Genomic DNA, 57671 nt, shown 5'->3' on the forward strand with positions numbered 1-57671 from the left:
CATCGCCGAGGCGGTGCAGACGGAGAGTCTGCGCCGCCTCGGCGATTCTGTTGCCGGTTGTCGTGGGCGGTTGGCCAGCGATCTGTGAAAAGACTGAGGCCGCTGCCAGTCGGCAACGGCCTCAGCACTCAAACGAGATTCATCCGAGCATCATTTGAGCTTGTCAGAGTCCTTGACGTACCCGATCTTCGTCCAGTCGGGGCTTTCGAAGCCGAAGGCACCGTAGTTCGCGAGGTCGGGATTGACGACGTAGAAGCCGTAGGACTGCCACAGCGGGATGACTCCCGCAACATCCCACAGCTTGTCATCAGCCTGATTCATCAGATCGACACGCTCGTCCTCATCGGTCGTCGTTGCTGCCTTGTTGAGGAGCTTGTCGACTTCCTTGTCCCCGATATTGCTGAAGTTCTGGCCGCCCTCGGTCTTCCAGATCGAGTCACCGCTGGACAGGAACGGATTGCCTGAATAGCCGAAGAGAGTCATATCGTACTTGCCGGGATCGATGTACTTGGCGAAGAGATCCGTCGGTGGAACCTTGTGCTCCTTCACCGTCACACCGATCTCCTTGAGGTTCTCCTGGACAACGGGCAGAACTGCTTCATTCGTCTTCGACCCGTCGTTGTAGACATATTCGAGAGTGATCGGCTCGCCGTCCTTCGTGGCCTTGCCCGAGTCGTCGTATTCGTATCCGGCATCTTCGAGCATCTTCTTCGCGCCGGCCGCGTCAGCATCTGCACGGTCTCCGGCGGTGTCCTTGTACCCGTTCTGATTCGTCATGAGCATGCGGTTGTTGAGCTGCTCGGTGTCTTTCGGGTAAGGCATCGTCGAGTTGACCGACAGGAAGATCTCTTTGCGGTCGAGGGTCTTGAAGACTGCCTGGCGCAGAGTCTCATCGGCCAGTGGTCCGCCCTTCTCGCCGTTGAGGGTGATGTGAGTCCAATCCGGTGCCGATGCACGGCGCAGCTCTGCACCGTTGTCGATCATCGGCTTGACGACAGAGTACTGGGCGGGAACTGTGGTCTCGAGGGCATCGAGCTGACCGTTCTGGAAGCTGGAGGCCGCGGCTGATGGGTCTTCGATCGTGGTGATGAGCACCGAATCGAGGGGTGCCTTGTCGCCCCACCAGTTGTCATCGGGCTCCATCTGGACGGTCTTGTTCTTCGAATCGATCTTCTTGATCTTGTAAGGACCTGCGGTGACCTTGGGCCCATCGACCCAGGCCTCGTTGAAGGTCTTGGCATCTTTGACAAGAGAGTCGGGAGCGACGTCGGCCAAGCCCTTCCAGTCGGCGTAGGGCTCCTTGAAAGTCACCTTGGCAGTGAGGTCGTTGTCGCCCTTTTCGATCTTCTTGACCTTGTCATAGCCTTCGGAAGACACGATGTTGTAGTCCTTCTTCGAACCATCCATCGTCTTGAAGACGTTTTCGATCGACGTGTAGTCGATCGGGGTGCCGTCCGACCATTTCATCCCGTCGTTGAGTTCGATTTCGACGACAAGCGGATCCTCGGAGATCACTTCGAGGCGCTTCGTATAGTCTTTGTTCGGAACGACTTCGCCCTCAGCTGTGTAGCTGTAGAGGTCCGGATAGATCATGTCCATCATGTCGTTGGTGTTGACTTCATAGCCGTCCAGGTTGAGGATGTTCCAGTTGGCCGGGAACGCATTGTTCGTCAGCCGCAGGTCGCCTCCGTCGCCGACCTCGCTGCGGTCCTTCGCGTTGATTTCGTTGCTCGACGAATCGAGTGCCTGGTCGTCGCCGCCTTCGCCTTCGCTTTCCGGCGCCTGCGAACATCCCGCTAACGCGAGCCCCGCAATCGCCACAGCGGCAACTCCGCGGGTGAATTTCTGCCTGAGAATCATCTCAATCTCCTTTGACTTCGAGGCCGCCTGTGTTGGGCGGTCCCGGCAACTGTGCTGATGAAGACCGTTCCGAACGGCCCTCGAATTGAACTGCAAGGCGGTCGTGCCTCGGTGACGTCGACTGGTCGGTACTCCTTTTCAGTGACAACGGACTGGCGGGCGGCCGGGGGCGAGTGGCACCCGGCGAGAGCGAGGAGTTCGAGCGTCATCACAGGTCACCGGAACCGGAGAACGCCTCTGCATTGATCGTGGTGTTACGTCGAGATCGTGCTGTGGCCGGATCAGGGATCGGAACTGCCGCCAGCAGCTCTCGGCTGTATTCGTGCTGAGGGTTGTCGAAGACGCTTGCGGTGTCTCCGATCTCGACGAGTTTTCCGGACTTCATCACCGCGATGCGGTCAGAGATATGGCGGACGACCGACAGATCATGAGAAACGAAGAGGAAGCTGACGCCCAATCTCGATCTCAGGTCCGCGAGCATCTTCAACACTCCGGCCTGAACGGTGACATCGAGTGCGCTGGTCGGTTCGTCCAAGACGATGAGCTTCGGCTCGCAGGCCAACGCTCGGGCGACTCCGACACGCTGACGTTGACCGCCGGAGAACTGCGCCGGATACCGGGCGGCATGTTCGGGCGCGAGACCGACGGTCGTCAACAGCCAATCGACTCGTTCATTCATGCGGGACTTGCTGTATCCCTGGACCTGCATCGGTTCCTTGAGGATGTCGCCGATCGGCATACGCGGATCCAGCGCTGCCATCGGATCCTGGAATACGACGGTCACGTCGCTGCGCATCTTGGCGCGATCGGCTCGACTCAGCGTCGAGGTGTCCATCCCATTGATCTTGATCGTGCCGTTCTGCGGTTTGCGCAGCTGCATGATCTCCAGCAGGGTAGTGGTCTTCCCCGATCCGGATTCGCCGACGAGAGCAAGACATTCGCCCTCTCGGATGTCGAAGGAGATGCCGTCGACGGCACGTTGCTCGCCGATCTTCTTTCGGATGAGCGCGCCCTTCGTGATCGGAAAGACGCGTTCGAGGTCGGTGACTTCAAGGACGACGGGACGTCTGTCTCGGGGAACGGTGTCTGCGAGTTCGACGGTGTCGGCCACTTTGGCCATGGCCGAGCCCGCGATGCTCTGCGACTCGCCGGGAGCAATGACGTCGATTCGAGGCACGGCGGCCAAGAGATCCCGAGTGTATTTCTCCTTCGGGCGGTAGAAGATCTCTTCGACGTCGCCTTCCTCCACCATTCGCGATTCCTTCATAACGAGGACGCGATCAGCGAAACCGGCGACGACACCCATGTCATGGGTGATGAGGACTGTGGCGGCGCCGATCATCTCCTGCGCCGATTTGAGGAGATCCATCACCTGTGCCTGGATCGTGACGTCGAGCGCGGTCGTCGGTTCGTCGGCGATGATGAGTTCGGGCTCATTGGCTATCGCCATGGCGATCATGGCTCGCTGCCGCATTCCTCCGGAGAACTCGTGCGGGTACTGCTTGGCGCGTCTGCCGGGGTCAGGTATGCCGACCGCGTCGAGAAGCTCGATCGCACGTGCATCAGCCTTGGCCTGCGGCACGTCGGGGTGGTGGATCCGCACGACCTCGGAGATCTGCTGACCCACCTCGTAGACGGGAGTGAGCGCCGACAGCGGGTCCTGGAAGACCATCGAGACAGTGTTTCCGCGGAGATCGGACAGCTGCCTGTCGTTGAGCGCGAACATGTCGTTGCCCAACAGGTCGATGTGGCCGGACACGCTGGCATTCGCAGGCAGCAGCCCCATCACCGCCAGCGAACTGACAGATTTGCCGGAACCGGACTCTCCGACGATGGCAAGAGCTTCGCCCTTTCTGACCGCGTAGGACAGATTCTGGACGGCATGAACGGTATTGGTTTCGGACGGAAACGATACGCTCAGATCGTTCACCGCAAGTACGGTCTCAGTCATGTGCAAGGGCCTCAGAGCTTACTGGAGTCGCTGGTGGGATCGAGAGCATCGCGCAGGGCCTCGCCCATCATATTGATGGAGATGACGAGAGCGGCGAGCACCATTGCCGGTGGGATCCAGGTGTATGGGGCGGAGATGTTGTAGTCCTGGAGGACTGTTCCCAGCGAGACCTGCGGATATTGGATGCCGAAGCCGATGAAAGAAAGACCAGTTTCACCGAGGATAGCGGCGCTGACGCCGAGGGTCGTATCGATGATGATCCAGCTGGCGATATTGGGAATGATATGTCGCAGGATGTTGACGACCGGATTGACGCCCATGAACTTGGCCGCTTCGACGTATTCCGTCTTGACCAGCTGCTGGGTCATGGCGCGCAGAACACGAGCTGTCAGCATCCAGGCGAACAGTGACAGCAGCGGGATCATCCACAGCCACGAAGCCTGCTGCAAAGCGGGGCTGAAGAGCATCATCAGCAGAAGTGCGGGGACGACGAGGAAGAGATTCGTCAGATTGACGAGGAACCCGTCGGCAATCGCGCCCCATCGACCCTTGCTGCTGACGTAACCGGCAACGGTGCCGACGAGGATCGCCAGGATCGAGGTCAGGATCGCGGTTCCGATGCCGATGACCAGTGAGATCCTCAGTCCCTGCATGGTCCGGGCGAAGATATCGAGGCCGTTCTCGTTGACTCCGAACCAGTGATACTGGGTCGGTCCTGTCAATGAGTTCGCAAGGTCGCGTTCGAACGGCCCGTACTGGTAGATCATCGGGGCCAAAACCGCGGCCAGAATCAGGAGGACGAAGGTCACCAGCCCGATCCAGGCGCCCGAATTGCGAAAGAACCTGCGTCGGATGAGTGCGCCGCGTCCCATCGGTTCGGGCACATGAACCTTCTCGGCAGCCCGATCGGGGTCGGGCACATGGGTGGGGTCGGGCGTTCCCAGCGTGGGATTCCAGACTCCTGTGCTGTCTTTACTCATCACATTCACCTCACCCTGGGATCGAGAATGCCTTGCAGGAAGTCTGCGAGGGTTGCTGACAGCAGCGTCAGCACGGCCGAGTAGAGCACGACTCCCACTGTTCCGTTCACGTCGGCCAGCGCGATCGACGAGATGGCGAAACGGCCGATGCCCTGCCAATTGAACATGAGCTCGACGAACAGCGAGCCCGCGAAAGCCGCTCCGACTGCGAACGCGAAGTACTGCCCCATGGGGATCAGTGCCATGCGCAGTCCGTGGCGGGTCATCGCCTGACCACGACGCAGCCCTTTCGCGCGCGCAGTGCGCAGATAGTCGCTGCCGAGGACGTCGAGCGCGGTGACTTTCATATACCTGGAGTACGACGCTGCGGCAGTCGCCGTGAGCACGATCGTCGGCATGACCAGAGCTTTGATCTGGTAAGAGATCGATTCCCAAGACCCGGGCTCGAGAAGCGGGTTGATGGGGTTGATGGCGGGCAGCCCCCACCCGGTGAGATCGAGGAAGCCTTGGTTGATCTGCTGGACGATGAGGATGATCACCGGCGTCGGCAGGGCCAGGATGAGGAAAGAGCCGAAGGTGAGCACCCGGTCGTCGGCCGAGCGTCGGCGAACGGCCGAGACCATTCCGAGTGCCACGCCGAGAACGGTTCCGATGATCGTGCCGATCAGCACAAGGCGCAGGCTGATGGGAATGCGGTTGAGCAGTTCCTCCCAAACCGGGACCATCGATTTGTTCGTACCGGTGGTGACACCGAGGTCACCGCGCACCAGCCCGCCGAGCCAATTCGCATAGCGCTGGAACAGTGGCACATCGGGATTGATGTTGCGTGCGTTCAGATACTGCTGCGCAGTTTCGACGGGGACTGGTTCCTTCGCGATCGGCGGGTAGAGGATGGCCTCGGGGTGCATCAGTCCTGCGGCAAGGAGGTAGGCGAAGCTCGAAGCGACGAATGCCAAGATCACGTAAGTCAGAGTTCGGATAGACATGAACCTAAGCATTGAGACTCCTGTGTCCATTGCTCAGGTTGGGGAAAGCTCTCATTCCGCGTGAAGCCTCTTTACTTTACGGTAGCTAAGTATGATGTGTACTACAGACAGGGTATCCGACATTTGGACACTTTCGGCAAGGTGGCCTAAAAAAATTTGACGTTATGCTGGATGACGTGAGTTGGGCACACATCGTCATCGTTGTCGCAGGGGCCGTTGTTGCGGTTGCCCTCGCTGATGTCATGGAGCATCGCAATCTGCCGACATGGCCGGTTGGCCTCATCGCGTTGTCCGGATTCATCATTGCCGGCATCACCTACAGTTCGTGGATTGCGGCTTCGGCACTGGGCATCGGCTGCGGGGCATTGATCGTTTCGGGACGAGGGCTCGTGCAAGCGGTCATCAAACGTCGTCGCACGGGCTCGCGCCGAAATGGAGAGGAACAAGATGCGCATCGTCGTTCTCGATGACTATCAGCAGGTGGCAGCGGAGTTCGCGGACTGGAGCGGCCTCGACGCCGACGTCGAGTACGTGCCCCGTCCCATCGTCGACGATGCTGACCTGGTCAGGGTCCTCACCGGCGCCGAGGCGGTTGTGGCGATGCGTGAGAGAACTGCCTTCACCGCCGGTCGGCTGGCACAGCTGCCGGACCTGCGTCTGCTCGTGACCACGGGAAGGGTCAACGCCTCCATCGACGCCGAGGCGGCACGGTCGCAGGGGATCATGGTCTGCGGAACCGAGTCGACCACCTCGGCGACACCGGAGCTGACCTGGGGACTCATCCTCTCGGTCCTGCGCAGCATCCCGGCCGAGGACGCCGCCGTCCGAGGCGGCGGCTGGCAGACGACGGTCGGGGGAGATCTCGATGGGCACCGTCTCGGCGTGGTCGGTCTGGGGCGCTTGGGAACGAAGGTGTCTCGGGTCGGTGCGGCATTCGGAATGGAGGTCGTGGCGTGGAGCCAGAACCTCGATCCCGAACGGGCCGAGAGCCTGGGCGTGCGCGCGGTGAACAAGGACGAGCTGTTCTCCACCGCGGACGTGGTCACGATCCATTACAAACTGAGCGAACGCAGCCGGGGGCTCGTGGGAGCTGCGGAGCTCGAGGCGATGAAGCCCGGCAGCATCCTCGTCAACACCTCCCGCGCGGGACTCGTCGACACCGATGCACTCATCACCGTGCTGGAGGCAGGCGGGATCCGGGGCGCGGGACTCGACGTCCACGACGAAGAGCCTCTGCCTGTCGATCATCGGCTGCGCAGCACGCCGCGGACCGTGCTCACCCCGCACCTGGGCTATGTCACCGAGGACACGTATCGGATCTTCTTCACTCAGGCGGTCGAGGACATCGCCGCCTGGACCGCAGGAGAGCCGATCCGCGTCCTCGGCTGAGCCGTCTCACCCGCGACGGTCGTGATCGTCGGTTCGGCCGACCGCCGTCGATCCCAGTCCGTATCAACAGCTATGGTGAGGTGAGAGGGGTGCCACACCCGCATCGCCCCTCAGCGACAGCGCGATACGAACAAAGGCAGATGCACTATGGCTGAAGAGTCCGACGGTGAGAAGACAGTCCTCGACGCGAGTCTGGAGGTCTTTCGTGCCCATGGGATGACGACGATCTTCGGGAACCCGGGCTCGAACGAGCTGCCGTTCCTCGCCGGCCTCGGGGATGACTTCCGGTTCATCCTCGGTCTGCACGAGCAGGCCGTCGTCGGTATGGCCGAAGGATACGCACGGGCCACGGGACGGCCGGCGCTGATCAATCTGCACGCCGCCTCGGGGTCGGGCAATGGGATGGGCGCCTTGACAAACGCTCACTACGGCCACGTTCCGCTGGTCGTCCTCGCCGGTCAGCAGGTGCGTCGAACCGTGGGCCAGGAGACGATGCTGGCCAACGTCGATGCCTCGATGCTGCCCGCCCCGCTGGTGAAGTACTCGCACGAGCCGCTGTCGGCCACCGACGTGCCACGCACACTGTCACAGGCGGCATTCGAAGCCGTGACGCAGCCGAGTGGTCCCGTCTATGTGTCGGTCCCGCTCGACGACTGGGACCAGCCGGCTCTTACCGACGACGAGCTGTTGACGCAGCGTTCGGTGACGACGGCGGGGACGATGTCGGAGTCGCTGCGCCGCGAACTCGCCACGGTCCTCGACGGTGCACGGAACCCGGCGCTCGTCCTTGGGCCTCAGGTCGATGCCGCCGCAGTCGATGATCCGACGGTGTTCGACGATGCGGTGGTGTTGGCCGAACGCATCGGCGCCTCCGTCTATGTCGCTCCCTCACCGACGCGGTGCCCGTTCCCGACGACCCACCCGAACTTCGACGGCGTCCTGGTTCCGGGAATCAGATCAGTGCGTGACCGGCTGTCCGGCCATGACGCGGTCCTCGTCCTGGGAGCCGCCACGTTCCGCTACCACCGCTGGGAACCGGCGAACTACCTGGAGCCGGGCACCGAGGTCATCCAGATCACCCAGGATCCGCGGGAGGCCACGCGGGCGCCGTTCGGTCGCGCCGTCATCGCGGATATCGCCACCGCGATCGCCGACCTGGCGGAGGCGACGACGGATCGAGGAACTCGCCGAGGCGACCGCGGGTCACGAGTCGTCACCGCCCATCCGCGAGCGGAGGAGGGAATGGCCGGCGCCGAGGTGCTCGAAGTCCTCAACGATCACGTCCACGACAGCATCGTCTACGTCAATGAGACGACGACCCTCGACCTCGACTACCTCGAGCGGATCGTCATCGACAGGCACGGAATGTATCATTTCCCGGCCTCGGGAGGACTGGGATTCGGGCTGCCAGTCGCTCTCGGTTTGGCCATCGGCGACCCCGAGAAGACCGTTGTCGCCACCGTCGGCGACGGTTCCGCGAACTACGGACTCACCGCTCTGTACACGGCGGCTCAGTTGGGCACGAGGACGATCTTCGTCATCGTCAACAACTCCGGCTACGGTGCGCTCTCCGGATTCGCCGAGCGCATGGGAGTTCCTGACACCCCGGGACTGACCTTGGGCACGATCGATTTCGTCTCCTTGGCCCAGGGGTACGGTGTCCCGGCCAGCAGGACGACGACTCGCGAGGAATTCGACGCCGCCTACCGAGAGGCGCTGCAGGCAGACGGGCCGGTGCTCATCGACGCCGTCGTCCTCGGCGCCGGAGGGCAGCCGGTGGAGTGATCTGCCGGCGCAGGGAACTGTGACCGAAGACGGACGAAGCCGCCGGAGAATCGGAACTCTCCGGCGGCTTCGTCGCTGCTCGGCAGACCCGGGCGGGGAGGGCCGCCTCGGCGAGGTCTCAGGTCAGCCCGATGATGGGATCGATCAGTTCACTTCGGCAGGATCGCCGGAGACGCGGCCGCCGTTTTCGAGCGCATCGATGGCTGCCACCTCGGCGTCGGTGAGTTCGAAGTTGAAGACGTCGAAGTTCTGTTCCATACGGTCGCGGTTGTTCGACTTCGGGAAGACGATGTGACCCTTCTGCAGGTGCCAGCGGATGATGGCCTGGGCCCAGGACTTCTCGTGGGCGGCGGCGATCTCACCGATGACGGTGCTCGCGTAGTCGACCTTGCCCTGTCCCAGCGGTCCCCAGGCTTCGATCTTGATGTCGTGCTCGGCCAGCAGCGGACGGGTGTCGACCTGCTGGAACTGCGGGTGGCATTCGATCTGGTCGACGGCGGGGATGATGCCGGTGTCGAGGATCTCGGGCAGGAACCGGTGGTCGAAGTTCGACACGCCGATCGAGGTGGTCAGCCCCTGATCGCGGTAGGCGGGGAAGGCCTCCCAGGTCTCGACGGAGTTGTTGTTCTGCGGGGTCGGCCAGTGGATGAGGTAGAGATCGACGTGGTCGAGTCCGAGCTTCTCCAGGGACTCGCCGAGGGCGCGCTTGGATTCTTCGGCGCCGTGGCGGTCATTCCACAGTTTGGTCGTCACGAAGAGTTCGTCGCGGGCGATTCCGGACTTCGCGATGGCCCGACCCACGCCTTCCTCGTTGCCGTAGACGGCGGCGGTGTCGATGTGGCGGTAGCCGACCTCGAGGGCGTCGGTGACGATGCGTTCGGTTTCGTCGGGGTCGACCTTGAAGACGCCGAAGCCCAGCTGCGGGATCGTCTTGCCGTCGTTGAGAGTGAGTGTGGGAACCGTCATGGTGCCGCCTTTCGTCACATTTGCGGTGGTCAGGACGAACCCGAGGATGGTCGGGCTCGCCGATTCGGCACCCGGTGAGGGTGCCGAACCGAGCCTATAACGTCACCAGAGCCCGGAGCATTCCACGCACTCTCTGCGCCACTCATCTGAGGAGGGACTGGATGAGTAGGGACTGGGGGAGTGGGAACTGGAGTGAGGACGGGTTGGGGCCGGCTTGACGGTCAGCTTCGCCCTTCGTCCTGTGCGCGCTTCTTGCCCGTGGACTCCTCGGCGGCGACCTGAGCTTCGTCGAAGACCGACGGAGCCCCGGTGCCGGTGTCTGTCTCGTCCTCGCGTCCCGGTGTGTGCAGATTGAACTTGATGATCGCCCACCGGAAGAGGAGATAGTAGACGACGGCATAGGCCAGGCCGATGACCAGCAGGAGCAGGACGGGCCCGATGCCGCCGGACAGTTCGGAGGCGCGGCCCAGGTTGAGCAGATAGTCCAAAGCACCGGCGGAGAAGCCGAATCCGGATTTGATGCCCAGCGCATTCACCAGCGCCAGTGATGTGCCGGTGAGCACGGCGTGGACCGCGTAGAGCGGGAACGCGACATAGGCGAACGCGTACTCGAGCGGCTCCGTGATTCCGGTGATGAAGGCAGTCAGCGCCACCGAGAGCATGATGCCGCCGACGACCTTGCGACGCTTCGGATGAGCGGTGCGATAGATCGCCAGGGCCGCGGCCGGCAGGGCGAACATCATGATCGGGAAGAAGCCGGTCATGAATGATCCCGTCCACTCTGCCGTGCCGTCCACGCCGGAGAAGAAGCAGGTGATGTCGCCGTGCGCGGTCTCTCCCGATGCGTTCGTGCACGAACCCAGCTGGAACCACGGCAGATTGTTCAGCAGGTGGTGCAGTCCGAATGGAATGAGGAGCCGGTTGACGGTGCCGAAGACGAATCCGGTGCCCGGATTGGCTCCGTGCTCCATGAGGAAGCCGCCCACGCCTTTGTTGATGAGCGCGTCGAAGAGGGGATAGAGGAGCCCCATGACCACGGCGATGAGCATCGACGCGACCGCGGTGACGATCGGGACGAAACGGCGACCGCCGAAGAAGCCGAGATAGGTCGGCAGCTTGATCCGGTGGTAGCGCTGATAGAGCAGAGCGGTGACGATGCCGACGACGATTCCGCCGAGCACCCCGAAGTTGATGACGTTCTCACCCTCACCGTTGTCCGAGCCGAAGCTCGGCGCCATGGCCGTGAAGACGCCGGTGAGGACCATATAGCCGACGACGGCGGCCAGTGCCGTCGACCCGTCGGCTTTCTTCGCGAAGCCGATGGCCACGCCGACAGCGAAGATCAGCGGCAGATTATCGAACAGGGCCGAACCGGCGGCGGCGAAGACCGTGGCCACCGGCAGCAGCCAGTCCGCGAACCGGCCGAGACCATCGGGACCGAGCATATCCGGCTGACCGAACCGCATCAGCAGGGCCGCGGCAGGCAGAACGGCGATCGGGAGCATGAGGGAGCGGCCGACGCGCTGGAGCTGCGCGAACCCCGGTATGGTCCTCTTGCGCTTCTTCGGTTCGTCAGCGGATGCGGTGCTCATCGGAGTCCTCCTCGGGGCGGGTCAATCGGCAGATTCGGATCGAGCGACGGCCACGAGTCGCCGTAGACTTGTGACGCAGATCGCAGAATGAGCAATCGACGCCGGACATCAGCGCCGGAGATGAAGGGGACAGGCATGGGCAAAGCAGAGCAGATTCTCGCCGGACTCGGCGGTGCCGACAACATCGACGACATCGAAGCATGCATCACCCGACTGCGCGTCGAGGTCGACGACGACTCCCTCGTCAACGAGCAGGCGCTGACCGCTGCCGGTGCATTCGGCGTCGTGGTCCAGGGAAGCGCGGTCCAGGTCGTCGTCGGTCCGGAGGCCGACAACCTCGTCGATGACATCGAAGACCTCATGGGCTGAGTCACGTCTTCGTCTCCTCTGCTCGCCGGTGAGCATCTGCTGGTCGACAGTGAGCCTTGTCTGTAGTCTGAGGTCAGTCTAGGCGAAATGCTTCTGATTTTGGAGAAAGGCGGCCTGCTGGCTATGACAGTCATGATCGCTGCACCCGTCACCGGCACGGTGACCCCACTGACGGAGGTTCCCGACCCCGTCTTCGCGAAGGCGCTCGTCGGCCCCGGTGCTGCCATCGATCCTGGCGACGCCGCGACACTGACGGTCACGGCTCCCGTCTCCGGAACGCTGACGAGTCTCAAGCCCCACGCGTTCGTCATCTCCCACCGGCCCGATCAGGGGGTGCTCGTCCATCTGGGCATCGACACCGTTCATCTGAAGGGCGCCGGTTTCACGCTCCGTGCCGAAGCCGGGCAGCAGGTCGAAGCCGGCGACGAGATCATCGTCTGGGACCTGGCCGCCGCGAGGGAGGCGGAGAAGTCCCTGGTCGTGCCGGTCGCCGTCCTCGACGCCGATGTCGATGACCTGACCCTCGCCGAGGCAGGCCCGATCGATGCGGGCGACACCCTCATCCGTGTCGGCTGAGTCGATGTATGCCTGGTGGAGGCCCCTCCGCTAAGTTGGTGAGCATGCTGGAAAGAGGATCTCGCCTTCGCCGTCGCATCGCGGCCGTCATCGTCGCCGTCGTCGGGGCCGTCGGTCTGACTGGGTGTCAGGGCCCGGATCTCACCGGCATGGTTGAGGACATCGGTGTTGTCCTGTCGGCGAAGCCGGGCGTCGAGGACGTTGAGACGAATTATCAGAACGGGTTCGATTCAGGCAAGAAAGTCATATTCAAGGTCAAGATGGCTGCCGGTGCGACAAGCACTCAAGCCCGCGATGTGGCTGCCGCACTCGATCACGAGTCCGGCGACGAATTCGATGGCTACGACCAGAAATTCAACCTGACCATGCCTGATCGGACGATCTCGATCATCGACAGGACGAACGCCGACATCATGGCGGAGAGAACTCCGCGCCTGCTGGCGCTGGCGGCCGCACCATCCCGCAGCTGGCTGAGTTGGGAGAACTACTCCGATCCGGAGACGGACGCTGATCGTCTGAGGTTTGTGGAGCAGCAGTCAGATCCTTTTGAGAACCTGAGCGCAGTGCGAGCCGAGTTCGGCTCGGAAAGTCTTCTGCTGGAGATGTCCGATACCGCCAGCGTGACGTGGTCTGTCGGCTTCCCGTTCTCGGAACAGGGCCAGAACCGATTGGAAACGGCAGTCGAACCGATTCGCGACAACACAAAGCGGATCACTATCGCAGACGATCAGGTGTCGGATTACTTCGCCGTGGTCCCGGACGGGCCCGATAAAGTCAGCCGAGTCAGGGAAAACATCGAGCGGATCGACGCCACAGCCGCTGATCCGTGGCAATTCACATGGGCTGTCGGACCTGACCCGACGGGTGCGTCTGACAGCTCATCCGGCGGAGTGATCAGCGTAGGGGGCTGTGATTACGACCCGGACTCGGAAGTTCAGCTGACCCAGGAAGCTGAGAAGACTCAGGATCAGCTGCGCCGCATCTACGACACCTGCCGCTGATTGTGCGCGCCTCACTCGACGAAGAGAGTGTGAACCTCGCCGGTATGTTCGCGTCCGCCGAGTGCGGTGAGCTCAAGGACGACGGCCGATCCGATGACCTCGGCACCGAGATCGCGCACGAGCGACTGGGCGGCTGTGAGGGTCCCGCCGGTGGCGAGGATGTCATCGATGAGGAGGACGCGCTCGCCCTTCTTCAGGACATCGGGGCCTTCGATGGTGGCGGTGCCGTATTCGAGTGTGTAGGACACGGCGGCCGCCGGTCGGGGGAGCTTTCCGGCCTTGCGGATCGGCAGGATTCCGACTCCCGTCATCGCGGAGATGGCACCGGCGAAGAGGAAGCCACGGGCTTCGAGCCCGCCGACGATATCGAACTGTCCGGCGAAGGGTTCGATGAGCGCCTCGGTGACGGCCCGCATCGCCGGACCATCGGCCAACAGCGGGGAGATGTCGCGGAAGATCACTCCCGGTTCGGGATAGTCGGGAATCGAGGTGATGAGTCTCTGGGCGCGGCTGAGATCGGATTGAGTCACGGCACAACGATACTCGGTGTCGCCATTGTGCCCTCAGCGCGGATCGGCACAATGGTAGGTACCGAAGACTGTCGTGAATCGGAGGAGTAATGACATCGGATACGACGCAGGATCGAATCGCCGAGGCATTCGCCCGGGTTCCGCGCGAACCTTTCCTGCCGACCGCGGAACGGCAGAACGCCTCCGCCAATGCGCCCCTGTCGATCGGGCACGGGCAGACGAATTCGCAGCCGAGCACCGTCGCGGACATGCTCCGGCTCCTCGATCCGCAGCCGGGCGACACCGTCCTCGACCTCGGATCAGGGTCCGGGTGGACCTCGATGCTGCTCGCCGTCCTCGTCGGACCGACGGGAAGAGTGCTCGGAGTCGAACGTCACCCCGAGCTCGTCGAATCCTCGCAGGCGGCAGTCGAAGCCGTCACCGCTGAGATCACCGACGGGACGCCGATCGCCGAGGCGGCCATCCACGAAGCCATTCCGGGAACCCTCGGTCTCCCCGGTCAGGCACCGTTCGACCGGATGCTCGTCTCCGCCGGGGCAGAGTCACTGCCCGACCAGCTCGTCGATCAGCTGGCTGTCGGCGGCACGATGGTCATTCCCGTGGCGGGGGAGATGCTCCGAGTCGTCCGTGACGGCCGCGAAGCCGACGAGCTGACGATCACTCGGCACGGCTTGTACAGATTCGTTCCACTGATCAGCGAGTGACCTCGTCGCTGTTTCGCTTTCGCCGTCGGACGATCCAGGTGGTGGTGAGAATGACGCTGGCGAACGCGAGCGGCATCAGGAAGTACAGGTCATCTGTCCGGTACTGCGGATTCTTCCACGACCACGGCAGCAGGGGGTGACCGAGCTTCGCCTCAGCCGCGACTGCTCCGCAGATGGCGGGAATGAGCACCAGCGCGAGCAACAGCCCGGACCATGACGTCTTCTCAACCGCTTCGAGAGAGGGGATGTCCAATTCGACTCCGCGCTTACGCGCATAGCGCCGAGTCGCAGCACGAGGCAGATCAAAAGTGGTTATGACGACCACCAGGATGCCCGCCCACCACAGTCCGGAGGCGAAGAACAGCAGACCGATGATTGCCGCGGTCCACCTCGTCACCTGACCGCCACGAGCTATGGCATCGCCGATGATCCGTCGTTCGTCAACCGATGGCCCTGCCTCGGCCTGGTTCTCCGTCTCTGCGTTCATGGGCGTCCTCCTCATCGACTCGAATCGTCCCGTACGCAACAACCTACTTTGTTCGAACTGGTGAGTCGAGCCTCGACTGAGTGGAGTCGGGAAGGAAGACCTCACACGAGCGAGTCGCGCCAGGCCTGATGCAGCTGCGCGAATTTGCCCGTGCCGGAGGTGAGCTCGTCGGGCGTTCCGTCCTCGATGATCCGACCGGATTCCATGACGAGTACGCGGTCGGCGATCTCGACGGTGGACAGGCGGTGGGCGATGATGATCGCAGTCCTGCCCTCGAGCACCGTGGCCAGGGCGTTCTGCACCAGCCGCTCGGACGGGATGTCGAGATGCGCGGTCGCCTCGTCGAGGACGACGACATCGGGATCGGCGAGGAACACGCGTGCAAAGGACACGAGCTGACGCTGTCCCGAACTCAACCGGCCGCCGCGCTTCTTCACATCCGTGGCATAGCCCTCGGGCAGCCTGCGGATGAACGCGTCCAAGCCGACGGCGGTCGCGGCGGCAACGACGTCGTCATCGTCGGCATTCGGGTTGCCGATGCGGATGTTGTCGGCGATGGTGCCGGCGAACAGGAACGACTCCTGAGTGACCATGACGACCGACGAACGCAGCTGCGCATCATCGAGGTCGCGCAGATCCACCTCGTCGAGGGTGATTCGGCCAGCGCTCGGATCGTAGAAGCGGGTGACGAGCTTGACCAGGGTCGACTTGCCCGCGCCGGTGGCACCGACGAGCGCAACGATCTGCCCGGCTGGGATGTGCAGATCGAATCGGGGGAGGACATCGGGGCCGTCGGCGTAGGCGAAGCGGACGCTGTCGAGGTCGAGGGTGCGACCGCTGACAGCAGCGTCACCGCTCGCGTGCGCAGGCAGCGCACGCGGCTGGGCCGGCTCGACCACCTCGGGGTCGGTGTCGAGGACCGCCGCGATCTTCTCCAACGCCGCCGAGGCGGACTGGTAGAGATTGAAAGCCTGCACGAGTTCGTCGAGCGGGCCGTAGAAGCGGCGCAGGTAGAGGATGAAGGCGGCGAGCACTCCGATCTGCGTCCACCCCTCGATGACGAGCCACGCACCGATGACGATGATCACCGTCTGCGTGATATTGCCGATCAGGCGCGTCCACCCGGCGAACCATGCGACCCCGCGCAGGGCATCGGTGTTCGCATCCCGATACCGGGAATCCTGATCGCTCAGGGTCCCGCGCCGCTCGGGCTGGCGCCGGTACGCCTGGACGGCGCGGATGCCGCCCATCGTCTCGACGAAGTGGACGATGACCTTGGCGATCGACGTCCGCGTACGCCGGTAGGCGCTGCGCTGAGTCGAATGCGCGGCCTTCGTGATGAAGAACAGCGGCACGAAGCCCGCGAAGACGACGACCGCCAGCGGCACATCGAGGACGACGAGGGTGACGGCGATGAAGAGCATCTGCAGCACCGCCAGGGCCGTCTCGAACAGCGAATACGACAGGAACTGCTGCACCGACTCCATGTCCGAGGTCTGCCGGGACACCAGCCGTCCCGAGGTCGACTTCTCGTGATAGCCCAGGTCCAGACGCTGCACATGAGTGAAGACCCGCTCGCGCAGGGTGAAGAGGATCCTCTGCGCGGTGATTCCGACGAGCCTGGTCGAGGTGAAAGCCAGAATCGCCGAGGCGACCGCTGAGACCACGAAGAGCGTGACCGCCCGAATCAGCGGGTCGAAATCGCCGTCGATCGCCGCGGGAACGCCCTTGTCGAGGGCATCGGCGATGAACACCGGACCGATGACGAGCAGAGCGGCAGTGAGCACGACGATGACGGCGAGGAAGATCGCCATCGGCAGGTGCGGCCTGACCAGCGACATCAGCAGGGAGCGCGCCTTCTTCGCAATGTCCGGAGGCAGCGCCTCGATCTCGTCGTCACTGTCGAGACGGGGCGTGCTCATGGCCGACCTCCTTCCTGTGACTGCTTCTGTGCGCGAGCCTCCGCGCCCGCAGGCGCACTCGATTGCATGCGCGGGTCGGTATGCGCCTCGACCTTCGCGCTCGCCCCCATGAGTTCGCGGTAGAGCGTCGAGGACTCGAGCAGCTGCTCGTGCGGGCCCAGGGCCGCGATCCGGCCCTCATCGAGCACGGCCACCACATCGGCCAGCGCCGCCGTGGAGGGGCGGTGAGCGATGATGAGCGTCGTCGAGTCCGGCAGAATCTCCCGCAGGGCCCGCTGCACCCGATCCTCGGTGTCGACGTCGACGGCCGAGAGCGGGTCGTCGAGGACCAGGATGCGCGGACGGCCGATGACTGCGCGGGCCAAGGCGAGGCGCTGACGCTGACCACCGGACAGAGACAGACCCTGCTCGCCGACCTGCGTGTCCAAGCCATCAGGCAGGCGGGAGACGAAGTCCTTCGCCGCAGCGATCTCGAGGGCCTTCCAGATCTCTTCCTCGCTCGCGCCCGGGGCGCCCATCTCGATGTTCTCGGCGACCGAGGTCGAGAACAGGATCGGATCCTCGAAGGACACGGACACGAGGTGACGCAGCTCGTTGACCGGCATGTCCCGGATGTCGACGCCGTCGATGCTCACCGTGCCGGCGGAGACGTCCTGAAGCCTGGGCACGAGCGAAGCCAGCGTCGTCTTCCCCGAGCCGGTCGCCCCGACGAGAGCGAGAGTCTGACCGGGTTCGATGGTGAGATCGAGACCCTGCAGAGTCAGTCGCTCGGTATCGGCGAAATGGAAATCGACATCGTCGAAGCGCAGCTTCCCGCGGAAGTGCCCGACTTCGGGAGCATCGTCGACACCACCGTCGGTGTCGGTGATGTCGTGGCGGATATCGATGACCTCCCAGTACCGGCCGGCGGCGGTCAGCGCCATGAGCGCATCGGCGAGCAGGAAGCCGAGCATCTCGATGGGCATGCGCAGCACCATCGAGATCGTCACTGCCGCCACGACCGTGCCGATCGTCGTCCAACCCTCGATGACGCCCCAGGTGCCGACGGCGACGATCGCGGCCTGAGCCAGAGTCGGCAGCAGCAGGAGCACACTCCACAGCCAGGAGTCGAGCTTCGCTTTGCGGATCTCCAAGGACTTCAGCCGAGTCGAGATCTCGGAGAAGCGCTCGGCGGCCCAGGGGGAACGGCCGAAGGACCTGAGGATGCGGATGCCCTGGATGGACTCCTCGACATCCGTGGTCACCTCGCCCATGGTGTCCTGCGACCGCCGGGAGGTCTCCCGGTAGTGCTTCTCGAAGATCGCGACCGCGATGATCGCCGGCACCGCCATGAGGATCATGATCAGACCGAACACGGGCTGCATGAGCACGAGCATGACCGTGCCGACGGCGAGCACGATCGGCGTGGAGACGAGGAACGGCAGTCCGAAGGCGAAGAAGCGACGCAGCTGGGACAGATCATTGACCGCGCGCGAGAGCAGCTGGCCGGACTCCCAGGAATCGTGGATCGCCACCGAGGTGTACTGCAGACGATCGAACAGACGCGAACGCCACGTCACCTCCCAATGAGAGACGACGGGAGCGACGACCATGCGCCGGGCCCACATTCCGACCGCCTCGGCGATGCCGATGAACAGCACCCCGAGGACCGGCAGCCACAGGGCCGACAGATCGCGGTGGGCGATGGGTCCGTCGACGATGTAGCCGGTGATCACCGGGACGACGAGCTGGATTCCGTTGGCCAGGAGAGTGAGGACGAGCACGAGGATGTACACGCCGATGCGGGAACGGAGATCAGGCCAGAAACGGAGGAGGGGGCGCACGAGAATCCAGCCTAGTCGCAGACTGTGATCTATTCCACGAATCCGGCAAACGGACTTCCTGTTTCTCTGTGCGCTGAATCGACGGAGTCTCGCCTGTCAAGCCACATTCGTCTCGGCTTCTGAGACGAAGGATTGCAAGGTTTGACACCCCAGAGTGCTGCGGGGAACTATTGAGGCATGACTCACCTTCTTGTCGTCGTTATTACTCAGCGCGCGGATCTTCCGTAGCCTGTCGAGACGACACGTTCCGCGCGCCCCTACCGAATCCGGAGGGGCTTTTTTAATGCGGAGATGAGAAGGAAACCTAGGAAGGATAGGAATCGATGGCAGCCAAGCCCTCGACCGCGAAGGACACGGGCACTCAGTCCGCGCCCACACCGGTCACAGCCACACCGTCCAGCATTCGCCGCAATACCGGCCCCGAGGTCCTCACCGGTGCTCAGGCGATCGTCCGCAGCCTCGAGAAGCTCGAGGTCGACACGGTATTCGGGCTTCCCGGCGGCACCATCCTTCCCACCTACGATCCGCTGTTCGAGACCGACAGGATCCGCCACATCCTCGTCCGCCATGAGCAGGGCGCCGGCCACGCGGCCGAAGGCTATGCGGCCGCATCGGGCAAGCTCGGCGTGTGCATCGCCACCTCGGGCCCGGGCGCGACGAACCTCATCACGGCCCTGGCCGACGCGAACATGGACTCCGTGCCGATGCTCGCGATCACCGGTCAGCAGGCCTCGTCCCTGCTCGGCACCGACGCGTTCCAGGAAGCCGATATCGTCGGCATGACGATGCCGGTGACCAAGCACAGCTTCCTCGTCACCCGCGCCGAGGATATCCCCGGAGTCCTCGTCAACGCCCACCACATCGCGACCACCGGCCGCCCGGGACCCGTGCTCGTCGACATCACCAAGGACGCGCAGACCGGCACTGCTCCGTTCGCCTGGCCGGAGGAGCCGGCGCTGCCCGGCTACCGTCCGGTCCTCAAGCCGCACGCCAAGCAGATCCGCGAGGCCGCGCGCCTGATGTCGCAGGCCCAGCGCCCGGTGTTCTACATCGGCGGCGGAGTCATCCGCTCGGAGGCCGAGAAGGAGCTGCAGCGCCTGGCAGAGGCCACGAGCATTCCCGTGGTCACCACACTCATGGCTCGCGGAGCGTTCCCCGACTCGCACCAGCTGCATCTTGGCATGCCCGGAATGCACGGCAGCGTGCCGGCCGTCACCGCCTTCCAGAAGGCCGATCTGCTCATCGCCATCGGTGCCCGCTTCGACGACCGCGTGACCGGCAAACTCGATTCCTTCGCCCCGAATGCGCAGGTCATCCACGCCGATATCGACCCGGCCGAGATCGGGAAGAACCGCGATGTGGATGTCGCCATCGTCGGAGACGCCCGTGAGGTGCTCGCCGAGATGCTCGCGGAGATGCGCAGCAAGTTCCCCAAGGCTCTCGAGCGTCAGCGTGAACCGTGGTGGCGTTTCCTCAATCGTCTCAAGCAGACCTATCCGCTCGGTTATGAGACGCACGGCGAACTCTGCGATCCGCAGTATGTGATCTCCCGGATCTCCGCTCTCACCGGCCCCGAGGCGGTCTATGCCGCAGGCGTGGGACAGCACCAGATGTGGGCGGCTCAGTTCATCGAGTTCGATCGCCCCAAGTCCTGGCTGAACTCCGGGGGACTGGGGACCATGGGCTACTCGGTGCCCGCGGCCATGGGTGCGAAGGTCGGCCAGCCCGACCGCGTGGTGTGGGCGATCGACGGTGACGGCTGCTTCCAGATGACGAATCAGGAACTGGCCACCTGCGCGCTGAACAACATCCCGATCAAGGTCGCGATCATCAACAACTCGTCGCTGGGCATGGTCCGCCAGTGGCAGACCCTGTTCTACGACGGCCGCTACTCGAACACCGACCTCAACACCGGCCACGAGACGATCCGCATCCCCGATTTCGTCAGGCTGGCCGAGGCCTACGGCTGCGAGGCGCTGCGTGTGGATCGCAACGAGGATGTCGACGCCGCGGTCGAGAAGGCGCTGTCGATCAATGACCGACCGGTCGTCCTCGACTTCACGGTCCCGCCGGATGCGATGGTGTGGCCGATGGTCGCGGCAGGTGTGTCGAACGATGAGATCGAATACGCCCGCGGTATCCGTCCCGAGTTCGACGGTGAGGGCGAAGAGGAAGCCGAGGCCGCCATCGCCGAGGCTGGAGCGAACGAAGACGGCACGGTGCGTTCCGTGGCTCAGATCGAAGGAGGCCTGGAATGAACAACAGCCGGCACACACTCTCTGTCCTGGTCGAGAACAAGCCCGGCGTGCTCACTCGGTTCACCGGACTCATCGCCCGCCGCGGCTTCAACATCCACAGCCTCGCGGTCGGTGTGACCGAGCACGACGAGCTCTCGCGGATCACCGTCGTCGTCGACGTCAACGATGTTCCGCTGGAGCAGGTGACGAAGCAGCTGAACAAGCTCGTCAACGTCATCAAGATCGTCGAGCTCGAGCCCGAGACCTCGGTGCGTCGGGCGCACATCATCTACAAGGTCAAGGCCAATGCGGCGACACGTCCGCAGGTCGCCTCGGCGGTGGAGATGTTCCGGGCGAAGATCGTCGACGTCGGCCCCGAATCCGTGAGCATCGAGGCCACCGGTGAGCTCGGCAAGGTCGAAGCGCTGCGCGAGGTCCTCGAGCCCTTCGGGATCAAGGAGATCGTGCAGTCGGGGACTGTGGCCATCGGCCGTGGGGCGAAGTCGATCACCGATCGCGCACTCCGCAGCTGATTTCGCGTTCCAACTTGTGGAACCCCGCTCATCTCAATACGTGAGCAACAGTACCGAACTGTGAAACAATGGGGGCATCACCCCGTAATCCGAAGGAGCTAGAACTATGGCAGCAGAACGCTATTACGACGACAACGCAGACCTGTCGATCATCCAGGGCAAGAAGGTCGCCGTCATCGGCTACGGCAGCCAGGGCCACGCCCACTCGCTGAGCCTGCGCGACTCGGGCGCAGAGGTCCGCATCGGACTCAAGGAAGGCTCGGCCAGCCGCGACAAGGCCGCAGCCGAGGGCCTCGAGGTCGGCACCCCCGCCGAGGTGGCCGCATGGGCCGATGTCATCACCATCGCCGCACCCGACCAGGTTCAGGCCGAGATCTTCAACAGCGAGATCAAGGATCAGCTGGCTCCCGGCAAGACCCTCGTGTTCATCCACGGCTTCAACATCCGCTACGACTACATCCAGGCTCCCGAGGGCGTCGACGTCATCATGGTCGCCCCGAAGGGACCGGGCCACGTGGTCCGTCGTGAGTTCGTCGACGGACGCGGTGTGCCCGTGCTCGTCGCCGTCGAGGTCGACGCCTCCGGCAAGGCATGGGACACCGTCCTGTCCTACGCCAAGGGCATCGGCGGCCTGCGCGCCGGCGGCATCAAGACCACCTTCACCGAGGAGACCGAGACCGACCTGTTCGGTGAGCAGACCGTGCTCTGCGGCGGTGTCTCGCACCTCGTCCAGTACGGCTTCGAGACCCTGACCGAGGCCGGCTACCAGCCCGAGATCGCCTACTTCGAGGTCCTCCACGAGCTCAAGCTCATCGTCGACCTCATGGTCGAAGGCGGAATCGCCAAGCAGCGTTGGTCCTGCTCCGACACCGCTGAGTACGGCGACTACGTCTCCGGCCCGCGGGTCATCACCCCCGAGGTGAAGGAGAACATGAAGGGCGTCCTCGACGACATCCAGAACGGCAAGTTCGCCGAGCGCTTCATGAACGACCAGAAGAACGGCGCACCGGAGTTCAAGGAGCTGCGCGCCAAGGAAGAGCAGCACCCGATCGAGGCCACCGGCCGCGAGCTGCGCAAGATGTTCGCCTGGCTCAAGGACTCCGATGACGACTACACCGAGGGCACTGCCGCTCGCTGAGTCTGATCACTCGGTTCTGATCGAAGGAGCCCCGGACGCCGCAAGGTGTCCGGGGCTCCTCCGACTCATGCCGGTGATCCCAGCGCCCGAACTTCGATCGATCGGGAGATTATCTCCGACGCGGGCGCGGAACTGGATTACTGTGGATGTGTGACGAATTACAGATTCGAAGACTTCAAGCCGACCATCGACGACGCCACCGGCGAACCGGACGAGCGAACGAGGGCGTATTTCGCCTCGACGAGCGTCGGCTTCCACGACCCCCGTTCCACGGACACGGCCTTGGTCGATCGGGTGAAGCGGGCGATCGCCGATGGCCGCCACCTCACGGCCGTCTACGCTGACAGGGAGTACGACCACGGACTCGGCTCCTCGACCCCCGTGGCGACCTTCGCGTGGTTCGAGAAGCTCGTCAATGTCGGCGGCGGACGGCTGGTTCCCGGGCACCTCATCACCTGGATCACGGTGCGCCCGACTCATCGCCGGCGCGGTCTGCTGCGCTCGCTCATGACCACCGACCTCGCCGAGGCGAAGGCGGGCGGCTACCCGTTCGCCGCACTGACTGCGACCGAGGGCGGCATCTATTCGCGTTTCGGATTCGGTGTGGCCACATGGTCGCACTCGGTCGAGGTCGACACCTCGCCCGGGTTCAAGATGGTCCGCGAACCCGATCGGCGCGTCGAGATGTGCCTGCCCAGTGAGCTGCGCGAACTGGCACCGAAGATCTACGACCGATTCATGCGCACCTCGCCCGGAGCGATGGAGCGCCAGCAGACCTATATCGAACGCGCCACGGGTGCTCTCAACGTCGAGACCGGCGAAGAGGACCGCAGCGTCCGCGCGGCCCTGCACTTCGACGAACAGAGCGAGCCCGACGGCTATGTCTCCTACAAGTTCGCCGGCTGGTCGAAGACGCCGCCGACCGTCGACATCATCGACTTCGTGGCCGTCACCGATGCGGCGTATGCCTCCCTGTGGTCCTTCCTCGCCGCCATCGACCTGTCCACGCGGGTGACCTTCGGCGAGTCCGCCGAATACTCTCCGCTGCCGTGGCTGCTCACCGATTCGCGACGCGTGAAGACCGTCGCGAGCGAGGACAACATCTGGATCCGCATCCTCGACGTCAAGTCCGCGCTCGAGGCCCGGCCCTGGTATGTGCCCGGAACGCTGACGATCGACATCGACGACTCCCTCGACCTCGCCGGGGGACGCTTTACGATCACCTCGGACGGCACCGACGCCGAGGTGACCCCTGCCTCCGATTCGACGCCGGCGGACCTGGGCCTCGGCATCGCCGAACTCGGGTCCCTGTACTTCGGCGGCGCCGATCCCGTCATCCTCGCCCGGGCAGGGCGCATCGACGAGAAGACGCCGGGGTCCGCGGTGCTCGCCAGTGCGATGTTCAGCCTGGGGCGTGCGCCGTATTCGCCGAACGGGTTCTGAGCACGGCGCACGCTCTGTTGAGCGATTCTTCCCAGAATCTGAGACCTTGTGAGGGAATCCTGAAAGTCTCATAAGGTGGACGCGTCCCGGACGCAACAGGAGGAAATCAGTGCCCAAGCCCGTCGTGCTCATCGCCGAAGAACTGTCACCGGCCACGATCGAAGCTCTCGGAGGAGACTTCGATATCCGTCACACCGAGGGCGCCGACCGATCCCAGCTCCTGCCCGCCATCGCCGACGCCGATGCGGTCCTCGTCCGGTCGGCCACACAGGTCGACGCCGAGACCATCGCCGCGGCGAAGAACCTCAAGGTCATCGCCCGCGCCGGAGTCGGACTCGACAACGTCGATGTCCCCGCAGCCACCTCGGCGGGTGTCATGGTCGTCAACGCTCCCACGTCGAACGTCATCTCCGCGGCCGAGCTGACGATGGCCCATATCCTCGGTTCGGCTCGCTACTTCGGCGCCGGCAACACCTCGCTGAAGGCGGGGGAGTGGAACCGGAAGAAGTACACCGGCGTCGAACTCTACGAGAAGACTCTGGGCATCGTCGGCCTCGGACGCATCGGCGGTCTCGTCGCCGAACGCGCGAAGGCCTTCGGGATGCGGCTCGTCGGCTACGACCCCTACATCACTCAGGCCCGTGCGGCGCAGATGGGCGTCGAGGTCGTCGACCTGCCCGGTCTGCTCGCCGTGTCCGACTTCGTCACCGTGCACATGCCCAAGACGCCGGAGACGATCGGCATGATCAGCACCGCAGAGCTCAAGGCCGCCAAGCCCGGCGCCCGGTTCATCAACGTCGCCCGCGGCGGCATCATCGACGAGGCGGCGCTGGCCGAGGCCGTGGCCGACGGCGAGGTCGGCGGCGCCGGAATCGATGTCTGGAACGTCGAACCGCCAGAGCACTCGGCTCTCATGGACCTCGACGCCGTCAACGTCACCCCGCACCTGGGCGCCTCGACTCATGAGGCTCAGGAGAAGGCCGGTGTCGCCGTGGCGAAGTCCGTGCGCAAGGCCCTGGCCGGGGAACTCGTCCCCGATGCGGTCAATGTCGCAGGCGGCGCCATCCACGAGGATGTGCGTCCGGGCATCCCACTGGCCGAGCGTCTGGGGCGGGTCGTCAACGCTCTGGCCGATTCCTCGGTCACGCACTTCAAGGTCGAGGTCAACGGCGAGATCGCCGACAAGGACGTCTCCGTCCTCAAGCTCTCGGCGCTCAAGGGCCTATTCAAGGACGTCGTCTCCGACCAGGTCTCCTATGTCAACGCTCCGCTGCTGGCGGAAGAGCGCGGAATCGGCGTCGAGCTCGTCACCGATCCGTACTGCGAATCGTTCCGCAACATCACCCGCCTGACCGCGACGACGAGCACCGGGCAGCGGATCTCCGTATCCGGTACCGTGACCGGTCCGAAGCTCGTGCAGAAGCTCACCGAGGTCGACGGCTATTCGCTCGAGATCGAGCTGACCGACAACCTGCTGATCTTCCGCTACGAGGATCGCCCGGGAATCATCGGTCAGCTGGGTCTGGCACTCGGCGCCAACGACGTCAACATCGCAGGCATGCAGGTCTCGCCGGCGTCGACGAGCAACGAGGCGCTGTCCGTCCTCGCCGTCGATTCGGTGGTCTCCGACGAGGTCGTCAAGGCCGTTGCCGGCGCCGTGAATGCCTCGGCCTTCACCGGCGTCTCGCTGCAGGAGGACTGAGACCTCACCGGCAGAGCCCGTTCAACCCGCAAGCCACAGAGCGAAGCGGGCTGAGCGGGCTGAGCGGGTCCGTGTTGCTGTCAGGGTCCAGAATTCGTCGGCGAGAACGGCGACGGCGATGCCGATGAAGGCCCCGGCGATCGTGTCGGTGAGCCAGTGGACCTGGAGGGCGGTCCGCGACCACATCATCGCGAGGATCCAGATGCCGGCGAGGATGAACGACCAATGGAAGCCCATCCTCGGTGCGGGTGTTCGGCCGGCTTTCGGCCCTGCGGCACTGTCAGCGACGGGGTAGGCGGAATCACGGACTGCCTGAGCTTCTGATCTGCGCAGCTGATGGCGGCGGCAGGCGATGATCGCCAGACTCATGGCCAATGCGGCCGCTCCCATCGAATGTCCCGAGGGGTAGGAGAAGCCCAAGGACTCGTAGAGCTGATCGCCGGGGCGCAGACGGGTGACGACGGCCTTGAGGATCTCCGAGGCAGCGATGCCGACCAGCATCGTCGTGACGAGGAAGATCGCCGAGCGCCAGCGCCTGCCCAGCACGAAGATGCCGGCGAGCAGTGCGGTGCAGATGACCACCCCGGTGCCGCCGCCGACCTCGGCGAGGACGACGGCGATCCGGTAGGGGATCGAGCCCTGAACGAGGCCGACGAGGTCCAGCCAGGACTCATCGAGTCCGGTGGGCCCGGCGTGCTCGAGCCGCAGCCACAGGCCGAAGGCGATGACGAGCAGAACGGCCGGCGGCGTCGACCACAGCAGCCAGGACGGCTGTCGGCTCAAGCGTTCCAGAGGCCGTAGGTGTCGGCCAGGGACGCGATCTTCTTCGCACGGGCCAGACGCGGCAGGTAGGAGCCGTCGGTGATCTCGGAACCGCCCTCGGCGGCTTCGAGCATCTGGCGGGCCCAATCGCGTTCGTCCTCGCTCGGGCTCATGGCCTCGTTGAGGGTGTTGACCTGGTCGATGGTGAGGACGAGCTTTCCGGTCATGCCCATCATGTGCGTCACTTCGGCGTCGGACCAGACCTTGTCATCGTCGGCATCGGCGGCCGACGGCCCGTCGATGGGGCCGGGCAGGCCGCCCATGCGGGAGGCGATGGTCAGGCGCGAACGGGCATAGGCCAGGGCCATCGGGTCGCCGGAGAAGCCGGTGTCCTTGCGGAAGTCGTTGGTGCCGAAGGCCAGGCGGAAGGTGCCGGGCGCCTCGGCGATGCGGGTGGCGTTCTCCACTCCGCGGGCCGATTCGAGGAGGGCGAGCACGGGCAGTCCGGCCTTCGCGCGCATTGCGGTGTAGGACACCTGCTCGGGGCGTTCGGTCTCCGGGAGCATGACTCCGCGCAGACCGGGCAGCATGGCGACGGCGGCGAGGTCGTCGTCCCAGAACTCGGACTCCATCTTGTTGATGCGCACCCAGGCCGACATTCCGTTCTCAAGCGCACGCACGACATTGTCGCGGGCCTCGATCTTCTGGTCTTCGGCAACCGAAGCTTCGAGGTCGAAGATGACGGAGTCCGCTTCCGAGGTCTGCGCGGGAGTGAAGATCTCCTCCTTCGCAGCATTGACGAGCAGCCAGGACCGGGAGAGTTTGGCGGGCAGAGCTGCGGCACGGGCGTTGCGGATGGTCTCGGTCAATGATCGACTTTCTCTCGGGGCTGATTCTGCGTGGCCCCCACGGGGTTTGGGGTGCTATCTCCATCTTCGTCCCTGCGCGGCCGGATGTGTAGCCGAGAACAGGGATTGAGACGTGAAATTGTTCATGACGGCACACAGATCGCGGGGCCGGAAGCGGGGACGGCGGGCTTTGCCCAAGGCAGCCGTGCCGCATTCGCGCGGCGGAGATCGCTGTACCTTCGCGCCGGTGCGATACAGACTAATGTCCGTATTGTAGGACACTGTAGTTGTATCGTGAGATGCGGTCCTATTCTGTGAGCATGAAGTTCTCAATCGCAGTCATGCCCGGAGATGGAATCGGCAACGAGGTCGTCCCCGAAGGTCTCAAAGTCCTCCAGCGCGCCATCGAGGTGGCAGGCGAGCCGGTCGAGCTCGAGCTCACCGACTATCACGTCGGCGCCCAGCGCTTCCATGAGACGGGGGAGACGCTCACCGACGAAGAGCTCGAATCGCTGCGCGACCATGATGCCATCTTCTTCGGCGCCTGCGGAGACCCGTCCGTGCCCTCCGGCGTGCTCGAGCGCGGAGTCATCCTCAAGATGCGATTCGGGCTGGGACATGCGGTGAACCTGCGTCCGTCGAAGCTGTTCGCCGGAGTCACCAGCCCGTTGGCCGATCCCGGCACGATCGACTTCGTCGTCGTCCGCGAGGGCACTGAAGGCTCGTACACCGGATCCGGCGGATCCGTGCGCACGGACACTCCGCAGGAAGTCGCGACTGAGGTCTCGGTCAACACGTGGTACGGAGTCGAGCGCGCCGTCCGCGATGCCTTCGCCCGCGCTCAGGCTCGGAACAAGAAGCTGACCTATGTGCACAAGCACAATGTCATGGTCCATGCCGGTCACCTGTGGCGTCGCGTGGTCGAGAAGGTCGGTCGGGAATACCCCGAGGTGGCCGTCGACTACGAGCACACCGATGCGTGCACGATCTACATGGTCACGAATCCCGAGCGCTACGACGTCATCGTCACCGACAATCTCTTCGGTGACATCCTCACGGACCTCGCAGCCGCGGTGACCGGCGGAATCGGTCTGGCCGCCTCGGGGAACCTCAACGTCGAAGGAACGGCGCCGAGCCTGTTCGAGCCGATCCACGGATCCGCTCCGGATATCGCGGGCCAGCAGATCGCAGACCCGACGGCATCGATCCTCTCGGGGGCGCTCATGGCCTCTCATCTCGGGCTCGAGGTCGTGGCGAAGTCGATCGAGGCGGCCGTCGAGGCCGACCTCGCCGAGCGCGATGGAACGAAGCGATCCACCACCGAGGTGGGCGACGCGATCGCGGCACGCCTCGGCTGATTCGATCGACCGCCTCGGCGAGGGGCGGGTGGGTGACGATGGGGTCACCTCTGCGAGGATGAACCCATTCGACTGACACCCGTTTTCAGGGCTGACGCCATCACCCCGGTGCGACGAGCGCCGGGGTGATGGACTACCCTGAAAGTGTCACTCATCACAAATGAGAAGAGAGTTTTCATGACAGATTTCACCGTTCTTAAGAACCTCCAGCCGCAACCCGAGCTGGTGCGCGAGAACATCAAGAAGGACCCCGGCTTCGGCCAGTACTTCACCGACCATATGGCGCACATCCGATACACGGTCGATGACGGTTGGCAGGCGCATGAGGTCAAGCCGTACGGACCGTTGGTGCTCGATCCGGCGGCCGCCGTGTTCCATTACGCCCAGGAGATCTTCGAGGGGTTGAAGGCCTACCGTCATGCCGACGGTTCGGTGTGGACGTTCCGCCCCGAGCGCAACGCCGCGCGCATCAACAAGTCCGCTGAGCGTCTCGCGCTGCCGCAGCTGCCCGAAGAGGACTTCATCAACTCGCTCAAGGCATTGGTCAGCCTTGACCAGGCATGGGTGCCGACGCCGGAGTCGGAGGCCGATGAGTCGAGCATGTACCTGCGTCCATTCATGATCGCCACAGAGCGGTTCCTCGGCGTGAGGGCCAGCCACGAGGTCGACTACTACGTCATCGCATCGCCTGCGGGGCCCTATTTCTCCGGCGGCATCAAGCCGCTGTCGATCTGGCTCTCGCCGAAGCTCAAGCGTGCCGGTGCCGGCGGCACCGGTTTCGCCAAGTGCGGCGGCAACTACGCGGCATCCCTGGTGGCCACCAACGAGGCGGCGGCGAAGGGCTGCCAGCAGGTGCTGTTCACCGATGCCGTGGAGGGCAAGTACATCGATGAGCTCGGCGGTATGAACCTCATGCTCGTGACCAGGGACGGCAAGCTGCTCACCCCCGCGCTCAGCGACTCGATCCTCGACGGAGTCACCCGTCGTTCGCTGCTCGACCTGGCCCCGCAGCTCGGCCTCGAGCCCGAAGAGCGCCAGATCTCCATCGAGGAGTGGCGTGAAGGTGCCGCCAGCGGCGAGATCGTCGAGGCCTTCGCCTGTGGCACTGCTGCGGTCATCACGCCGATCAGCAGACTCGTCAGCGAAGACTTCACCATCGACTACGGTGAAGACGCCGGTGAGAAGACCATGGAGCTGCGCAAGACGCTGCTCGACATCCAGTACGGACGCGTCGAGGACAAGAACAACTGGCTCGTGCGCCTGGCCTGATCGGGTCTGGTGGGTCCGCCTGGTCCGGGCGGTCGCCGAGCATGCTCATCCGGCGGGCTGCTGCAACATGCTCGTCTGGCGGGCTGCTGCGACATGCTCATCTGGCGGGCTGCTGCGAAGGGATTCGCGGCGGCCCGCCTTTTGACTGCGCACGGAGAATTTTACGCAGTTATGCGTTAATTGAGGTACTGTGGCCCCGTGCATACGACCACCTCGGCGTCGGTTCCGACAGCCTCCGAAGTCATCGCTCACCTGCCATGGAAGTGGCGCACTCAAGGTGCCATCTTCATCATCGGCGGGCTCGGTTTCATGTTCGACGCGTGGGACGTCGCTCTCAACGGATTCCTCATTCCGCTGCTCAGCGACTACTGGGATCTCAGCGTCGGCCAGGCCGCATGGATCGCGACCGCGAACCTCATCGGCATGGCTCTGGGCGCCTTCATCTGGGGCGGCATCGCCGACGTCATCGGGCGGAAGAAGGCATTCACTCTCACGCTCCTCGTATTCTCGATCTTCACCGTCGCCGGTGCCTTCTCGCCCGCTTACGGGTGGTTCATCCTCTTCCGCTTCCTCGCCGGATTCGGGCTCGGCGGATGCATCCCCGTCGACTATGCGCTCGTCGGGGAGTTCACTCCGAGCCGTCACCGTGGGCGCGTGCTCACCGCGATGGACGGATGGTGGCCCATCGGAGCCTCGCTCTGTGCTTTCGTCTCGGCTTATCTGCTCGACTTCGGCGACTGGCGTCTGATCATGCTCGTCATGATCGTGCCGGCCCTGCTCACCGTCGCCGTGCGTTTCGGAATCCCGGAATCACCTCTCTATCTCGCTTCCGTCGGTCGCTGGGCCGAGGCCGACGCGGTCATCGCACGACTTGTCGAACGCTCCGGTGCCGACGTGCACGAATGGACTCATGATGCGCCTGCCGCCTCCGCGGCGAAGACCGCTGAAGTCGCCGGCGCGGAGACGTCCGCAGCGGGCACTTCCGGAGCACCATCGAAGCCGGCGGCACCGGCAACACCTGCAACATCGACAGACCCTGCAACACCGGCGGCGTCGGCAGCACCGGCAACACCGGCCGAGCCCAGCGTGAGCCGACAGCTGCGTGCCGCGAGCGGCCAGCTGGTGCAGCTGTGGGAGCACTCCGCCAAAACGACTCTCGTCTCGTGGTCGCTCTTCGTCTCCGTCCTCCTTGTCTACTACGCGGCTCTGACATGGCTGCCCGGAATCCTCAAGAAGCAGGGCATGGCCGACCAGGCGGCCTTCCTCGTGACGGGATCCATGACTGCGATCGGCATCCTCGGCGTGATCGCCTCGGCGCTCATCGTCGAGCGATTCGGGCGCAAGGTCGTCCTCGGCGCTTCTTCCATCATCGCGGCGGTGCTGCTCGTCGGAGCGGCAGTGTTTATCGAAGCCTCTGACGCGGACCTCACCTTCGCGGCGAAGGCCGCCATCATCGGATTCGGATTCGTCGTCCAGATCGCGATCCCGACCCTGTACACCTATGTTTCGGAGCTCTACCCGACACGACTGCGAGGTTCGGGCTTCGGATGGGCGTCGGCGGCCTCACGTCTGGCTACGGGGATCGCTCCGATCGTGTTCGGCGCATTCATGTGGCCTGTGCTGGGGCTGACCTTGACGTTCGTCCTCACCGGAGCGCTGGTCGCCGTCGCAGTAGTCCTGATGAGCTTCTTGGCTCGAGAGACGACCGGCGAAGAACTGAGCTGAAGAAGCTGAGAGCGGAATTCGACTTCAGTGCTTCACCGTTTCGACTGAAGTCGCTCCTGCACCCATAAGGCTCTGACCAGCCCGGATGCGCACGAGTAGTTTCGTGTCAGTGCCGACCGATAGTGTTCTGGGTATGGAAGCAGAGCAGGTTCCAGACGCACTCACCGAGATCCGTCGGTGGGGCGACAGCCTGTCCGAACTGCCTCCCGCGGCGACCGAGGAAGAGGCGATCGATCGCATCACGGCTCTGGAGGAGCTGACCTCCGCCTGCGCCGCGGCGCAGGCTCGCGAGACTCTGACATTCGACATGCACCGCAGGAATCGGGAAGCCGAAGACGGAGTCGCGAGCAAGAAGCAGGGACGCGGCGTCGGTGCTGAGATCGCCTTGGCCAGAAAGGTCTCCCGACATCGCGGCAACTCCGTGCTGAAGTTCTCCCGCACTCTGCTCTTGGACCTGCCCAATGTCTACGCGGCGATGAAGGGCGGCGACATCTCGGAGGAGAAGGCCCGCACGGTCGCCAAAGAATCCGACTGGCTGCCACGGGAGAAGAAGAACGAGCTCGACGAACGCATGGCCGAACGCCTGCCCGAGGTGGGCGTCAGGAGACTGGGCAGCGAGGTGCGTGCCCTGGCGCAGAAGCTTGACCAGAAGGCCGCCGTCGACCAGCTCGAGCGCTGTGTCGACGAGCGTGCGGTCAGTGTGCGTCCGGCTCCGGGCAATATGGCCTACCTGACCGCTCTGCTGCCGATGCCGCAGGCAGTGGCCGCCTACGCGAACCTGAAGAAGTCGGCGCAGACTGTCATCGCGACGGGCACAGCCGACGGCAGAACCCAGCATCAGATCGCAGCCGACCTGGTGGTCGAGCGACTGACCGGGCAAGCTGCCGCTGCGGCGGTGCCCACCGAAGTCCACCTCATCGTCCAGGACAGCAGCCTGTTCGGGCCCGGGGATGAATCGGCCTGGTTCCCCGGAGTCGGCCCGATCCCGGCACAAGCCGCCAGGAACTTCGTGGCCGACAACGAAGCCGCGACGTTCATCCGCCGCCTGTACACGCGACCCGAGGACGGTCAGCTCGTGCGGATGGACTCGCGTCAGAGGGAATTCTCCGGCCTCCTTCGCCGCATGGTCGTCTTCCGCGACGACGTCTGCCGCTCGCCCTGGTGCGAGGCTCCCATCAAACACGCCGATCATGCCGACTCCGTCGCCGCCGGTGGTGAGACCGACTGGGACAACTCCTCCGGACTGTGCGCGGCATGCAACTATCTGAAGGAACTCGACGGGTGGCGCCACAAGGCGACTGCCGACGCCCTCGAGGTGATCACACCGACCGGCCACCGCTATAAGACTTATACGAAACCGCTCAGCGTTCCCGATCCGGGGTGCCGTTCTGGCCAAGGAGATCACTCTGAGCCGAGGAACGAACCCGGCCGGCAGCATGGTCCCGGTAGGCAGTGCGATCCAGGGAGGCAGTACGGTCCAGGGAGGCAGCATGGTCCCGACCCGGGGCAGAACCACGGCGACATCGTGGCCGAGGCGACCGCGCCGCCGGACGGCGGAGCTCGTGCCGCACCACCGAGTGCTGACCGCGAGTTTTCGGTGATGATCCCATGGAGATACATTCGCCGGGCCTCGCAGCCCGCAACCATTGATATCGGTGGGTCGACTGTTGGAATCGACATCTATGATGCCGACGACCGACCGATGAGTCCCACTGAAGAGCTCCTCTACGCCGCAATCCTGGAACAGAAAGGCAAGCAGCGAACCGATTCTTCGGCCGGGAGAGCTGACGGCGGCCCTCACCGCTGACGAGGTGATGGCAAGTGGTCACCGAAAGTTCAACTGCCCGCTCCGCTGCGGGACTATGGTGATAGTCATGATCGACCTCAACGGGCAGTCGTCGCCCGGTGACCAGCCAGCGATGCGGGACCAGTCTTCATCGCGGGACCAGGCCGGCGTCACGGCGGTCGAAATCGTGTGGGGACTGCCGATGGGTCTGGGCCCGCTGTGGCAGGGCGTGCCCTCGGGACCGGGAATCTCCGGTGTTCTCCCACCCCGCAGCGAGGTCGAAGCACTCTATGGTGCTGCAGCCGCAGAACCACCGCTGAACGAGGACCCGAGGTTTGCGGCACGGTTCGCCGACGTCTACGAAGTCTCCGTCCGCAAGGGACAGGTCCTCATGACGTTGACACGGGCCCAGGCCGACGGACGACTGAGCTCATTCGCCTACGGACACCATTGGAGGTGGGAAGAACAGAAGTATCCGTGGGCATTCGAACTGCAGAGCCGCCTCGGCGAGGCTTCGGTCGAGCTCGAATCGACCTTCGCTCTCAACCTGCTCGCCCGTGATCCGAATCAGCGCGCACGAGGTGTGGGTCGGCGCACTCTCGACACGTGGATCGGAGAGGTCAGCCGATTCGGCTGCTGGCTGCAGACCGACGACATCGACAGCCCGGCACGCCGACTCTACGAGAGCCTCGGCTTCACCGAGCTCGGCCACGGCCCCGAAGCCCCTGACGGGCGGCCCGGCCTGGTGATGTTCCGCGCCTCGCAGTGAAGCCCTCCCGGGGTCGGTGCTGAAGCCCTCACGGGGGTCGGCGGTGAAGCTTTCCCGGGCCCGGCAGATCTTGAACGCCAGGCCCGTAACCGACGGCGAAGCCGACATGTCAGTGACGGTCACTAGGATGGGAGCATGCGTGAAGAAGACTTGCCATCGACGGCCCCGACGACGAGCGCCGATCTGCCCGAAGACGAGAACCTCTGGCTCGAAGACATCCACGGCGAGAAGCAGATCGCCTGGGTGAAAGACCAGAACGCGAAGACCCTTGAGCGATTCCACGACGGGCTCTTCGACAGCATCTCCGGTGACCTGCGCACTGCGCTGGACTCCGACGATCGCATCCCGATGGTCACCAAACGCGGCGACCACTTCTATAACTTCTGGCGCGACAAAACGAACCCGAAGGGCCTGTGGCGACGCACCTCCTGGGACAGCTACCGCACGGCAGCGCCTGATTGGGACGTGCTGCTCGACCTCGACGAACTCGCTGCGAAGGAAGACACCGCCTGGGTCTGGGCGGGCGCGATGGTTCGCCGCAGCGACAATCGCCGCGCGCTGATCCTCCTGTCCCCGGACGGCGGCGACTCACACAGAGTCCGCGAATTCGACCTCGAAGACCGCATCTTCGTCGACGGCGGCTTCGACATCCCCGCCGCCAAGACACGACTGGCCTGGCTCGACGATGACACCGTGCTCGTGGCCACCGAAACCGACGCAGACTCACTGACGACCTCGTCCTACCCGCGCCAAGCCCGAGCGCTCCGCCGCGGCCAGAGCGTGGACGACGCCCCGATCGTCGCCGAAGTGCCGCACGACCATGTGGCGATCTTCGTCGGCAGCGACATCCGCCCCGAGGCCGAGACCACCGACCGTGCCGTCATCGTCGACGCCATCGACTTCTTCAACTCGAAAATGAGCTTCCTCGACCTCGACGACATCACGGCCGCTGACGGTTCGCTCTCCACCGAGCCCACGACGTGGACCGAAGAACTCACCGAGGTCGACGTTCCCACCGACGTCGAGGTCGGCTTCGAACGCGACCTCGTGCTCTTCCGGCCCCAATCGACATGGAGATCCACCACCACCGAGGTGGCCGCCGGCGGTCTCGCCGTCGCCGATGTCGACGCGGTCAAGGCAGGCGAGATCGTCCCGCGCGTGATCTTCACCCCGGATGCCCACACGTCTCTGCAGTCGTTCACCTTCACACGGGACTATCTCGTGCTCGAACTGCTCGCCGACGTGCAGTCGAAGCTTACGGTCCTCGACATTGACAACGACTTCGCCGAATCCACCCTGCCCGGGGTTCCGGCCAACCATATGGTCGGCCTCGGTGCGGTCGACAGGTTCGACCCGGCCACCGCCAACGACTTCTGGATGGTCAGCACCGGCTTCCTCACTCCCTCGACCCTGTCGTACGGAACCTTGGGAACGGATTCCGACGATTCCGCCACCGAGGTGGTCAAATCGGCACCGGCGATGTTCGTCGCCGAAGGGCTGAGCGTCGAACAGCACTTCGCCACGAGCGCTGACGGAACGAAGATCCCGTACTTCCAGATCGGTGCCGACGACCTCGTGCTCGACGGCGACAATCCCACACTGCTCGACGGATACGGCGGTTTCGAAGTCAGCCGCACCCCCGGATACTCACCCGTCGTGGGCATCGGCTGGTTGAGCCGTAGCACGACCGGAAGCACCCTCCCGGCAGGCCGCCGCGGCGTCTACGTGCTCGCGAACATCCGCGGCGGCGGCGAGTACGGTCCCGTTTGGCACACCTCCGCGATGCGGGAGAACCGCATGCGCTGCTACGAGGACCACTCGGCCGTCGCCCGAGACCTCATCGCCCGCGGAGTGACGAGCCCGAAGACACTCGCCTGCGCCGGCGGTTCCAATGGAGGACTGCTGGTCGGCAATATGCTCACCCAGTATCCCGAACTCTTCGGCGCAGTCTCCTGTGGAGTCCCGCTGCTGGATATGGCCCGGTACACGAAGCTGAGCGCGGGCTATTCGTGGAAGGCCGAATACGGTGACCCGGATGTGGCCGAGGACTGGGCGTTCATCCGGGAATTCTCGCCCTACCACCTCATCGAGGACGGACAGGACTATCCGCCGGTGCTGTTCTGGACGGCCACTTCGGACGATCGAGTGGGGCCGGTGCAGGCCCGGAAGATGGCCGCACGGATGCAGGCCCAGAGAATTGAGAACGTGTGGTTCTTCGAAGACACCGAAGGCGGACACTCCGCCGCTTCGGACAATGAGCAGACCGCGTTCACCCGGGCACTGAGCTACCGGTTCATGTGGAACGCACTGACAGGGGAGTAGGTTGGCAGATATGACGAACGAGACGCAGCACTTCCACGGCGAATACAAGGTCATCGGCGGCAAGCTCGTCGTCGCCGATGTGACCACAGACGGCAAGACCATCACCGAGGTGAAGATCTCCGGTGACTTCTTCCTCGAACCCGAAGAGGCCTATTTCGACCTCGCACCGGCCCTCGTCGGCGCCAGCGTCACTGCCGACAATGCGGCACTGCGCGGCCGCCTCGATGAGGCCCTGGCCGACTACGGTTCGGAGCTGGCGATGCACGGCTTCTCCACCGCCGATGTCGCCACGGTCGTGCGTCGGGCACTCGGCTCTGCCGCGAATTTCACCGACTTCGACTGGCAGGTCATCCGCGGAGAAGTGCTGCCCACCCAGCTCAATGTGGCCCTCGACCAGGTGCTGCTCGAAGAGGTCGCGACAGGTCGTCGTCAGCCGACCCTGCGGTTCTGGGAATGGGAGGACACCGCCACCGTCATCGGTGCCTTCCAGTCCTACGTCAACGAGCTGCGGCCCGAAGGCGTGGACAAGTACGACGTCCAGGTCGTGCGTCGCATCTCCGGGGGCGGGGCCATGTTCATGGAGGGCGGCAACTGCATCACCTATTCGATGTTCGTCCCGCCTGCACTCGTCGCCGGTCTGGACTACGAAGAGTCGTATGTCTTCCTCGACCAGTGGGTGATCGCGGCGCTGAAGACCCTCGGCGTGGAGGCGTTCTACAAGCCGATCAACGACATCTCCTCGACCGGCGGCAAGATCGGCGGTGCCGCACAGAAGCGCAATCGCGACGGCACGCTGCTCCACCACGCGACGATGAGCTACGACATCGACGCCGACAAGATGGTCGAAGTCCTGCGCATCGGCGAAGCGAAGATCTCCGACAAGGGAGTGGCGAGTGCGAAGAAGCGCGTCGATCCGCTGCGCAGCCAGACCGGTGAGGCCCGCAAGGACATCATCGATGTCATGGCAGACACCTTCGCCACCCGCTATGGGGCCACCTACGGCACCTACACCGAAGAGGAGCTCAAACGGGCGCAGGACCTCGTCGACGAGAAGTTCGGGACCGAGAAGTGGACGCACCGAGTTCCGTGAGCGCCTCTGAACCCACCGGCTTCCGTGGCACGATCGCTGCTCTCGGCGGCGGTGGGTTCTCGATGTCCGAGACCGGAGAATCGGCCATCGACGACGAACTTCTGCAGATGGCGAGCCGACGGAACACCGCATCACAGCTCCCACGAGTCTGCTTCGTCCCCACTGCCTCCGGCGACAGCCGCGACTACATCGAACGCTTCGAGGCGGCTTTCAAGGGACGAGCACAGACCCATGTCCTCTCCCTGTTCGGGCAGAGCCCCTGGGACTACCAGGACCCGTCAATGCTGCTCGACATGGATCTCATCTACGTCGGCGGCGGGTCGACGGCGAATCTGCTCAGCCTCTGGCGTCGGCACGGAGTCGACGACAAGCTGCGCGGGGCCGCAGCCGGCGGCACGATTCTCGCCGGGATCAGCGCCGGTGCGAACTGCTGGTTCGAGGCCTCCTCGACGGATTCGTTCGGACCGCTGGCACCACTGAACGACGGGCTCGGATTCCTGCGGGGGAGTGCCTGCCCGCATTTCCACGGCGAACCCGGGAGGGAGGAATCCTTCCAAGAGTGGATCGTGCAGGGCAGACTTCCCGTCCCCGGGATCGCCATCGACGATCATGCCGCGGTCGTCTACGAGGACGGCAGAGCCACCTCGGTGATGGTCGAATCTGCGGAGGCGAAGGCATTCGTCGTCGGCCGTGAGGGGATGCACGATCTTTCCGCGGACGCACCTCGGTGACCCTGGGAAACTGTCTGTAGGATTGGGAGTCAATCACGTCCCCTTCACTAGGAGAGCCATGCGCCAGGTCGAACCGTCCGTTGAACTGCTCGCCAAGCCCGATATCGATTGGGAAGCGATGAGGACTTACCTCGACGAGGTGGGCGGAACCTCTTGGGCGGACCGGGTCGAGGATGCGGAATCTCCCGACGCCGAGGATCTCCTCGAGTTCTCCGGACGCATGTGCTACCGCTCGTGGGAGCCGGGACTCAACCCGAACGTCTCGCGCGTGCGCACCGACTCCGCGCAGTACATCGGCAACGTCGTGAAGTCCCAGCACGGATCTGTGCTCGAACACGCGAACTTCACCTTCGTCCTCCACAATGTCTCGCGCGTGCTCACCCACGAGCTCATCCGCCACCGTGCAGGATCGGCGTTCTCGCAGGAATCGCTGCGCTACGTCCGCCTCACCGACATTCCGTTCTGGTTCCCCGAATGGGCCCGCGAAGATCCCGAACTCATGGAACGCAGCCTCAAGGTCCTCGACACCCTCGAAGAGCACCAGAAGTGGATGGCCGAGCACTTCGAGCTCGACGAGGACGGGACGAAGTTCTCCCACAAGAAGCACATGACCTCGTTCATGCGTCGCTTCGCCCCCGAGGGCCTGGCCACCGGAATCGTCTACACCGCGAACCTGCGCTCCCTGCGCCACGTCATCGAGATGCGCACCGCGAAGGGCGCCGAGGAGGAGATCCGTCTCATCTTCAACAAGATCGGTGAGGTGATGCGGGAAGAGGCTCCCGCGGTCTTCGCCGACTACGAAGTCGTCGACGGAGAATGGATCCCCGGAACCCGGAAGGCCTGACCCGAACGGCGTCACACCCACGATCAGCAGCACCTGACACCAGCAGCATCTGACGCCGACGTCAGACAGATCTCAGGAGGAACCTCCATGGCAGATATCTATGCAGCCCAGCTCGACCCCGGCAAGCTCGACGTCGTCACCGACTGGGTTGCCGAGCAGGACTGGGCCGCCGAGCTCGACCTCGAGGCGAATCCGCTCGAAGCCGTCACCGCGTACCGGTTCGACGACCCCGCCGGCGCGGTGGGCATGGAGATCCACATCGTGAGCAGCGGCGACCAGCTGCTGCAGGTGCCGCTGACCTACCGCGGCGCACCGCTCGAGGGTGCCGATGAGGCGTTCGTGGCGAACATGGAGCACTCGGTGCTCGGCAAGCGGTGGGTCTACTCGGGCATGGGCGACCCGCTCTTCCGACAGCGCCTCGACCACACCATCGCCACCGCGTCGACTGCCGCGAAGCAGTACCGTGTCGACGATGAAGGCAACAGGGGAGAGGAGATCACCGAGGTGGCCCACGCCTTCGGGACGGGCCCCCTGCCGGGTGCCGGCGACGTTGAGATCCTCTACCGCCTGTCGCCCGATTCACCGGCCGAGAAGTCCGACGCCGGTCTGCTGCTGGGCCGCTGGGACGGACAGGACACGAACGTCGTCCTCGCCATCATGGTGTGAGGGTCCAGCCGCGACCCGGGAGGTGAGAATGAGCGAGAAATGCATCTTCTGCCAGATCGTCGCAGGTCAGGCACCGAGCGCGCCGATAGCCGAGACCGAATCGACGTTCGCGTTCATGGACATCCAGCCCGGAGCGGACGGGCATCTGCTCGTCGTGCCGAAACGGCACAGCACGGATCTGCGGGACATCCCGGCCGAGGACTTGGCCGCGGTGGCTCTGGAGTCCCAGCGCATCGCCAAGCACGCCTATTCAGCCTGGAACGCGGATGGAGTCAACCTCCTCAACTGCTGCGGTGCCGACGCCTGGCAGTCTGTCTTCCACTTCCATATGCACGTCATTCCGCGCTACCGCGACAAGGACAAAGACCGTCTGAGACTGCCGTTCCGACCCGGTGTCCGCGGCGACCAGGACCTCATCGATTCCTTGGCCGCGAGCATGCGGGAGTCACTCGGCGAAGGCTGATGCGCCGGCGAGGCTGCGTCCGCTGAGTGGGCCGTCGTCACCGCGCCAGGTCGATGATCGTCATCCCCGCAGAAGCGGCCGGGGCGCTCATCGCCTCCATCGCCGTCGGCGCCTCGTCGAGGCCGATGACGTTCGTGACGAGATCCTGCGGGCGCAGCCGTCCCTCGACCACGAGGTCGACGAGCTCCGGGTACTCGGCAGCGGCCATTCCGTGCGAGCCGAGCACACTGAGCTCGAGAGCGATCACCCGCGGCACATCGACGACCGGCTCTGCGGGCAGCAGCCCGATCTGCACATGCCTGCCCAAGGGTGCCAGAGCTCCGATCGCCGCCCGGATCGTGTCCTCACGGCCCAAGGCATCGACGGTCACCGCCACCCCGTCCGGGCAGTCGTCGGCAAACTGTGCGGCCACCTCGGCGCTGAGTTCGGTCGGGTCGAGATCGCGGGCATTGACGCATCGTGTGGCACCGAATTCGCGGGCGGATTCCAGGGCCGCATCGCTGACGTCGACGGCGACCACCTTCGCCCCGAGGGCCCTGGCGATCATGATCGCCGACAGTCCCACCCCACCGCAGCCGAAGACGGCGACCGTCTCGTCGGCGGCGAGTCGAGCCCGCACACGCAGACCGTGGAAGGCCGTGGCGAACCGGCAGCCGAGCCCGACCACCGCCGCGGCCGGCAGATCCTCGGGCACGGCCACGAGGTTGGCATCGGCATGGTGGATGACGACCTGATCCGCCCACGACCCGAAATGCGTGAATCCCGGCTGCGTCTGATCGGGGCAGACCTGGGCGTTGCCGGAGGCGCACCACCGGCAGGTTCCGCACCCGCACACGAAGGGTACGGTCACCCGCTGACCGACGTGGAATCCCTGCACCCCGATCCCCGCCGAGGCGACCCGGCCGACCAGCTCATGCCCGGGAACGTGAGGCAGGGTGATCGTCGAGTCGTGGCCGGCCCATGCGTGGTGATCGCTGCGGCACACCCCGGTTGATTCGACGTCGATGACGACTCCCGCATCGGGAGCCGTGGGCGCAGAGATCTCCTGCAGCTGAGGGCGGTCGGAGAACTGATCGAAGACGATGGCGCGCATACCGTCGATCGTAGGCGGTGGGCCGGATGCGAACTCAGCGTGTCCGATCTGTGGCGGAAGGGGGTGACGAGGCGGCCCACGATGTGTTCGACGACGGGGCCGCCGGCACCTCAGCACCGACACGCCGCCGATAGCTCAGCGCGGACGCACCCCGGCCGCAGCCATCGCATCGAGCAGGCGCCGACGCAGCTCTTGTGCTCTCGCGGAGAACGTCGTCTGCCGTTCCATGTACTCGGCCTTGCCCGCAGCGGTCTCGATGGCGACAACCCCGTAGCCCCATCCGCGCAGGTCATAGGGGGAGGCCTCCATATCCAGCGTGCGGATATCGACCGCCAGGTCGAAGCAGTCGACGACGAGCGCAGAATCAGCGATCGGCGAGATCTTCATCGCCCATTTGTACAGGTCCATCCCCGCATGCAGACAGCCGGGCTGCTCGTTCGCGACCATGCCCTCCCTGCTCGGCTGCAGGGTGTTGAGCGGCCGAGCCGGCTCGGTGAAGAATCGGAACGCATCATGATGCGAACACTGGATCCGGTGGCCTTCGACCACAGCATCGGTCTCGGCCGGGCTCAGCCGCAGCGGCACCTGCTGATGTCGACGCTGCTCCTCGGTGAGCCGGTAGACCATCGCCCATTCATGGATGCCGAAGCACCCGAAATTCGCCTCCCGATTCAGCGTCGACGACAGGAGGGAGGCGATGAACTTCGCCCCATCTCCACGGTCGGCGCGCCAGGACTCGAGGTCCACCTCGGCGAAGTTCCGGTCGTCGATGCGATACCAACGCCGGTCGAAATACCGGTGGTCGGCCGCCTCGGCGAGTTCGACGCGCACGCCCGGCCCGGGATGCCATCTCTTCAGCTGTCCGACCTTGAACGGATAATAGGTGAAGAGGAAATCCTCGACCGGATGGCTCTCCTGCCGCATCCGCCGTTCGATATGCGCATCGGTGCGCTCGGCGACCCGACGTTCGTGTTCATCACGCAGCCCGCGCCATCGTGAGGCAGGTACGACACCGTCACCGAGGCGGCCCGACGTGGAGTCGGCGCGCTCGGTCCCCGCCGCGTACGGGGCGGGAGTGGTGGAGGAGGGTGCGGACGTCACCGCACCATTGTCCCAGACCGTCGAGTCGGGCTCCAGCTCAGCGACCCGAGCGCTTCGTGCCCCTCACCGCAGGCGCGCTCAACGGATCCTCGGGCCACGGATGCTTCGGGTAGCGGCCCCGGTTCTCGGCTCTGACATGGGCATACGCATTGGCCCAGAACGATGCGAGATCACTGGTCACTGCCAAGGGCCGCCTGGCAGGGGAGAGCAGATGCATCGTGACCGGCACCCGGCCGTCGCAGACGCGGGGCACATCGGTCCAGCCGAAGCATTCCTGGAGTTTGACCGCGAGGATAGGGCTCGTCTCCTCAACTCCGGGATCCGGGTAGTCGAGACGGATGCTCGACCCGCTGGGCACGTCGATGTGGGTCGGGGCCAGCTCATCGAGCCGAGCCGCCTCGGGCCACGGCAGCAGAGTGCGCAGAGCAGAGACGAGATCCACCTTGCCGGGATCAGAACCCTTCGCGATCCGGTCGAGCGCTTCCGGACACCACTGATCGAGCGTGACCGACAGATGCTCCCACGTCACGTCCGGCCACGGTTGGCCGAAGACGCGTCGCAGCAGACCGAGCCTGGCGCGCAGCGCTTCGAAAGCCTCGGACGGACGCAGAACCTCGCGCGCTCCCCGTTCACGCACCGATTCGGCGATGGCGCGGCGAGCGAGCTCGAGGCCGGCCTGGATCGGGGTGGACGAAAGCTCGATCCCGCCGAGGCGGCTGCGCCGAACCGCACGGACCCTGCCGCCTTCGAAGCTCGCCGTCTCCTCGGTGTGCAGCAGTCCGGCGCCGGCGAGTTCTGCGGTGTCGATGTCGGTGGGCACCGCAGATCGGATGATCGCTCGCGATCCGGCCAGCCCCACCTCGGCGATGGCCAACCACGGACTGCCCTGCAGTGAGGAATCACGCGGCAGGCTCGCCGCGGTGCCCGAGGCCAGCAGATACTCGGAGTCCGAAGCGCTGCGGAGCCGTGCGATCTGCAGCGGATGGGCCAAAGCAGTGACGAGGCCCAGATCGTCGGGGCCGAGGGTGTGGCGCGGTTCGGCCTCGGAATCCGTCGCAGCACTCGCCGGGACCGCGGAGGCAGATGCCTCGTCGGCTGCGGCGAATTCGCGGGCGATCGACGCGAAGCGTCTGCGGTCCTGAGAGAACCGGGCATCCTTGCTGCGCCGCAGCTGCCGCAGTAGTGCCGAGAGATCAGCGCCGGGAGCCCGCTGATCGGATTCGATGACGGCGATCGCCTCGGCCGCACGAGCGGGGGAGAGCAGGGCAACCCCATCGAGCAGGCCGCGCGCCGACCACACCGACGCAGGAATCGAAGCGATCGCACGCCCGGTCTCGGTCACGTGCAGAGCGTTCTCACCTTCCTCCAGGGCACCCAACGCCACGAGATTCTCGACCGCCTGTCGCTTCGGACCGGCCGGCAGCGGTTCGGGCAGCAGACTCTCATCGCCGCCCCACACCGCCAGGGCCAGAACCGCAGCAGTGAGGTCCGAGGTCGCCACCTCGGCGGGTGTGTGTTCGGGCAGGCTCGCCCAGTCGGCTTCGGACATGCAGCGATACGCGACACCGGGGCCCTGCCGAGCGGCACGACCGGACCGCTGAGTGCCCGACGCCTTCGACGCACGCATCGTGACCAGGCCGGACATGCGCCTCCGCGTATCCAGACGCGGCCCGCGCGAGAGCCCGGAATCGATGACGATCCGCACACCGTCGATGGTCAGCGCCGATTCGGCAACCGACGTCGAGACGATGACGCGGCGATTCCGTTCGTTGTCCGTCCGTGGTCGCAGGATCGCATCCTGTTCCCTCGCCGGAGTCCGACCCGTCAGCGTGTGCACCTCGACCGCGGTGTTGGGATCCGAACCGCCCTCCGCACTCGACTCCACGCAGCGCCGCAGCCGTGAGGCCACCTCATCGACCTCGCGAGCCCCAGGGGCGAAGACGAGCACGTCCCCGGTTGCGTTCTCCTCCACGGCGCGCACCGTCGTCGCCGCCAGGTGATCAAGGAAATCCCAGGTCACACCCCGCGCATCGAGCGGACGTTCCTTCGCCGGTGCCCACCGGATCTGCAACGGATGAGTATCGGCGGCCACCGACAACAGCGTCGCCGGCGCCTGCGGCCCATCCCCGAGACGCCGCGCCCACAGCTGCGCATCCAGAGTCGCGGACATGACGACCACAGAGAGGTCCTCACGCAGATCCGCCAGCTCTCGGCACATCGCGAACGCGAGATCCGTATCCAGCTGCCGCTCATGCACCTCATCGAGGATCACCCCGGACACGCCCGTGAGCTCCGGATCGCGCAGCAGCCGGGACAGGAGCACACCCGTGGTGACGAACTCGATGCGAGTCGCCGCCGAGGTCCGCGACTCTCCTCGGACGGTGAAACCCACCACTTCGCCGAGGCGGCTTCCCGTCAACGACGCGAGCCGCCTGGCCGCGGCGCGGGCCGCCATCCGGCGCGGCTGGGTGACGATGATGCGACCCGGTTCCCGGCCGACCCCGTCGACCGAACGGGCCCGGCCGGCCGCACCGGCGGCACCGGTGGAGAATTTCGCCAGGTGCTCGGCGATCAACGGCGGCACCACTGTGGTCTTACCGGTTCCGGGAGGAGCCTCCACGACCAATCTCGGAGCGGGGGCCGCCTCGGCGAGGTTCAGCTCATCGATGAGCGCGACGGCGGGCAATCCGGCGCCGATGCGGGCGAGATCGAAGGTGTGCGGGGCAGACGGAGCGGGCATGGCACCAGTCTCTCAGCCGGGCGAGCGCACCCGCACATGGGACGCTGTGGCGGCGCCGCAAGCACCCGATCCCGGCACGATGCACACCGAAGCGCGGAAGACGCCCGGCACTGACTAGACTGGGGCACATGCGTATCGCCAGATTTGTCCATCAGGACGAGCCCAAATACGGAGTCGTCGAAGGTGAAGTGCCGCCGATCACCGACGGCAGCTGGGACACGTCGGGACTCGAACTCGCCGTTCTCGACTCGGATCCCTTCTTCTCTCCGGCCCAATCGACAGGGGAGAGGCTGAAGCTCGACGATGTGCGTCTGGTCAGCCCCATCCTGCCGCGTTCGAAGGTCATCGGCGTCGGCCGCAACTTCGCCGACCATGCCGCCGAACTCGGCAATGAGGTGCCGGTGTCCCCGCTGACCTTCTTCAAACCCAACACCGCGGTCATCGGCCCCGGCGATCCCATCCGTCTGCCCGCCATCAGCGAATACGTCTCCTATGAGGCCGAACTCGCTGTCATCATCGGCCGTGTGGCCAAGGGAGTGAAGGCCGAGAACGCCTTCGACCACGTCCTCGGCTACACCGCCGGCAACGATGTGACCCTGCGCGACATCCAGAAGGCCGACAAACAGTGGTCGCGGGCGAAGGGCTTCGACACCTCCTGCCCGCTGGGACCGTGGATCGAAACCGACCTCGACGTCGACGACCTGAACATCCGCTCCTGGGTCGACGGGGACAAGAAGCAGGACGGCACGACCGCCGACTTCATCTTCGACATCCCGACCCTCGTCGAGCACCTGTCGGAGACGATCACCCTGCTGCCCGGCGATGTCATCCTCACCGGCACTCCGGCGGGAGTCGGACAGATCGTGTCCGGCAACCGCGTCGACGTCGCCATCGAAGGGCTCGGCGTCCTGTCGAACCCGGTCATGGACGCCTGAGCCGGCTTTCGCGCAATCGGCTCGACCTGACCGGCAGCACCACCGCACAATCAGCGCCACAGACTCACACACCACCGACTCACACACCACCGACTCACACTCGAGAAGATCACGCAAAGGACAACCGTGAGCGTCAAAGTTCGTTTCTGCCCATCACCCACCGGCACCCCGCACGTCGGCATGGTCCGCACGGCCCTGTTCAACTGGGCCTATGCCAGGCACACCGGCGGCACGTTCGTCTTCCGCATCGAAGACACCGACGCGGCACGGGATTCCGAGGAGAGCTTCGGCCAGGTCGTCGAGGCGCTGAAATGGCTGGGCCTGGACTGGGAGGAGGGCATCGAGGTCGGCGGCGACAACGGACCCTACCGCCAGTCGCAGCGCAGTGAGATCTACGCCGAGGTCATCGAGAAGCTCAAGGCCGGCGGCCACATCTACGAGTCCTTCTCGACCAACGAAGAGGTCGAGGCCCGCCACAAGGCCGCCGGCCGCGACCCCAAACTCGGCTACGACGGCTACGACCGCGACCTGAGCGACGAACAGAAGGCGGCCTTCCGCGCCGAAGGCCGCGAACCCGTATGGCGCGTGCGCATGCCCGATGAGGACATCACGTTCACCGACCTCGTCCGCGGCGACATCACCTTCAAGGCCGGCACCGTCCCCGACTTCGTCGTCGTCCGTGCCAATGGTCAGCCGCTGTACACCCTGGTCAACCCCGTCGACGACGCGCTCATGGGCATCACCCATGTGCTCCGCGGCGAGGACATCCTGTCCTCGACCCCGCGCCAGATCGCGCTCTACGAACACCTCAAGGCCATCGGCATCGCCGAGGCGACCCCCGAGTTCGGCCACCTGCCCTACGTCATGGGCGAGGGCAACAAGAAGCTGTCGAAGCGCGACCCCGAATCGAACCTGTTCCTCCACCGCGAGAACGGCTTCATCCCCGAAGGGCTCATCAACTACCTGGCCCTGCTCGGCTGGTCCATCGGACCCGACCGCGACGTGTTCAGCGTCAGGGAGTTCACCGAAGCCTTCGACATCCACGATGTCCTGCCCAACCCCGCCCGGTTCGACGTGAAGAAGGCCACCGCCATCAACGCCGACCACATCCGTCTCCTCGAACCGAGTGACTTCCGTGACCGTCTGGTGCCCTATCTTCAGGCCGCCGAGGTGCTCCCTGAGTCCCCGACGGATGCTCAGCTGGCGATCCTCGACCAGGCGGCACCGCTCGTGCAGACCCGGATGAAGCTGCTGGGCGAAGCCCCCGACCTGCTCGCGTTCCTCTTCACTTCCGACGCCGACCTCGCCATGGCCGAGGACGGGCTGAAGACGCTCAAGGACTCCGCCCCCGAGGTGCTCGCCGCCTCCATCGAGGTCCTCGAAGGACTCGACGAATGGACGACGCCGAAGCTCGAAGAGGTCCTGTCGGCGAAGCTCGTGACCGAGATGGAGATCAAACCGCGTCTGGCCTACGGCCCGCTGCGTGTGGCCGTGTCCGGCCGGAAAGTCTCCCCGCCGCTGTTCGAGTCGATGGAGATCCTCGGCAAGGACTCCTCGCTCACGCGCCTCAAGGCACTCGCGGCACAGCTGTGACCATGATCGAGCAGAGCAAGCAGAGCAACTGGACCCGCGGGGGACTGCACTTCCGGGATGTGACGGTCGAGGTGCCCTTCGACCATTTCGGACGATCGGGGGAGACCTCGGCGAAGGCGAACCTGCCGGACACGCTGAGCGTGTTCGCCCGGATCATCGCCACCGAGGCGGACAGTCAGAAGCCCTACCTCGTCTACCTGCAGGGCGGACCCGGCGTGGAAGCTCCGCGCCCGGGCATCGCCGGCGGCCCCGACGGATGGGTGAAGCGGGCCCTCGAGGAATTCCAGGTCGTCATGCTCGACCAGCGCGGGACCGGGAAGTCAAACCCGATCGGCTCCGTCGACGGGGCCGCCACCGGCTTCGAGCAGGTGGGGGAGGACCCGTCCGCGATCGCCGAGGCGCTTTCGTTCTTCCGAGCCGATTCGATCGTCGAGGATGCGGAGATCCTGCGCGGCCACCTCGGTGTGGACACCTGGTCCCTGTTGGGACAGTCCTTCGGCGGGTTCACGACTCTGCGGTATATCTCCGCACATTCGAGCGCGCTTCACGAGGTGTACTTCACCGGCGGTCTGCCGGCGATCGGCCTCGACCCGGCGACCGTCTACGGGCGGACGTGGGACGGGATGATCCGCAAGTCCGAGCAGTACTACAAGGCGTTTCCCGGCGATCGCGAGAAGATGCGCAGGCTGGTCGACCTCGCATCCGTCGGCGACGGTCTCGCCCTGCCCGGGGGAGCACGGGCGACGCCGGAGCGGATCCGTCTGCTCGGGCACTTCCTCGGGGCCTCCGACGGTCCCGAGAAGCTGCACTATCTGCTCGACCTCGACCCCGCCTCGGCGGCGTTCCGGCATGATCTTGCCGCGTCCCTGCCGTTCTCGGGGCGCAATCCGCTCTATGCGGTCATCCACGAATCCTGCTGGGCCGACGGCGCGGTGACGAACTGGGCGGCGAGGCGGGCGATGCCGGATGCCGTCCGGGAGGATCCGACCCTGTTGGCCGGCGAACATGCCGGTCCGGAGTCCCTGCACGAGGATCCGGAGCTCGCGCCCTTCGCCGAGGTGGCCGAGCTCGTTGCCGCACGTCGATGGCCTGGTCTCTACGAAGTCGACGCTCTGCGGGCCGCTTCGGTGCGCGGCGCTGCGGCGGTGTATTTCGAGGACGCATATGTGCCGGTGGAGTATTCGCTGGCCACCGCCGAGCACCTGTCAGGGGTCAAGCCGTGGGTGACGAACGAGTACGAACACAACGGCCTGCGGGCCGACGGATACCGGGTGCTCGACCGGCTCATCGGCCTCGCCCGCGGGTGAAGGGCTCCCGCAGGCGGTGCCGGCCCGGCGCGTGAGTGGTCCGCGCAGACGGGGCCGAGGACCCGGGGACGCGCAGGTGCGAATCTGTTAAGAAGGTCACACGGAAATGGGCCTCTGCGATTTGTCCGGAAGCGGGATGCTTGTGTAGAGTTATATCTCGTTGCTCAGGGAAATCTCCTCAGGGATGGCCTTGAAAAGCATTGGGCTATGGTGTAATTGGCAGCACGAGTGATTCTGGTTCATTTAGTCTAGGTTCAAGTCCTGGTAGCCCAGCGGACATCATCCGGAGGTCTCTCCAGGTGAGTTGTTCTAGCCCCCGTCGTCTAGTGGCCTAGGACGCCGCCCTCTCAAGGCGGTAACGGCAGTTCGAATCTGCTCGGGGGTACGGTTGAGCCCCGCATCGAATTTCGGTGCGGGGCTCACTCTAATTCACCGGTCTCGTAAGGCTGTTCGGTGAGGGGCTCGTCAGGTCATAGGTTGAGGGGCTCGTCGGCTCAAAGGATGCCCGATCCCCAAAAGGTGGTCACTATCGGATACTTTCGCCGCCGCGTCAGAAACTATCCGATAGTGACCACAACTTCTGGTGGCCAGACTCAGCGGGCGACGGAGTCTGCGATGCGCTTCGTGTTCTCGGCCGTCTTGATGTTGGAGACGATGAGCTCGAGCACGAGACGGACGCCGATGACCCACAGTGCCGGGACGATCCAGCCGAAGATGATCGCGAGGATCAGTGGCAGCACGTTGAAGCTCGGTCCGTCATTGAAGTAGGCTGCGGCCGAACCGGCGGCGACTCCCGCGCTGATGCCGGCGATGATGGTGGCGAGGTAGGACAGGGCCGCGACCACGATCGCGATGATGTAGATGAAGCCCGCCCACTTCACTGCGATGAAGCTGTCGAAGCGAATGTCGAACAGAGACTTGAAGAACCCGGTCTGAGGGGGCGTCGGCTGCGGAGCCTGACCGTAAGCGGGCTGGCCGTAGGTCGGCTGTCCATATGCCTGCTGGCCATACGCCTGCTGCTGTGCTGCACCCTGTGAGTAGGCGCCCTGCTGATACGGATCCTGCTGATACGGATCCTGCTGATGGGCGCCGGGCTGAGAATATCCTGCCTGCTGGTACGGCTGCTCCTGTGCCTGGTAGGCATTGGGCTCATAGGTGCCCTGCTGGTACCCGGACTGAGCATCCTGCACGGCCTGCGTGTCCTGACCTGGCTGGTACTGAGCGTCCTGGCCCGGCTGAGCGTCCTGACCCGGCTGGGCTTCCTGAGGGGTCTGTGCTGACTGGTCTGAAGCGGATCGGGCGCTCTGCGGCTGGTCCCCGGCGCCGGAGTTCTGGCCGTCGAGGTTCTGCTCAGCCGAGCTGCTGTTCGGGTCGTTCGGGTTCTGCGGTGTCGACATGATCGTCCTTCTCGAGAATGGAACGCACCCCGAGCAGGGCACGCTCGCCTGATATCTGCCTGCAGTCGCAACCTATCAGGATGGGCCGACCCGCGGCAGGGCGGCTGTCATCGTGGGAAGAAGGCCAAAGCGATGACTCAGCCTACCTGCTCAGTCTGCGGCGCCGGACTGAGTCGCGAAGTCCTGACTGTCGGAGTCCGCTGAAGTCGAGCCGGAACGTTCGCAGTCCATCCCGGTCAGGCCGATACTCCACTCGACGGCAAGCTCGTCACCAGGGGCGACGATGTCGAAGTCCTCGCCGGCCTCGCCCGCGGCGAATGCATTCGGCGGACACGTCATCGGTTCGATCGCGATCGCCTGCCGGGCCAGTTCGTCCCCGAGCCCGTCACCCGTGCACACCTGCCAGGTGCGGAAACCGGGCCCCATACCGACGACGACCTCCCGGGAATCAGCACCCTTCAACCGTGCCCGCGACCACCCGTCGACTCTGCGCCGAGGCTCGCCGAAAGCATCGTCGAGGACCGTTCCGCCGATCATGCGCAGCGCTCGGAAATCCTTGCACACCATGCACGCGGAATCATCCGAGACGTGATCGGCCGGAACCGCAGTGCCGTCGTCGAAGGGACGCACGGCTGTGGGGATGAGCCGATCATCGGTCTCGAACCAGTGCGCAGCGGGAATGACGAGCTGAGCCTCATCGACGAGGGCACTGCCCCCAGCCGAGAGCCACGGGTGGAAACCGAAACCGAACGGGGCGGGACCGGACCCCGTGTTGAGGCCACGGGCACGCATGCGCAGCTCCGCCTCGGCGAGTTCGAAATCCACCCGCAGGCCGAACTCGAACGGATACCCCTCCGAGGGCGGAAGCGCATACTCGAGACTGACTGCGGACTCGGTCCGCTCGAGCACGGACCATTCGACGTCGGCGACCAGGCCGTGCAGTGCGGTATCGCGCTCGGGCTCGGTGATCGGCAGCTGATGACTGACGCCGGCGAAGTCGAAACGACCCCCATCGATCCGGTTCGGCCAGGGTGCGAGCACGGCTCCGTCGAAGGCATTCATCGGCACCACCACCGGGCGATCGCCGACGCTGAAGCGAAGCAGGCTCGCACCGATGGGGGAGATGACCGCAGCAGACTCGCCGCAGGCGAGTTCGATGGTGGCGGTCATGGGTCTCCTGAGGCTCGACGGCGGGAAGAGCGGTTGCAGATATTCTACGCTGTCCGCGTCCGTCCGAGCCCCCAGGTGTTAGCATTATGATCGAAAATGATAACTTTTGGGAGGTCTGATGCCAGAGTCGCATCGCCGGGCGAACCTGTCCGATGGTCGTGAGATCCTGTTCTTCCAGGACCCCGACTCACCTGCACCGACGATCGTCACCGACTCCCGGCCTCCCGAACCGCGGCCCGACAGCGGCACCCTGCGCTTCGACGTCCTCACCGGCGAATGGGTCGCCGTGGCCACGCACCGACAGACTCGCACCCACCTGCCCGTCGCCGCCGAATGCCCGCTGTGTCCGTCGACGCCGGACCGTCCCACCGAGATCCCCGCCGCGGACTTCGACGTCGCCGTCTTCGAGAATCGCTTCCCATCGCTCGGCCCCGACCTCGGCGATGTTCCGTCGTCACACACAGTGGACGACACCTTCGCCGAGGCGGCCGCCGACTCCGCCGACGCCGTGACCTCTGCGCTGTCGGGACCGGGATACGGCCGCTGCGAAGTCGTCGTCTTCTCCTCCGAACACACCGGATCCTTCGCCGGACTCGGCACCGAACGAGCCCGCACCGTCATCGACGCCTGGGCCAACCGGACCGCTGAGCTGTCGGCGCTGCCGGGCATCGAACAGGTCTTCATGTTCGAGAACCGCGGGGAGGAGATCGGGGTGACGATGAACCACCCGCACGGACAGATCTATGCTTACCCCTATGTCACCCCGCATACCGCGATCACCTCGGCCCGAGCCGATGAGCACTTCAGCCGCACCGGGCGACCGCTGCTCGGCGACGTGCTCGCCTTCGAACGCGAGTCAGGGGAGCGGATGATCCTCGAGACCGATCACTTCTCCGCCTTCGTGCCCTTCGCCGCCCGCTGGCCGATCGAAGTCCACATCGTCCCTCACCGCCAAGTGGGAAGCGTCGACGAACTCGACGACACCGAACGAGACGACCTGGCCCGCGTCTACCCGGAGGTGCTGCAGCGCATCGACGGCCTCTACCCGAGCCCCACGCCGTATATCGCGGCCTGGCACCAGGCACCGGTCAACAGCGCCGACCATCGCGCCGAATGGCTCCACCTCGAGATCACAAGCCCGCGCCGGGCGGAGAACAAGCTGAAGTTCCTCGCCGGGTCGGAAGCCGCCATGGGCGCCTTCGTCGGTGACGTCTCCGCCGAGGAGACCGCAGCCAGGCTGCGCGCGGTGACCCTGGAACCCCTCGCCGAGGCGGCCGTGACCGCGACCGCTGCAGCCCCCGACAGGGAAGGGGACCGTCGATGAGCACCGTGACGCCTCAGGCGGTAGAGACCCCAACTCCCCAACATCTCGCCGAGGAGTTCGAGGCCCTGTTCGGCTACCGGCCGCTCGGGTCCTTCCGCGCGCCGGGACGCGTGAATTTCATCGGCGAACACACGGACTACAACTCGGGCCTCGTCCTGCCCATCGCCATCGACCGAGCCGTGTACGTCGCCATCGGTCAGCGACCCGAAGCCAGCGGAACCGAGGGACGAACGGAGGGCGGGGCTGGAGAGATCGGGACTGCGGACCCGCCTCGGCGTGGTGAGAGCATTCGCATCGTCTCCGATCATCGCGATGAAACCGGTCAGCGCATGTCGGGCCAGTTCACGGCCGCGGAGCTTATGCCCGGAACCCTGCCCGGGTGGCTCAGCCACCCCGCGGGCGTCGTCGACGAGATCGCGAAGACCACGGGCACGGTCGTCGGCGGTGTCGACCTCTACCTCGAGTCCACTGTGCCCGTCGGCGCCGGGCTGTCGTCATCACATGCACTCGAAGTCGCGGTGCTCATCGCCCTCGCCGAGGTGTTCGGTCTCGGCCTCGACGACCGGGAGAAGGTGCTGCTGACGCAGCGGGCCGAGAACGATTTCGTCGGAGCGCCGACGGGAATCGTCGACCAGGCCGCATCGATCATGACCGAGACCGGGCACGCACTCTTCCTCGACTGCCGCGACCTCGGTGCTCGGCAGATTCCCTTCGACCTCGACGCCGAGGGGCTCAGACTCCTCGTCATCGACTCGAAGGTCTCGCATTCGCACAGTGAGAGCGGGTACGGGGCCAGGCGGAAGAGCTGCGAGGAATCCGCAGCGATCTTCGGCGTCGACAGTCTGCGGGAACTCGCCGATGACGTCGACCTGAGCGAACTGACCGACGAACAGCGCAAGCGAGTGCGACACGTCCTCGCCGAAAACGCGCGAGTCCGCGCCACCGTCGAACTGCTTGAGGACAATGAACGCTCGCACGGCAGCGACCATGACGCACGCATCCGCGCGATCGGTGATCTGCTGGTGGCCTCCCACGAATCGCTGGCTCATGACTATGAGGTCTCCTGCGCCGAACTCGATGTTGCGGTGACGGCCGCGATGGGAGCCGGGGCACTCGGAGCGCGGATGATCGGCGGCGGCTTCGGCGGCTCGGCGATCGCCCTCATCGACGCAGGTCGAGTCGATGACGTCGGCGATGCCGTCATTGCGGCATTCGCCGAGCACGGTTACCGGGAACCGGACATCTTCGCCGTCAGCGCAGGCCGGGGTGCCGCCCGTTTCGACTGAACCACGGGTTCGCCTGAGCCACAGGGTCGACCGCTCCGCAGGCTCGACCAGGGCGTTGACTCCTTCGGCTGTGTTCGCGTCGGTGGGCCACACTGCCGCATTTCGACGGGGCACGGTCACAGCGGCGTCGTGGCAACGGTGCGATCCGGCGAGTCGGTACACCTTGTTCTGAACTGCCCACCGAAGAACGTGATGAGTTCAGAGAAGACGAGACCACACCAGGCCGTTGACTCCGCGAACCTGGGCGGTTCATGCTTGAACCTCAGGCGGCGATGGCTGGGGCGATGAGCTCGGACGGGCGGGGAGCGGTATGGACATCTGCGACGTCAACGGGGTGAGCCTCGGCGTCGACGAGTTCGGCGCAGCGGATTCCCCGCTGATTCTCTGCCTCGGCGCACCGACCATGCTGTCCTGGCCCGATGCTCTGTGTCGGCAGCTGGCAGAGCAGGGGCGCCACGTTGTGCGCTGCGACCTCCGCGATGCCGGAGCCTCGAGCAGCGGCGACCTGACAGCCCCGAACTACACTCTGCGAGATCTCGCCGCCGATGCCGCCGGACTCGCTCGGGCCTTCGACGACCGGCCTGCGCATCTGGCGGGAACCGGCATCAGCGGGATGATTGCGCAGGTCGCAGCCCTCGACTTTCCGGACGCGTTCTCTGCGCTCACTCTCATAGGGACTCGGCCGATCGCTCCCGGACCCGTCGATGACGACCTGCCGGATCATGATCAGGCCACGATGGGCCCGCTCTTCTCCAGGCCGCAGCCGGACTGGACGGACGTCGGATCGGTGGCTGACTTCATGGCTGATGGCGCGAAGATCCTCGGAGATGACCCCGCCGAGGCGCGCGCAGTCGCTGCGCGGATCTGGGCCCGCACCCGGGGCTCCGATCCTGGGGCGCACCAGGCCGATCAGTTGGGAATGGTCTTCTCCCGACTCGACTGCCGACCACGCTGGAGGGAACGGCTCTCGCAGCTGCAGCTGCCGACACTGGTCGTGCACGGCCGCCTCGACCCGTTCTTCCCCCTGGGCAACGGAGAGGTGATCGCTCGGGAGATTCCAGGCGCCCGGCTGCTCATCCTCGACGAGGCGTCCAGAGCCGTGCCGACCACGGACATCCCCGAGGTCGCGGCGGCCATGGCCGCGCTCTGACTCGGCACTGCGGAATCTCAGGGAATCAGCGGGTGCCGGGGGCCGCCTCGGTGCCGGTGCCTGCATCGTCGCCGCGAGTCTCGACGATGCGGATCGGACGCAGCTTCGCCCAGATGAGGAAGACGGCAGCGGCGATGATGAGACCGATCCCGGTCCACAGGTTCGCGTCGACCCCGCCGGTGCGCTCGGCCTCGTCGGGGGTGAAGCCGACGATCCCGGCTATCGTGAGGATGATGCCGAAGATCCCCAGCAGAATGCCGATGAAGTTGCGGATGTCGAAGGCACCTGCGGTCTTCGTCAGTTCGTTTGCTTTGCTCATGGTGTTCACTGGCTCCTTTAGCCGAAGGTCACATTGAGGATGATGACGAGGACCAAGGCGACTCCCGCAATGGGCACCGGACGCTTCCAGACCGGGGGCTTCGGTTCGCCCAGATCCTCGAAGTCGGTCTTCGGAGTCTCCGAATAGACGAGCCCGCGCAGCTCATGGGCCGACTTCGGCGCAGTCCTGAAGGTGACGATGACGGAGAGGACGATGTCGACGACGAACGCGGTGCTGGCGGCGAGGAACGCCGCACCCTGACCGGGCAGATCGAGCACTCCGGTCTCGGCGAGGACGAACACGGCCACGGCCGAGAGCGTTCCGCCGACGAGGCCCACCCAACCGGCGGTCGCGGACATCCGCTTCCAGAACATACCGAGGATGAAGGTGGCGAACAGCGGTGCGTTGAAGAAGCCGAACAGCGTCTGCAGATAGTCCATGAGGTTGGAGAAGTTGCCGGCGATGAGGGCGGTGAAGATCGCGACGACACAGGCACCGATCGTGGCGTAGCGGCCGACCTTGAGGTAGTAGCCGTCCTCGCGGTCCTTGACCACGTACTGCTGCCACAGGTCATAGCTGAAGACCGTGTTGAACGCGGAGATGTTCGCGGCCATGCCCGCCATGAACGCGGCGAGCAGACCCGCAATCGCGATGCCCAGCAGACCGTTCGGCAGGACCTCCCGCATGAGCAGCAGGAGCGCATCGTTGTACGTCACGCCCGTCTGCGCCTGGGCGGTCGCCTCGTCGACGGTGGACGCGATCTGCTTGAAGTTCGTCATCTGCGTCACGAGGACCGCGGAGATCATGCCGGGGACGATGACGATGAAGGGGATGAGCATCTTCGGGAAAGAGCCGAGGATGGGCGTCAGTCGAGCGGCGTTGATCGACTTCGACGCCATGGCTCTCTGGACCTCGACGAAGTTCGTCGTCCAGTAGCCGAAGGAGAGCACGAAGCCGAGCCCGAAGACGATGCCGACGACCGAGAGCACCGGATTGGAGAAGCCGGAGAGCTGTTCGCCCGGCCAGCTGCTCAACTGTTCCGCGCCGAGCATACCGTCGCTGCTCACTCGCTCCTTGAGGCCCTCCCAGCCGCCGACGCGGTTGAGCCCGATGATCGTCAGCGGCAGGAGCGCTGCGACGATGACGAAGAACTGGAGCACCTCGTTGTAGATCGCCGCGGTCAGCCCGCCGAGGGTGATGTAGGAGAGCACGATCGCGGCGGCGACGATGAGGGCGATCCACAGCGGCCAGCCGAGCAGACGGTTGACGATTGTGCCCAGCAGGAACAGGTTGACGCCGGCGATGAGGATCTGCGCGATGGCGAACGAGAGGGCGTTGACCAGGTGGGCGCCGGTGCCGAAGCGTTTGCGCATGAACTCCGGAACCGACCGGACCTTCGAGCCGTAGTAGAAGGGCATCATGACGACACCGAGGAACAGCATCGCCGGGACCGCGCCGATCCAGAAATAGTGCATCGTCGGCATGCCGTACTGGGCACCCGTGGCGGACATGCCCATGATCTCCACGGCGCCGAGGTTGGCCGAGACGAACGCGAGAGCCGTGACCCACGCCGGCAGGCTCCGTCCGGAGAGGAGGAACTCGATGCTCGAGGAGATCCCGCGCTTGGCGAACCACCCGATTCCGAGGAC

Annotated in this window: 48 protein-coding genes and 2 tRNA genes (1 of these 50 only partly in view); 31 read left to right on the forward strand and 19 right to left on the reverse strand. The window is 65.0% G+C overall.

Features of this window, described 5'->3' with window-relative positions:
* Positions 1 to 150: 150 nt before the first annotated feature.
* The 4 genes from FHG09_RS13300 to FHG09_RS13315 form a co-directional block, all read right to left on the reverse strand.
* A complete protein-coding gene (locus FHG09_RS13300) occupies positions 151 to 1860 on the reverse strand; it encodes an ABC transporter family substrate-binding protein (protein WP_152348139.1) in 1710 nt (569 codons plus the stop codon).
* 208 nt (positions 1861 to 2068) lie between these two features.
* Positions 2069 to 3811 carry an ABC transporter ATP-binding protein gene (locus tag FHG09_RS13305; RefSeq protein WP_152348140.1) on the reverse strand — a complete coding sequence of 581 codons (1743 nt, stop codon included), beginning with the start codon at positions 3809 to 3811 and terminating at the stop codon, positions 2069 to 2071.
* 11 nt (positions 3812 to 3822) lie between these two features.
* Positions 3823 to 4791: an ABC transporter permease gene (locus tag FHG09_RS13310; protein ID WP_152348141.1), complete on the reverse strand. Its 969-nt coding sequence runs from the start codon at positions 4789 to 4791 to the stop codon at positions 3823 to 3825.
* A gap of 5 nt (positions 4792 to 4796) precedes the next feature.
* On the reverse strand, positions 4797 to 5777 hold the full coding sequence (locus FHG09_RS13315) for an ABC transporter permease (RefSeq protein WP_152348142.1): 981 nt from the start codon (positions 5775 to 5777) through the stop codon (positions 4797 to 4799).
* Positions 5778 to 5941: 164 nt separating this feature from the next.
* Here FHG09_RS13315 and FHG09_RS13320 point away from each other — a divergent pair, with 164 nt between their 5' ends.
* The 3 genes from FHG09_RS13320 (at position 5942) to mdlC (ending at position 8951) form a co-directional block, all read left to right on the forward strand.
* Positions 5942 to 6247, forward strand: coding sequence for a hypothetical protein (locus FHG09_RS13320; RefSeq protein WP_152348143.1), 306 nt, complete (start codon positions 5942 to 5944; stop codon positions 6245 to 6247).
* Entirely contained in the window at positions 6225 to 7166 is a 942-nt protein-coding gene (locus FHG09_RS13325; RefSeq protein ID WP_152348144.1) for a D-2-hydroxyacid dehydrogenase family protein, read from the forward strand. The genes FHG09_RS13320 and FHG09_RS13325 overlap by 23 nt, the downstream gene beginning before the upstream one ends.
* Positions 7167 to 7313: 147 nt before the next feature.
* Positions 7314 to 8951 (forward strand): benzoylformate decarboxylase, encoded by a 1638-nt coding sequence (gene mdlC / locus FHG09_RS13330; protein WP_152348145.1) that lies wholly within the window; start codon positions 7314 to 7316, stop codon positions 8949 to 8951.
* Between the two features lie 144 nt (positions 8952 to 9095).
* Here the strand turns inward: mdlC and FHG09_RS13335 are convergent, their stop codons facing one another.
* Together FHG09_RS13335 and FHG09_RS13340 are read right to left on the reverse strand one after the other, a co-directional pair.
* On the reverse strand, positions 9096 to 9917 hold the full coding sequence (locus FHG09_RS13335; RefSeq protein WP_152348146.1) for an aldo/keto reductase: 822 nt from the start codon (positions 9915 to 9917) through the stop codon (positions 9096 to 9098).
* A 221-nt stretch (positions 9918 to 10138) separates the two neighbouring features.
* On the reverse strand, positions 10139 to 11509 hold the full coding sequence (locus FHG09_RS13340) for a PTS transporter subunit EIIC (RefSeq protein ID WP_152348147.1): 1371 nt from the start codon (positions 11507 to 11509) through the stop codon (positions 10139 to 10141).
* Positions 11510 to 11644: 135 nt separating this feature from the next.
* Here FHG09_RS13340 and FHG09_RS13345 point away from each other — a divergent pair, with 135 nt between their 5' ends.
* The 3 genes from FHG09_RS13345 (at position 11645) to FHG09_RS13355 (ending at position 13455) form a co-directional block, all read left to right on the forward strand.
* On the forward strand, positions 11645 to 11878 hold the full coding sequence (locus FHG09_RS13345) for a PTS transporter subunit EIIB (protein WP_152348148.1): 234 nt from the start codon (positions 11645 to 11647) through the stop codon (positions 11876 to 11878).
* A 132-nt stretch (positions 11879 to 12010) separates the two neighbouring features.
* Entirely contained in the window at positions 12011 to 12454 is a 444-nt protein-coding gene (locus FHG09_RS13350; protein WP_227492760.1) for a PTS glucose transporter subunit IIA, read from the forward strand.
* A gap of 38 nt (positions 12455 to 12492) precedes the next feature.
* Positions 12493 to 13455, forward strand: a complete 963-nt coding sequence (locus tag FHG09_RS13355) for a hypothetical protein (protein WP_152348150.1) — start codon at positions 12493 to 12495, stop codon at positions 13453 to 13455.
* 11 nt (positions 13456 to 13466) lie between these two features.
* Here FHG09_RS13355 and FHG09_RS13360 read toward each other — a convergent pair whose 3' ends face one another.
* Positions 13467 to 13985, reverse strand: coding sequence for an adenine phosphoribosyltransferase (locus FHG09_RS13360; protein ID WP_152348151.1), 519 nt, complete (start codon positions 13983 to 13985; stop codon positions 13467 to 13469).
* 89 nt (positions 13986 to 14074) lie between these two features.
* On the opposite strand from FHG09_RS13360, the gene FHG09_RS13365 reads away from it, so the two are divergent.
* Positions 14075 to 14689: a protein-L-isoaspartate O-methyltransferase family protein gene (locus FHG09_RS13365; protein WP_152348152.1), complete on the forward strand. Its 615-nt coding sequence runs from the start codon at positions 14075 to 14077 to the stop codon at positions 14687 to 14689.
* Here FHG09_RS13365 and FHG09_RS13370 read toward each other — a convergent pair.
* From FHG09_RS13370 to FHG09_RS13380, 3 genes are all read right to left on the reverse strand, one after another.
* Complete coding sequence (locus tag FHG09_RS13370; protein ID WP_152348153.1) at positions 14679 to 15176, reverse strand: hypothetical protein; 498 nt, start codon at positions 15174 to 15176, stop codon at positions 14679 to 14681. The two genes, FHG09_RS13365 and FHG09_RS13370, sit on opposite strands and share 11 nt — an antisense overlap.
* 101 nt (positions 15177 to 15277) lie before the next feature.
* Entirely contained in the window at positions 15278 to 17098 is a 1821-nt protein-coding gene (locus FHG09_RS13375; RefSeq protein ID WP_152348154.1) for an ABC transporter ATP-binding protein, read from the reverse strand.
* Positions 17095 to 18921, reverse strand: coding sequence for an ABC transporter ATP-binding protein (locus tag FHG09_RS13380; protein ID WP_227492761.1), 1827 nt, complete (start codon positions 18919 to 18921; stop codon positions 17095 to 17097). The genes FHG09_RS13375 and FHG09_RS13380 overlap by 4 nt, the downstream gene beginning before the upstream one ends.
* Positions 18922 to 19244: 323 nt before the next feature.
* Between FHG09_RS13380 and FHG09_RS13385 the strand changes: the two genes are divergently transcribed.
* The 5 genes from FHG09_RS13385 to serA all read left to right on the forward strand — a co-directional run bounded on the left by FHG09_RS13385 (position 19245) and on the right by serA (position 25974).
* A complete protein-coding gene (locus FHG09_RS13385) occupies positions 19245 to 21179 on the forward strand; it encodes an acetolactate synthase large subunit (protein WP_152348156.1) in 1935 nt (644 codons plus the stop codon).
* Complete coding sequence (ilvN, locus tag FHG09_RS13390) at positions 21176 to 21691, forward strand: acetolactate synthase small subunit (RefSeq protein WP_152348157.1); 516 nt, start codon at positions 21176 to 21178, stop codon at positions 21689 to 21691. The genes FHG09_RS13385 and ilvN overlap by 4 nt, the downstream gene beginning before the upstream one ends.
* A 106-nt stretch (positions 21692 to 21797) precedes the next feature.
* A complete protein-coding gene (gene ilvC, locus FHG09_RS13395) occupies positions 21798 to 22829 on the forward strand; it encodes a ketol-acid reductoisomerase (RefSeq protein WP_152348158.1) in 1032 nt (343 codons plus the stop codon).
* A gap of 150 nt (positions 22830 to 22979) precedes the next feature.
* Positions 22980 to 24272, forward strand: a complete 1293-nt coding sequence (locus FHG09_RS13400) for a GNAT family N-acetyltransferase (RefSeq protein WP_152348159.1) — start codon at positions 22980 to 22982, stop codon at positions 24270 to 24272.
* Positions 24273 to 24381: 109 nt separating this feature from the next.
* Complete coding sequence (gene serA / locus FHG09_RS13405) at positions 24382 to 25974, forward strand: phosphoglycerate dehydrogenase (protein ID WP_152348160.1); 1593 nt, start codon at positions 24382 to 24384, stop codon at positions 25972 to 25974.
* Between the two features lie 21 nt (positions 25975 to 25995).
* Here the strand turns inward: serA and FHG09_RS13410 are convergent, their stop codons facing one another.
* Together FHG09_RS13410 and FHG09_RS13415 are read right to left on the reverse strand one after the other, a co-directional pair.
* A complete protein-coding gene (locus tag FHG09_RS13410; RefSeq protein ID WP_152348161.1) occupies positions 25996 to 26757 on the reverse strand; it encodes a phosphatase PAP2 family protein in 762 nt (253 codons plus the stop codon).
* The gene (locus FHG09_RS13415) at positions 26754 to 27605 is read right to left on the reverse strand and encodes an HpcH/HpaI aldolase/citrate lyase family protein (protein WP_152348162.1); all 852 of its coding nucleotides are present in this window, start codon (positions 27603 to 27605) and stop codon (positions 26754 to 26756) included. Before FHG09_RS13415 ends, FHG09_RS13410 begins: the two co-directional genes overlap by 4 nt.
* A gap of 299 nt (positions 27606 to 27904) precedes the next feature.
* Between FHG09_RS13415 and FHG09_RS13420 the strand changes: the two genes are divergently transcribed.
* The 11 genes from FHG09_RS13420 to FHG09_RS13470 all read left to right on the forward strand — a co-directional run bounded on the left by FHG09_RS13420 (position 27905) and on the right by FHG09_RS13470 (position 40607).
* A complete protein-coding gene (locus tag FHG09_RS13420) occupies positions 27905 to 28942 on the forward strand; it encodes a 3-isopropylmalate dehydrogenase (RefSeq protein WP_152348163.1) in 1038 nt (345 codons plus the stop codon).
* Between the two features lie 177 nt (positions 28943 to 29119).
* Entirely contained in the window at positions 29120 to 30211 is a 1092-nt protein-coding gene (locus tag FHG09_RS13425) for a branched-chain amino acid aminotransferase (protein ID WP_152348164.1), read from the forward strand.
* A 198-nt stretch (positions 30212 to 30409) separates the two neighbouring features.
* Positions 30410 to 31936 carry an MFS transporter gene (locus FHG09_RS13430; RefSeq protein WP_152348165.1) on the forward strand — a complete coding sequence of 509 codons (1527 nt, stop codon included), beginning with the start codon at positions 30410 to 30412 and terminating at the stop codon, positions 31934 to 31936.
* A gap of 133 nt (positions 31937 to 32069) precedes the next feature.
* Complete coding sequence (locus FHG09_RS13435) at positions 32070 to 33743, forward strand: HNH endonuclease (protein WP_152348166.1); 1674 nt, start codon at positions 32070 to 32072, stop codon at positions 33741 to 33743.
* A 67-nt stretch (positions 33744 to 33810) separates the two neighbouring features.
* A complete protein-coding gene (locus FHG09_RS13440; protein ID WP_227492762.1) occupies positions 33811 to 34491 on the forward strand; it encodes a GNAT family N-acetyltransferase in 681 nt (226 codons plus the stop codon).
* Positions 34492 to 34626: 135 nt separating this feature from the next.
* Positions 34627 to 36813 (forward strand): prolyl oligopeptidase family serine peptidase, encoded by a 2187-nt coding sequence (locus FHG09_RS13445; protein WP_152348167.1) that lies wholly within the window; start codon positions 34627 to 34629, stop codon positions 36811 to 36813.
* Positions 36814 to 36823: 10 nt separating this feature from the next.
* The gene (locus tag FHG09_RS13450) at positions 36824 to 37903 is read left to right on the forward strand and encodes a biotin/lipoate A/B protein ligase family protein (RefSeq protein ID WP_152348168.1); all 1080 of its coding nucleotides are present in this window, start codon (positions 36824 to 36826) and stop codon (positions 37901 to 37903) included.
* Entirely contained in the window at positions 37900 to 38634 is a 735-nt protein-coding gene (locus tag FHG09_RS13455; RefSeq protein WP_227492763.1) for a peptidase E, read from the forward strand. The genes FHG09_RS13450 and FHG09_RS13455 overlap by 4 nt, the downstream gene beginning before the upstream one ends.
* Positions 38635 to 38692: 58 nt before the next feature.
* On the forward strand, positions 38693 to 39478 hold the full coding sequence (thyX, locus tag FHG09_RS13460; RefSeq protein ID WP_152348169.1) for an FAD-dependent thymidylate synthase: 786 nt from the start codon (positions 38693 to 38695) through the stop codon (positions 39476 to 39478).
* An 87-nt stretch (positions 39479 to 39565) separates the two neighbouring features.
* Positions 39566 to 40144, forward strand: a complete 579-nt coding sequence (locus FHG09_RS13465; protein WP_152348170.1) for a maltokinase N-terminal cap-like domain-containing protein — start codon at positions 39566 to 39568, stop codon at positions 40142 to 40144.
* A 28-nt stretch (positions 40145 to 40172) separates the two neighbouring features.
* Positions 40173 to 40607 (forward strand): HIT family protein, encoded by a 435-nt coding sequence (locus FHG09_RS13470; protein WP_152348171.1) that lies wholly within the window; start codon positions 40173 to 40175, stop codon positions 40605 to 40607.
* Between the two features lie 37 nt (positions 40608 to 40644).
* Here the strand turns inward: FHG09_RS13470 and FHG09_RS13475 are convergent, their stop codons facing one another.
* The 3 genes from FHG09_RS13475 to hrpB form a co-directional block, all read right to left on the reverse strand.
* On the reverse strand, positions 40645 to 41700 hold the full coding sequence (locus FHG09_RS13475) for a zinc-binding dehydrogenase (protein WP_152348172.1): 1056 nt from the start codon (positions 41698 to 41700) through the stop codon (positions 40645 to 40647).
* Between the two features lie 135 nt (positions 41701 to 41835).
* Positions 41836 to 42801 (reverse strand): 3-methyladenine DNA glycosylase, encoded by a 966-nt coding sequence (locus FHG09_RS13480; RefSeq protein WP_319803263.1) that lies wholly within the window; start codon positions 42799 to 42801, stop codon positions 41836 to 41838.
* 37 nt (positions 42802 to 42838) lie between these two features.
* Positions 42839 to 45541, reverse strand: coding sequence for an ATP-dependent helicase HrpB (gene hrpB / locus FHG09_RS13485; RefSeq protein ID WP_152348173.1), 2703 nt, complete (start codon positions 45539 to 45541; stop codon positions 42839 to 42841).
* 128 nt (positions 45542 to 45669) lie between these two features.
* On the opposite strand from hrpB, the gene FHG09_RS13490 reads away from it, so the two are divergent.
* The 5 genes from FHG09_RS13490 to FHG09_RS13510 all read left to right on the forward strand — a co-directional run bounded on the left by FHG09_RS13490 (position 45670) and on the right by FHG09_RS13510 (position 49761).
* On the forward strand, positions 45670 to 46476 hold the full coding sequence (locus FHG09_RS13490) for a fumarylacetoacetate hydrolase family protein (protein ID WP_152348174.1): 807 nt from the start codon (positions 45670 to 45672) through the stop codon (positions 46474 to 46476).
* 126 nt (positions 46477 to 46602) lie between these two features.
* Positions 46603 to 48069: a glutamate--tRNA ligase gene (gltX, locus tag FHG09_RS13495; RefSeq protein WP_152348175.1), complete on the forward strand. Its 1467-nt coding sequence runs from the start codon at positions 46603 to 46605 to the stop codon at positions 48067 to 48069.
* A 2-nt stretch (positions 48070 to 48071) separates the two neighbouring features.
* The gene (locus FHG09_RS13500) at positions 48072 to 49376 is read left to right on the forward strand and encodes an alpha/beta fold hydrolase (protein WP_152348176.1); all 1305 of its coding nucleotides are present in this window, start codon (positions 48072 to 48074) and stop codon (positions 49374 to 49376) included.
* A 201-nt stretch (positions 49377 to 49577) separates the two neighbouring features.
* Positions 49578 to 49649, forward strand: a tRNA-Gln gene (locus FHG09_RS13505).
* A 39-nt stretch (positions 49650 to 49688) separates the two neighbouring features.
* Positions 49689 to 49761, forward strand: a tRNA-Glu gene (locus tag FHG09_RS13510).
* 208 nt (positions 49762 to 49969) lie between these two features.
* Here the strand turns inward: FHG09_RS13510 and FHG09_RS13515 are convergent.
* Positions 49970 to 50773, reverse strand: coding sequence for a DUF4282 domain-containing protein (locus FHG09_RS13515; RefSeq protein WP_152348177.1), 804 nt, complete (start codon positions 50771 to 50773; stop codon positions 49970 to 49972).
* Between the two features lie 150 nt (positions 50774 to 50923).
* On the reverse strand, positions 50924 to 51943 hold the full coding sequence (locus FHG09_RS13520; protein WP_152348178.1) for an aldose 1-epimerase family protein: 1020 nt from the start codon (positions 51941 to 51943) through the stop codon (positions 50924 to 50926).
* A gap of 118 nt (positions 51944 to 52061) precedes the next feature.
* Between FHG09_RS13520 and galT the strand changes: the two genes are divergently transcribed.
* The 3 genes from galT (at position 52062) to FHG09_RS13535 (ending at position 55703) form a co-directional block, all read left to right on the forward strand.
* The gene (gene galT, locus FHG09_RS13525) at positions 52062 to 53267 is read left to right on the forward strand and encodes a galactose-1-phosphate uridylyltransferase (protein ID WP_152348179.1); all 1206 of its coding nucleotides are present in this window, start codon (positions 52062 to 52064) and stop codon (positions 53265 to 53267) included.
* Positions 53264 to 54553 (forward strand): galactokinase, encoded by a 1290-nt coding sequence (locus FHG09_RS13530; RefSeq protein ID WP_152348180.1) that lies wholly within the window; start codon positions 53264 to 53266, stop codon positions 54551 to 54553. Before galT ends, FHG09_RS13530 begins: the two co-directional genes overlap by 4 nt.
* Before the next feature lie 310 nt (positions 54554 to 54863).
* Complete coding sequence (locus FHG09_RS13535) at positions 54864 to 55703, forward strand: alpha/beta fold hydrolase (protein WP_152348181.1); 840 nt, start codon at positions 54864 to 54866, stop codon at positions 55701 to 55703.
* Between the two features lie 25 nt (positions 55704 to 55728).
* Here the strand turns inward: FHG09_RS13535 and FHG09_RS13540 are convergent, their stop codons facing one another.
* On the reverse strand, positions 55729 to 56022 hold the full coding sequence (locus FHG09_RS13540; protein WP_152348182.1) for a hypothetical protein: 294 nt from the start codon (positions 56020 to 56022) through the stop codon (positions 55729 to 55731).
* 17 nt (positions 56023 to 56039) lie between these two features.
* Positions 56040 to 57671 carry the 3' portion of a sodium:solute symporter family protein gene (locus FHG09_RS13545; RefSeq protein WP_152348183.1) on the reverse strand. 66 nt of this gene lie beyond the right edge of the window, so the window shows 1632 of its 1698 coding nt (coding positions 67-1698); its start codon lies beyond the right edge, outside the window — the gene reads right to left on this strand; it ends in the stop codon at positions 56040 to 56042.

Origin of the sequence: Brevibacterium sp. CFH 10365, from assembly GCF_009299785.1 — a bacterium.
In the GTDB taxonomy this organism is placed as follows: Bacteria; Actinomycetota; Actinomycetes; order Actinomycetales; family Brevibacteriaceae; genus Brevibacterium; species Brevibacterium limosum.

What these genes read in the sequence shown, in the direction of transcription:
- FHG09_RS13345 (WP_152348148.1), top strand. Translation starts at nt 11,645, where the DNA reads ATGGGCAAAGCAGAGCAGATTCTCGCCGGACTCGGCGGTGCCGACAAC.
- ilvN (WP_152348157.1), top strand. Translation starts at nt 21,176, where the DNA reads ATGAACAACAGCCGGCACACACTCTCTGTCCTGGTCGAGAACAAGCCC.
- FHG09_RS13335 (WP_152348146.1), bottom strand. Translation starts at nt 9,917, where the DNA reads ATGACGGTTCCCACACTCACTCTCAACGACGGCAAGACGATCCCGCAG.
- FHG09_RS13530 (WP_152348180.1), top strand. Translation starts at nt 53,264, where the DNA reads ATGAGCACCGTGACGCCTCAGGCGGTAGAGACCCCAACTCCCCAACAT.
- FHG09_RS13445 (WP_152348167.1), top strand. Translation starts at nt 34,627, where the DNA reads ATGCGTGAAGAAGACTTGCCATCGACGGCCCCGACGACGAGCGCCGAT.
- FHG09_RS13440 (WP_227492762.1), top strand. Translation starts at nt 33,811, where the DNA reads ATGATCGACCTCAACGGGCAGTCGTCGCCCGGTGACCAGCCAGCGATG.
- mdlC (WP_152348145.1), top strand. Translation starts at nt 7,314, where the DNA reads ATGGCTGAAGAGTCCGACGGTGAGAAGACAGTCCTCGACGCGAGTCTG.
- FHG09_RS13310 (WP_152348141.1), bottom strand. Translation starts at nt 4,791, where the DNA reads ATGAGTAAAGACAGCACAGGAGTCTGGAATCCCACGCTGGGAACGCCC.
- FHG09_RS13425 (WP_152348164.1), top strand. Translation starts at nt 29,120, where the DNA reads ATGACAGATTTCACCGTTCTTAAGAACCTCCAGCCGCAACCCGAGCTG.
- thyX (WP_152348169.1), top strand. Translation starts at nt 38,693, where the DNA reads ATGCGCCAGGTCGAACCGTCCGTTGAACTGCTCGCCAAGCCCGATATC.
- FHG09_RS13490 (WP_152348174.1), top strand. Translation starts at nt 45,670, where the DNA reads ATGCGTATCGCCAGATTTGTCCATCAGGACGAGCCCAAATACGGAGTC.
- FHG09_RS13385 (WP_152348156.1), top strand. Translation starts at nt 19,245, where the DNA reads ATGGCAGCCAAGCCCTCGACCGCGAAGGACACGGGCACTCAGTCCGCG.
- FHG09_RS13350 (WP_227492760.1), top strand. Translation starts at nt 12,011, where the DNA reads ATGATCGCTGCACCCGTCACCGGCACGGTGACCCCACTGACGGAGGTT.
- FHG09_RS13515 (WP_152348177.1), bottom strand. Translation starts at nt 50,773, where the DNA reads ATGTCGACACCGCAGAACCCGAACGACCCGAACAGCAGCTCGGCTGAG.
- FHG09_RS13470 (WP_152348171.1), top strand. Translation starts at nt 40,173, where the DNA reads ATGAGCGAGAAATGCATCTTCTGCCAGATCGTCGCAGGTCAGGCACCG.
- FHG09_RS13305 (WP_152348140.1), bottom strand. Translation starts at nt 3,811, where the DNA reads ATGACTGAGACCGTACTTGCGGTGAACGATCTGAGCGTATCGTTTCCG.
- FHG09_RS13370 (WP_152348153.1), bottom strand. Translation starts at nt 15,176, where the DNA reads ATGAACGCAGAGACGGAGAACCAGGCCGAGGCAGGGCCATCGGTTGAC.
- FHG09_RS13435 (WP_152348166.1), top strand. Translation starts at nt 32,070, where the DNA reads ATGGAAGCAGAGCAGGTTCCAGACGCACTCACCGAGATCCGTCGGTGG.
- FHG09_RS13420 (WP_152348163.1), top strand. Translation starts at nt 27,905, where the DNA reads ATGAAGTTCTCAATCGCAGTCATGCCCGGAGATGGAATCGGCAACGAG.
- FHG09_RS13450 (WP_152348168.1), top strand. Translation starts at nt 36,824, where the DNA reads ATGACGAACGAGACGCAGCACTTCCACGGCGAATACAAGGTCATCGGC.
- FHG09_RS13500 (WP_152348176.1), top strand. Translation starts at nt 48,072, where the DNA reads ATGATCGAGCAGAGCAAGCAGAGCAACTGGACCCGCGGGGGACTGCAC.
- FHG09_RS13300 (WP_152348139.1), bottom strand. Translation starts at nt 1,860, where the DNA reads ATGATTCTCAGGCAGAAATTCACCCGCGGAGTTGCCGCTGTGGCGATT.
- ilvC (WP_152348158.1), top strand. Translation starts at nt 21,798, where the DNA reads ATGGCAGCAGAACGCTATTACGACGACAACGCAGACCTGTCGATCATC.
- FHG09_RS13325 (WP_152348144.1), top strand. Translation starts at nt 6,225, where the DNA reads ATGCGCATCGTCGTTCTCGATGACTATCAGCAGGTGGCAGCGGAGTTC.
- FHG09_RS13540 (WP_152348182.1), bottom strand. Translation starts at nt 56,022, where the DNA reads ATGAGCAAAGCAAACGAACTGACGAAGACCGCAGGTGCCTTCGACATC.
- FHG09_RS13340 (WP_152348147.1), bottom strand. Translation starts at nt 11,509, where the DNA reads ATGAGCACCGCATCCGCTGACGAACCGAAGAAGCGCAAGAGGACCATA.
- galT (WP_152348179.1), top strand. Translation starts at nt 52,062, where the DNA reads ATGCCAGAGTCGCATCGCCGGGCGAACCTGTCCGATGGTCGTGAGATC.
- FHG09_RS13475 (WP_152348172.1), bottom strand. Translation starts at nt 41,700, where the DNA reads ATGCGCGCCATCGTCTTCGATCAGTTCTCCGACCGCCCTCAGCTGCAG.
- FHG09_RS13535 (WP_152348181.1), top strand. Translation starts at nt 54,864, where the DNA reads ATGGACATCTGCGACGTCAACGGGGTGAGCCTCGGCGTCGACGAGTTC.
- hrpB (WP_152348173.1), bottom strand. Translation starts at nt 45,541, where the DNA reads ATGCCCGCTCCGTCTGCCCCGCACACCTTCGATCTCGCCCGCATCGGC.
- FHG09_RS13320 (WP_152348143.1), top strand. Translation starts at nt 5,942, where the DNA reads ATGCTGGATGACGTGAGTTGGGCACACATCGTCATCGTTGTCGCAGGG.
- FHG09_RS13375 (WP_152348154.1), bottom strand. Translation starts at nt 17,098, where the DNA reads ATGAGCACGCCCCGTCTCGACAGTGACGACGAGATCGAGGCGCTGCCT.
- FHG09_RS13365 (WP_152348152.1), top strand. Translation starts at nt 14,075, where the DNA reads ATGACATCGGATACGACGCAGGATCGAATCGCCGAGGCATTCGCCCGG.
- FHG09_RS13315 (WP_152348142.1), bottom strand. Translation starts at nt 5,777, where the DNA reads ATGTCTATCCGAACTCTGACTTACGTGATCTTGGCATTCGTCGCTTCG.
- FHG09_RS13465 (WP_152348170.1), top strand. Translation starts at nt 39,566, where the DNA reads ATGGCAGATATCTATGCAGCCCAGCTCGACCCCGGCAAGCTCGACGTC.
- FHG09_RS13520 (WP_152348178.1), bottom strand. Translation starts at nt 51,943, where the DNA reads ATGACCGCCACCATCGAACTCGCCTGCGGCGAGTCTGCTGCGGTCATC.